The sequence below is a fragment of the Actinomadura sp. 7K507 genome, assembly GCF_004348425.1.
In the GTDB taxonomy this organism is placed as follows: domain Bacteria; phylum Actinomycetota; class Actinomycetes; order Streptosporangiales; family Streptosporangiaceae; genus Spirillospora.
This window is the reverse complement of record NZ_SMKK01000068.1, coordinates 1-40,542: the sequence shown is the minus strand read 5'-3', so window position 1 is coordinate 40,542 and position 40,542 is coordinate 1. Positions and strand designations below refer to the sequence as shown.

The 40,542-nt window shown below is 73.1% G+C and carries 37 protein-coding genes and 1 riboswitch; of the genes, 9 read left to right on the top strand and 28 right to left on the bottom strand.

From position 1 onward, the window contains the following. Positions 1–279, bottom strand: a 279-nt coding sequence (locus E1285_RS17500) for a carbon monoxide dehydrogenase subunit G (RefSeq protein WP_165966652.1), incomplete at its 3' end; no start/stop codon positions are given. Between the two features lie 196 nt (positions 280–475). Between E1285_RS17500 and E1285_RS17495 the strand changes: the two genes are divergently transcribed. Then, positions 476–1,321 carry a polysaccharide deacetylase family protein gene (locus E1285_RS17495; RefSeq protein ID WP_132153279.1) on the top strand — a complete coding sequence of 282 codons (846 nt, stop codon included), beginning with the start codon at positions 476–478 and terminating at the stop codon, positions 1,319–1,321. A 124-nt stretch (positions 1,322–1,445) separates the two neighbouring features. On the opposite strand, the gene cutA is transcribed toward E1285_RS17495, so the two are convergent. From cutA to E1285_RS17470, 5 genes are all read right to left on the bottom strand, one after another. Next, positions 1,446–3,860 (bottom strand): aerobic carbon-monoxide dehydrogenase large subunit, encoded by a 2,415-nt coding sequence (gene cutA, locus E1285_RS17490; RefSeq protein WP_132153277.1) that lies wholly within the window; start codon positions 3,858–3,860, stop codon positions 1,446–1,448. Continuing rightward, positions 3,861–4,349 carry a (2Fe-2S)-binding protein gene (locus E1285_RS17485; protein ID WP_132153275.1) on the bottom strand — a complete coding sequence of 163 codons (489 nt, stop codon included), beginning with the start codon at positions 4,347–4,349 and terminating at the stop codon, positions 3,861–3,863. Next, positions 4,349–5,212 carry an FAD binding domain-containing protein gene (locus tag E1285_RS17480; protein ID WP_132153274.1) on the bottom strand — a complete coding sequence of 288 codons (864 nt, stop codon included), beginning with the start codon at positions 5,210–5,212 and terminating at the stop codon, positions 4,349–4,351. Before E1285_RS17480 ends, E1285_RS17485 begins: the two co-directional genes overlap by 1 nt. A gap of 11 nt (positions 5,213–5,223) precedes the next feature. Then, complete coding sequence (locus E1285_RS17475) at positions 5,224–6,687, bottom strand: solute carrier family 23 protein (RefSeq protein WP_132153272.1); 1,464 nt, start codon at positions 6,685–6,687, stop codon at positions 5,224–5,226. 185 nt (positions 6,688–6,872) lie between these two features. Continuing rightward, positions 6,873–8,651 carry a PucR family transcriptional regulator gene (locus E1285_RS17470; RefSeq protein WP_132153270.1) on the bottom strand — a complete coding sequence of 593 codons (1,779 nt, stop codon included), beginning with the start codon at positions 8,649–8,651 and terminating at the stop codon, positions 6,873–6,875. 256 nt (positions 8,652–8,907) lie between these two features. On the opposite strand from E1285_RS17470, the gene E1285_RS17465 reads away from it, so the two are divergent. The 5 genes from E1285_RS17465 (at position 8,908) to E1285_RS17445 (ending at position 15,075) form a co-directional block, all read left to right on the top strand. After that, positions 8,908–9,855 carry a DUF2877 domain-containing protein gene (locus E1285_RS17465; protein ID WP_132153268.1) on the top strand — a complete coding sequence of 316 codons (948 nt, stop codon included), beginning with the start codon at positions 8,908–8,910 and terminating at the stop codon, positions 9,853–9,855. A gap of 49 nt (positions 9,856–9,904) precedes the next feature. After that, positions 9,905–11,365, top strand: a complete 1,461-nt coding sequence (locus E1285_RS17460) for an FdrA family protein (RefSeq protein ID WP_132153266.1) — start codon at positions 9,905–9,907, stop codon at positions 11,363–11,365. Further along, positions 11,362–12,774: a DUF1116 domain-containing protein gene (locus tag E1285_RS17455; protein ID WP_132153264.1), complete on the top strand. Its 1,413-nt coding sequence runs from the start codon at positions 11,362–11,364 to the stop codon at positions 12,772–12,774. Before E1285_RS17460 ends, E1285_RS17455 begins: the two co-directional genes overlap by 4 nt. A 29-nt stretch (positions 12,775–12,803) precedes the next feature. Beyond that, on the top strand, positions 12,804–13,760 hold the full coding sequence (locus tag E1285_RS17450) for an aldose 1-epimerase family protein (RefSeq protein WP_132153262.1): 957 nt from the start codon (positions 12,804–12,806) through the stop codon (positions 13,758–13,760). Positions 13,761–13,860: 100 nt separating this feature from the next. After that, on the top strand, positions 13,861–15,075 hold the full coding sequence (locus tag E1285_RS17445) for an aldolase (protein ID WP_132153260.1): 1,215 nt from the start codon (positions 13,861–13,863) through the stop codon (positions 15,073–15,075). Here the strand turns inward: E1285_RS17445 and E1285_RS17440 are convergent. From E1285_RS17440 to E1285_RS17425, 4 genes are read right to left on the bottom strand one after another with little or no spacing between them, the layout of a single operon-like run. Beyond that, positions 15,072–15,689, bottom strand: a complete 618-nt coding sequence (locus E1285_RS17440; protein WP_132153258.1) for a nucleotidyltransferase family protein — start codon at positions 15,687–15,689, stop codon at positions 15,072–15,074. The genes E1285_RS17445 and E1285_RS17440 overlap by 4 nt on opposite strands. A gap of 18 nt (positions 15,690–15,707) precedes the next feature. Continuing rightward, positions 15,708–16,832, bottom strand: coding sequence for an XdhC family protein (locus tag E1285_RS17435; RefSeq protein WP_132153256.1), 1,125 nt, complete (start codon positions 16,830–16,832; stop codon positions 15,708–15,710). Next, positions 16,825–17,976 carry a VWA domain-containing protein gene (locus E1285_RS17430; protein ID WP_347814083.1) on the bottom strand — a complete coding sequence of 384 codons (1,152 nt, stop codon included), beginning with the start codon at positions 17,974–17,976 and terminating at the stop codon, positions 16,825–16,827. Before E1285_RS17430 ends, E1285_RS17435 begins: the two co-directional genes overlap by 8 nt. Positions 17,977–17,982: 6 nt before the next feature. Next, complete coding sequence (locus E1285_RS17425) at positions 17,983–18,882, bottom strand: MoxR family ATPase (protein ID WP_243722856.1); 900 nt, start codon at positions 18,880–18,882, stop codon at positions 17,983–17,985. A gap of 350 nt (positions 18,883–19,232) precedes the next feature. On the opposite strand from E1285_RS17425, the gene E1285_RS17420 reads away from it, so the two are divergent. Continuing rightward, complete coding sequence (locus tag E1285_RS17420; RefSeq protein WP_132153254.1) at positions 19,233–19,871, top strand: hypothetical protein; 639 nt, start codon at positions 19,233–19,235, stop codon at positions 19,869–19,871. A gap of 32 nt (positions 19,872–19,903) precedes the next feature. On the opposite strand, the gene E1285_RS17415 is transcribed toward E1285_RS17420, so the two are convergent. The 5 genes from E1285_RS17415 to E1285_RS17395 all read right to left on the bottom strand — a co-directional run bounded on the left by E1285_RS17415 (position 19,904) and on the right by E1285_RS17395 (position 23,704). Then, entirely contained in the window at positions 19,904–20,350 is a 447-nt protein-coding gene (locus E1285_RS17415; protein ID WP_243722855.1) for a PH domain-containing protein, read from the bottom strand. Beyond that, complete coding sequence (hisG, locus tag E1285_RS17410) at positions 20,343–21,218, bottom strand: ATP phosphoribosyltransferase (RefSeq protein WP_132153252.1); 876 nt, start codon at positions 21,216–21,218, stop codon at positions 20,343–20,345. Before hisG ends, E1285_RS17415 begins: the two co-directional genes overlap by 8 nt. A 44-nt stretch (positions 21,219–21,262) precedes the next feature. Continuing rightward, positions 21,263–21,775: a 6,7-dimethyl-8-ribityllumazine synthase gene (gene ribH, locus E1285_RS17405; protein ID WP_132153250.1), complete on the bottom strand. Its 513-nt coding sequence runs from the start codon at positions 21,773–21,775 to the stop codon at positions 21,263–21,265. Further along, positions 21,772–23,010, bottom strand: coding sequence for a bifunctional 3,4-dihydroxy-2-butanone-4-phosphate synthase/GTP cyclohydrolase II (locus E1285_RS17400; RefSeq protein WP_132153248.1), 1,239 nt, complete (start codon positions 23,008–23,010; stop codon positions 21,772–21,774). The genes ribH and E1285_RS17400 overlap by 4 nt, the downstream gene beginning before the upstream one ends. A 100-nt stretch (positions 23,011–23,110) precedes the next feature. Continuing rightward, positions 23,111–23,704 carry a riboflavin synthase gene (locus E1285_RS17395; RefSeq protein ID WP_132153246.1) on the bottom strand — a complete coding sequence of 198 codons (594 nt, stop codon included), beginning with the start codon at positions 23,702–23,704 and terminating at the stop codon, positions 23,111–23,113. 79 nt (positions 23,705–23,783) lie between these two features. Next, positions 23,784–23,914: riboswitch (FMN riboswitch) on the bottom strand. A gap of 178 nt (positions 23,915–24,092) precedes the next feature. Between E1285_RS17395 and E1285_RS17390 the strand changes: the two genes are divergently transcribed. After that, positions 24,093–24,503: a DoxX family protein gene (locus E1285_RS17390; RefSeq protein WP_132153244.1), complete on the top strand. Its 411-nt coding sequence runs from the start codon at positions 24,093–24,095 to the stop codon at positions 24,501–24,503. On the opposite strand, the gene E1285_RS17385 is transcribed toward E1285_RS17390, so the two are convergent. The 8 genes from E1285_RS17385 to E1285_RS17350 form a co-directional block, all read right to left on the bottom strand. Then, positions 24,475–25,173 carry an HAD-IA family hydrolase gene (locus tag E1285_RS17385; protein ID WP_132153242.1) on the bottom strand — a complete coding sequence of 233 codons (699 nt, stop codon included), beginning with the start codon at positions 25,171–25,173 and terminating at the stop codon, positions 24,475–24,477. The two genes, E1285_RS17390 and E1285_RS17385, sit on opposite strands and share 29 nt — an antisense overlap. Next, positions 25,170–25,847 carry a ribulose-phosphate 3-epimerase gene (rpe, locus tag E1285_RS17380; RefSeq protein ID WP_132153240.1) on the bottom strand — a complete coding sequence of 226 codons (678 nt, stop codon included), beginning with the start codon at positions 25,845–25,847 and terminating at the stop codon, positions 25,170–25,172. The genes E1285_RS17385 and rpe overlap by 4 nt, the downstream gene beginning before the upstream one ends. 12 nt (positions 25,848–25,859) lie before the next feature. Next, on the bottom strand, positions 25,860–26,714 hold the full coding sequence (locus E1285_RS17375) for a phosphatase PAP2 family protein (protein ID WP_132153238.1): 855 nt from the start codon (positions 26,712–26,714) through the stop codon (positions 25,860–25,862). Between the two features lie 110 nt (positions 26,715–26,824). Further along, complete coding sequence (locus tag E1285_RS17370) at positions 26,825–28,231, bottom strand: transcription antitermination factor NusB (protein ID WP_132153236.1); 1,407 nt, start codon at positions 28,229–28,231, stop codon at positions 26,825–26,827. Continuing rightward, positions 28,231–29,211 (bottom strand): methionyl-tRNA formyltransferase, encoded by a 981-nt coding sequence (gene fmt, locus E1285_RS17365; RefSeq protein WP_132153235.1) that lies wholly within the window; start codon positions 29,209–29,211, stop codon positions 28,231–28,233. Before fmt ends, E1285_RS17370 begins: the two co-directional genes overlap by 1 nt. A gap of 59 nt (positions 29,212–29,270) precedes the next feature. After that, positions 29,271–29,816: a peptide deformylase gene (def, locus tag E1285_RS17360; RefSeq protein WP_132153233.1), complete on the bottom strand. Its 546-nt coding sequence runs from the start codon at positions 29,814–29,816 to the stop codon at positions 29,271–29,273. 108 nt (positions 29,817–29,924) lie between these two features. Continuing rightward, positions 29,925–31,733 carry a hypothetical protein gene (locus E1285_RS17355; protein WP_132153231.1) on the bottom strand — a complete coding sequence of 603 codons (1,809 nt, stop codon included), beginning with the start codon at positions 31,731–31,733 and terminating at the stop codon, positions 29,925–29,927. Positions 31,734–31,749: 16 nt separating this feature from the next. Next, a complete protein-coding gene (locus E1285_RS17350) occupies positions 31,750–33,969 on the bottom strand; it encodes a primosomal protein N' (protein ID WP_132153229.1) in 2,220 nt (739 codons plus the stop codon). A 273-nt stretch (positions 33,970–34,242) separates the two neighbouring features. On the opposite strand from E1285_RS17350, the gene E1285_RS17345 reads away from it, so the two are divergent. Beyond that, a complete protein-coding gene (locus E1285_RS17345; protein ID WP_243722854.1) occupies positions 34,243–35,793 on the top strand; it encodes an MFS transporter in 1,551 nt (516 codons plus the stop codon). A 132-nt stretch (positions 35,794–35,925) separates the two neighbouring features. Here E1285_RS17345 and metK read toward each other — a convergent pair whose 3' ends face one another. From metK to mihF, 5 genes are all read right to left on the bottom strand, one after another. Continuing rightward, positions 35,926–37,119, bottom strand: a complete 1,194-nt coding sequence (metK, locus tag E1285_RS17340; RefSeq protein WP_132153225.1) for a methionine adenosyltransferase — start codon at positions 37,117–37,119, stop codon at positions 35,926–35,928. Positions 37,120–37,363: 244 nt separating this feature from the next. Further along, a complete protein-coding gene (gene coaBC / locus E1285_RS17335; RefSeq protein ID WP_132153223.1) occupies positions 37,364–38,584 on the bottom strand; it encodes a bifunctional phosphopantothenoylcysteine decarboxylase/phosphopantothenate--cysteine ligase CoaBC in 1,221 nt (406 codons plus the stop codon). A 98-nt stretch (positions 38,585–38,682) separates the two neighbouring features. Continuing rightward, positions 38,683–38,937, bottom strand: coding sequence for a DNA-directed RNA polymerase subunit omega (gene rpoZ, locus E1285_RS17330; protein WP_021597645.1), 255 nt, complete (start codon positions 38,935–38,937; stop codon positions 38,683–38,685). An 88-nt stretch (positions 38,938–39,025) separates the two neighbouring features. Next, positions 39,026–39,619 (bottom strand): guanylate kinase, encoded by a 594-nt coding sequence (gmk, locus tag E1285_RS17325; protein WP_132153281.1) that lies wholly within the window; start codon positions 39,617–39,619, stop codon positions 39,026–39,028. A 159-nt stretch (positions 39,620–39,778) separates the two neighbouring features. Beyond that, on the bottom strand, positions 39,779–40,105 hold the full coding sequence (gene mihF, locus E1285_RS17320) for an integration host factor, actinobacterial type (protein WP_026405770.1): 327 nt from the start codon (positions 40,103–40,105) through the stop codon (positions 39,779–39,781). Between the last annotated feature and the right edge of the window lie 437 nt (positions 40,106–40,542).

The following is a 40,542-nucleotide window of genomic DNA, read 5'->3' as shown; positions in this document are numbered from 1 at the left end:
GACGCGGACCGTGGCGTCCACCGTGCCCGGCGCCCCCTGCCCGCGTGCGCGCAGGACGAACGAGCGCCGCGGATCGGGCTCGGCCAGCTCGACCTGGCCCACGTAGGTGCCCTGGACCGACGCGACGCCCGCCGTGACGGTCATGCGGTACGTGTCGGGGCCCGTCTCCTCCAGGGAGCTGCATCCGGGGATCGTCCTGGCCAGGACGGCCGGGTCCTGGAGCGCGTCCCACACGCGGGCGAGCGGCGCGGCGACGGTGGCACTGCCGTTGAGCTGCATGACCCGACTTTAGAGAATGACACCGCGGCACCGAACGGCAACATCTGCCGACCACACGCCGAGGTTTGGGCATTGCTACGCCAAACCCACCTGGAAATGGTCAGATATGTCCGGCAGGTTCCGTCGGCTGCGAACTCCCGTGGTCATCGGCGCGTCAACCGAGGAAACCAACTGAACCGAAGGGAGCACGCGGCAGATGCGAGGGAAGACGCCCGTCACCGCCATGGTGGCCGCCGGAGTGCTCGGCCTGGCCGCGGGCGGCTGGCCCGTCGCGACCGCCCTCGCGGGCGACTCCGGCCCGCCGATGCGCACGCAGCTCACGTCCGTGCTCGGCGACCAGGAATGGGCGACGCCCAAGCCCGGCTCCTGGACGATGCCGCCGCCCTCCAAGGACGGGCTCCCGCCGGTCATCAAGAGCATCCAGACGAAGGAACGCGTCGTCTTCCTCACCATCGACGACGGCTACACCTACGACGCCGAATTCGTGAACCTCGTCCGCAAGGAGAAGGTTCCCATCATGACGTTCCTGACCTCCACCTACATCAAGGGGCAGGGACAGTACTTCTGGGCCATGCGCAACGCGGGCTCGGTGATGGAGAACCACACCGTCAGCCACCCCAACATGGCGACGCTCGGTCCCGAGGAGCAGCGGAAGCAGATCTGCGAGTCCTCAGACGCGATCGAGAAGAGCTACGGCCGCCGCCCCGAGATCCTGCGGCCCCCGTTCGGCAGCTTCAACGAGACCACCCGCCAGGTCGCCAAGGAGTGCGGCATCAAGTCGATCCTGCTGTGGTCGGCGGAGTTCTACAACGGCACGTCCGGGCCAGGCGTCGGCTTCAACGGCTTCGCGCGCAGCGACGGCGGCAAGGGGTTCAAGCCCGGCGACATCATCCTCATGCACTACCGCAAGGGCCTCGCCGGGCAGCTCAGGACGATCCTCACCTGGATCGAGCAGGCCGGCTTCCGGCCCGCCGCGGTGGAGAACTACCTGCCGAGGTCTCTCGGCGGCAACGCGCCCGACAAACCCCCTGCGCACGGCTGAAAACCGATCTTCCCGGAGGAATCCCGGTTACGCCGAACGCCGGGGCGGGCCTTCACTATCGTCAACACGCTGGCGGGGTTGAGGTCCCCCGCTTCCCGAGCCGACCCCGCCAGCATCCAGCTCCTCAGCCCGCCCGCACGCCCTCCCGGACGCGCAGGGACGGGTCGCTCGCGGCGCGCAGCCGCAGCGTGTACAAGGCGTCCGGGGAGATCGGCATCGCGTCGACGCGGACGCCCTCCGCGTCCTCGACCGCCGAGGCGATCACCGCCGACACCGGGATGACGCCCGCCTCCCCCGCGCCCTTGATCCCGAGCGGGTTCAGCGGCGACGGCGTCTCCAGGTGGTCGGTCTCGATGTGCGGGATCTCCGTGGCGTACGGCATGAGGAAGTCCATGAACGACGCGTTCAGCAGCTGTCCCGACTCGTCGTAGACCATCCGCTCGTACAGCGCGCCGCCGATCCCCTGCGCGACGCCGCCGTGGATCTGCCCCTCGACCACCATGGGATTGATGAGCCGCCCGCAGTCGTGGACGACCGCGTACCGCAGGACGGCGATCTCCGCCGTGTCCGGATCGATCTCCACGATCGCGGCGTGCGCGCCGGCCGCGAACGTGGACCGCACGGGCGAGTAGTAGTCGCGTCCCTCCAGCCCCGGCTCGTCCCCGGAGGCGACGGGCGGCTCGGTGACCGGGCGCCCGACCGCGAACTGCGTCGCCGCCGCGGCCTCCTCGTCGAACGCGTACCGCAGCGGGTTCGACAGGACGGCGACCGTCCGCAGCGGGACCGCCGCCGAAGGGTCGCCGCGCACGTGCACGACGCCGTCGGTGATGTCCAGGTCGCGGGGGTCGGCTTCGAGGGCCTCGCCGGCGATGCGCAGCGCCTTGCCGCGCACCTTCCGGGCGGCGAGCGCGATCGCGTTGCCGCTCATGACCGCCGCGCGGGACGCGAACGTCCCGACCGCGTACCCGAACCGGCGGGTGTCGCCCGTCGTGACGCGCACGTCCTCGATGGGGACGCCGAGTTCGGCGGCGGCGATCTGCGCGAACACGGTCTCGTGCCCCTGGCCCTGCGAGGTCAGCCCGGTCGAGACGTGCACCCGGCCCGCCGTGTCGATCTCGACGTGACCGCCCTCGTACGGGCCGACGCCCGTCCCCTCGACGTAGATCCCGAGGCCGATGCCGAGGCGGCGGCCACGCGACGCGGCGGCGGCGCGTTCGGCGTCGAAGCCGTCCCAGCCGATCAGGTCCCGCACCTTGCGGAGCAGCTCCGGGTAGTCGCCCGAGTCGTAGATGAGGGGGCGGCCGTCCTGGAACGTCAGGCCCTGGTCGTAGGGGAACTCGTCGGGCAGGATGACGTTCGCCGCGCGCACGTCGGCGCGGTCGCGGCCGAGGTGGCGGGCGACGCGGTCCATCGTCCGCTCCATGCAGAACACGCCCTGCGGGCGGCCCGCGCCCCGGTACGGGGTGACGATCAGGGTGTTGGTGTAGAGGCTGACGACCTCCGCCCGGTACGCGCCGATCTTGTACGGGCCGAGGAGCTGGGTGGACGTGACGATCGGGATGATGATCCCGTACGGCGTGTAGGCGCCGTGGTCGTGGCGGATCCGCACGTCCAGGCCGAGGATGCGGCCCTCGTCGTCGAACCCGACCCGCACGTCCTGGAGCTGGCCGCGCTCGTGGGCGGCGGACACGAAGTGCTCGCGGCGGTCCTCGGCCCACTTGATCTCGCGGTCCAGCAGCCGCGCCGCCCACGGGACGAGGATCTCCTCCGGCCACGGGTGGACGATCTTGACGCCGAACCCGCCGCCGACGTCGGGCGCGACCACCTCGACCTTGCCGTTCGGCAGCCCGAGCCGCGCGGCGATCGCGGCGCGCACGCTGGTGGACGCCTGGGTGGACGAGTAGACGCGCAGCGACCCGTCGTCGGCGTCCCACCGCGCGTAGACGCCGCGTCCTTCCAGCGGCATGGAGGCGCTGCGCTCGATCGCGAGGCCGAACTCCAGCACGTGGGGCGCGGCGTCGATCGCGGCGGCGGCGTCGCCGTTCTCCTGAACCAGGACGGCCCCGACGTTGCCCGGCACATCGTCGTGGACGAGATCCTCCGCGCGTGACGCGGCCTCGATGCCGACGACGGCGGGCAGGCGCTCGTACTCCACGCGGATCCGTTCGGCGGCGTCCTCGGCCAGGTACCGGTCGCGGGCGACGACCATCACGACGGGCTCGCCCACGTGCCGGACGACGTCGCGGGCGAGCGGGTAGCCGGTGCGGCCGTGGGTGAGCGCCGGATGCGGGATCAGCAGCGGCAGGGGCTCCCCGACGCGTCCCGGCAGGTCCTCCCAGGTGTAGACGGCGACGAGGCCGTCGACGTCGACGGCCTCCGACACGTCGATGTCGGCGATCCGGGCGTGCGCGTGCGGGGACCGGACGAACGCCGCCGCGAGGGCTTCACGCCCCAGGTCGTCCAGGTAGCGGCCCTTGCCGGTCAGGAGCCTGGCGTCCTCGCGGCGCTCGACCGGCTCACCGAAGACCCGCGTCCCCATCTACGACTCCCCCTCGGCGAGCAGGTCCGCGGCGCGGTGCACCGCCTTGACGATGTTCTGGTAGCCGGTGCAGCGGCACAGGTTCCCGGAGATCCCCTCGAGGACCTGGTCGTCGGTCGGGCGCGGCGTCTCCCGCAGCAGCGCCGTGACCGTGCAGAGGAACCCGGGCGTGCAGAAGCCGCACTGCAGTCCGTGGCTTTCGCGGAACGCCCGCTGCACCGGCGACGGCGTCCCCTGCTCATCGGCCAGGCCCTCGACGGTCGTGATCTCGTGCCCGGCGGCGGTGACGGCGAACATCAGGCACGACCGCACCGGTTCCCCGTCCAGCAGGACGGTGCAGCAGCCGCAGACTCCGTGCTCGCAGCCGACGTGGGTGCCGGTGAGCCCGAGGTCGTGCCGGAGCAGGTCCGACAGCAGCCGCCTGGCCGGGACGCGGGCCGTGCGGTGCGTCCCGTTGACGGTCAGCGCGACCTCGAAGCCCTCCTCCATCAGTCCTCCGCCTTCCGCAGCGCCTCGGCCGCCGCAGCAGTCAGGGCACGCTCGGTGAGCACGCCGGTCAGGTGCCGCCGGTACTCGGCGCCCGCGTGGATGTCGGGTTCGGGATCGACGCGCTCCCGGACGTGCGCGGCGGCGGCCGCCCAGTCGCCCGCCGGCCCCGCGGCGGCGGTCAGGTCGAGGACGAGCGGGACCGCGCAGACGCCGAGGTACCCGGCCCGCGCCGCCGACACCCGCAGGTCCTCGTCCAGGGTGACGGTCGCGGCGACCCCGGCGAGCGCGTAGTCGCCGTGCCGCCGCGCCGTCTCGGTGAACGCGGTGCCGGTGCGCGGCGGCGCGGCGGGGAAGAACGCGGACACGGCCAGTTCGCCGGGTTCGAGCACGCACTCCAGCGGTCCGCGGAAGAACTCGGCGGCCGGGATCGTGCGGCGGCGCCGCGCCGACGCCGCCTCGACCGTCCCGCCGAGGACCGCCAGCACGGCGGGCATCTCCCCGGCGGGGTCGGCGTGCGCGAGGCTCCCGACGACCGTGCCCCGGTTGCGGATGACGGGATGCGCGACGTGCCGGAGCGCCTGCCGCAGCAGCGGCTGTATCGCCGCGGCCTCCGGCGAGCGCTCCACCCGCGCGTGCCGGGCGAGCGCGCCGACCCGCACGCCGCCGTCCCCCGCGTGGACGGTGTCGAGTTCGGCCACGCGGTTGATGTCGACGAGTTCGGACGGGGCGGCGAGCCTCATGTTGAGCAGCGGGATGAGGCTCTGGCCGCCGGCGAGGACCTTGCCCGCCGGGGCGGCGGCGAGCGCGTCCAGGGCCTCGGCGAGCGTGCCCGGGGCGTGGTATCCGAACGGGGGAGGTTTCACCGGCGGCCTCCTCAGCCCGGCTCGGCGCCGGGCTCGTCCTTCTTCGTGCGGCGGACCGGCCCGCCGATCTCCTCCTCGGACGGCGCGATGATGCCGCCGCCCGAACCGTCCGGGCGGCGCACCGCGTTCAGGACGTGGTAGCCGAGCAGCACCGCGATGGTGCCGAACGCGATGCCCTGGAGCGGGAAGTCGTCGGTGATATGGAGTGTCACGTCGCCGATCGCCAGGATCACCCCGGCCGCCACGGGGACGAGGTTGACCGGGTCGGCGAAGTCCACCCGGTTCTCGACCCAGATCTTCGCACCGAGCAGGCCGATCATCCCGTACAGCACGACGGTGATGCCACCCAGCACGCCGCCCGGGGTCGCGGCGATCAGCGCCCCGAACTTGGGGCACAGGCCGAACAGGATCGCCACGACCGCGGCGACGTAGTAAGCGGCCGTCGAGTAGATCCGCGTCGCGGCCATCACGCCGATGTTCTCCGCGTAGGTGGTGGTGGGCGCGCCGCCGACCGCGCTGGCGAGGGCGGTGCCGACGCCGTCGGCGCCGACGGCGCGGCCGAGGTAGGGGTCCAGGTCGTCGCGGGTCATCGCGGCGACCGCCTTGACGTGCCCGGTGTTCTCGGCGAGCAGCGCGATGACGGCGGGCAGCGCCAGCAGGATCGCGGACGTCTTGAAGTCGGGGCCGTGCATGCTCGGGAGCCCGAACCAGTCCGCCGCGCCCACGCCGCCGAGGTCGACCCGGTCGTGGGGGAAGGCGGTGGCGACGCAGTACGTGCCCTCCACCGTGCACGGCTGCCCGTTGGCGCCCAGCAGGTTCTGACCCGGCAGCACGGAGGTGACCTGCCCGGCGGTCTTGTCGAGGATCCACGACAGGGCGTAGCCGAACACCAGCGCGAGCAGGATCGTGATCCGCGCCCAGAACCCGCGCAGCAGCACCGCGCACAGCACGGCGAAGCCGAGCGTCGCCAGCGCGACCCACTGGTCCTGCGGCCAGTACACGTTGGCGACGACGGGAGCCAGGTTGAACCCGATCAGCATCACCACGGCGCCGGTGACGACTGGCGGGAAGACCCGGTGGATGACCTCGCCGCCCACGAAGTGGATCAGCACGCCGATCAGCGCCAGGACGAGGCCCGCGACGAGGATCGCGCCCGTGACGGTGGCGGTGTCGCCGCCCGCCGCGCGGATCGCCGCGACCGCCCCGACGAACGACGCGCTCGTGCCGAGGTAGCTCGGCACCCGGCCGCCGACGATCAGCAGGAACAGGATCGTCGCGACCCCGGACATCATGATGGCCAGGTTCGGGTCCAGGCCCATGACCAGGGGGAACACGAACGTCGCCCCGAACATCGCCACCACGTGCTGCGCGCCGATCCCCGCGGTGCGCGGCCACGACAGCCGCTCGTCCGGTCTGACGACCTCGCCGGGCGGCGGTGTCCGCCCGTCACCGTGCAGCTTCCAGCCCATCACCATGCGGGCCCCTCCCTGCTCAACCGTCCGCGTGCATGCGGGCAACGTAGATCCACCCCGGGGGGCGGGCATCGGCGACATCTGCCAAAGCCAGCGCCCCCGTTTGGGAGGAGCGCCCGGTGTGGCCGCCGCCCGGCGCGCCGGGCGGACGCGCCCGAGGCGGTGACACTACGTTCGGATCACTACCTTCAGATACCACGCATGCGCAGTACGTGAAGAGCGAGGGTGAGGTTGAGCCGCAGATGCGCGTCCTCGGTGAACGCGCCCAGCATCCGCTCCAGCTTCCCGATGCGGTAGCGCAGCGTGTTGTAGTGGAAGTGGAGCCGGCGCGCGGTCTCGGCGACGTTGAGGTTGGTCTCGAGCAGCACCTGGAGGGTGCGGCGCAGGTCCACCAGCTCGGGCTCGTCGTCGGCGGCCAGGTCGCCCAGCGTCTCCCGGACGAACGCGTGCAGCTCGCCGGGATCGGAGACCAGGCTCAGCAGCCGGTACACGCCGAGCTGGTCGAAGTGCGCCCGCGCGCCCGCGCCGTTGAGCTGGCGGCCGACCCGGACGGCCTTCACCGCCTGCTCGTAGGCCTCGGGCAGCGCGGCCGGGGACGTCACCGTGCGGCTGATGCCGGTGGAGAACGTCCGCCGCACCGGCAGGTGCTCGGCGAAGATCGACGACGCCTCCTTGACCATCGCCTGGGCCGGGCCGGCCGTCAGCTCGGCGGGGTCCGCGCCGTCCACGCCGACGACCGCGACGACCTCGTGCGCGAAGCTCGCGACGGCCGCGCCCCGGTCGTGCCGCCGGACGGCCGACGTCCACGCGGCGGCGAGCCGCTCCTGCGCGGACCGTTCCTCGGCGCCGCGGCCGCGGGTCCCGCCCTCGGGGCCGTCCCCTTTGCCGCGGCCCTTGCCGTCGGGCTCGTGGCCCGTGGCCGGAACCGGCCCGCCGTTGCCGCGCGGGCGCCCGTCGAGCTCGGCGACCAGGACCATCACCGGGCGGTCGAGGTCCCAGCCGAACCCGTCGCAGTGGGCGACGACCCGGTCGTCGTCGCCCGCGCGTCCCGCGAGGATGTCGCGCAGGAAGTCGGCGCGGTACTTGCTCTCGACGGCGGCGACGGCCTGCTGCTTGGTCACCACGAGCGCGGCGACGGTGGCGGCGCGCTCCAGGATGCCGAGGTCGGTGCCGCGCAGCGTGCCGCCCGGGCTGAACGCGACGATCCGGCCGTGGTCGAAGCCGCCCGCCATCACCGGCACGGCCAGGTGGTCGCCGGTGCCGTGCGCGCCGATGATGCCGCAGCCGCCCCGCCCGCAGGCGGCGTGGCGGCCCGCGTCGAACGCCCGCATCGCCTGGACGTGCTCGTCGGGCCCGGCGCCGGCGAGCACCCGCTGCTCGCCGTCCAGGACGACGACGGCCACGTCCAGCAGCGTCGCGACCTCGTCGACGACCTCCTGGAGGCCGCCGCCGCACAGCACGATCTGCACGAGCGCCCGGTGCACCTCCTCGGTGCGCGCGAGCACGGCCGCCTGCCGGTTCAGGATGTCGGTCAGGACCTGGTTGAGGATGTCGTCGAAGCCGACGTCGTTGGGGAGCAGGATCAGGGGGAAGCCGCGCCGGTCCGCCTGGGCGATCATCTCGGCCGGCAGCGAGTCCAGGTAGCGGCCCAGCTTGATGGCCAGGGCCGCGAGGCCGCGCTCGTCCAGGTCGGCGACCAGGTTGTCGAGCGACTGCGGGGTGTTGCGCAGGGGGTAGCCGGTGGTCAGGAGCAGCTCGTTCGGTTTGACCCACGACAGGATGTCGGGGACCTCCATCACGTTGAGCCGCTGGACGACGCGCTCGAGTCCGGACCGTCCGGCGATGAGGCGGGCGCCGTTCAGGGTGCTGACGCCGAGGACCTCGCCGACCGAAAGGCCATAGGTCAGTGTTCCGGTGCTCGCGAGCCTGAGGGCCGGTGGGCCCGGGTCCGCGCTGGTGTAACTCATGCCAGGGGTCACCTCGCCTTTTGGTGCGTACATCGCCCGTTACGGCGTGATCGCTACCGGTTCCTGATCAACACTGACAACAAAGACGAACGATGACAACCATCCTTGGCAGCTTTCCCCATACGTCCGCCGCGAGGGCCGTTCTAACGTCTCCGCAGAGGCCGGTCCGCCGGGGTGCCGGACACGGCGCACCGGGACACGGCGCGTCGGGGCACCACGCGCCGGACGGCCACCGACACCGGCCTCGGGAGGATCAGTGACCGCCCTCGTCCGCGACCCCGTCCCGCTCCTGGCACCGCCCGGCGGGCGGCCGCCCGCCGCCGGCGCGGCGAGCCTCGCGCTGCGGCCGCTGCTCGACCCGCCGCGCCGCGCCGCGCGGGTCATCGCCGTCTTCCCGGCGGCGCTGTACCTGGAGCTGCGGGGCGGCCCCGAGCCGCGCGTGCTCGCCGTCGTCACCGCCGACGCGCACCGGCTGCCGAACGCCGTGGTCGTCGTCGCGACGCGCCGCGAACACCCGTTCCGGTCCGTCCGGGAGGGCGGCGACGCCTTCGTCGGCGACGGCCGGATCGAGGCGGACGGGCTGCGGGTGCGCGTCCGCCGCTGGTGGGACCCGTCGCCCGCGCTCGGCGGGATGGCGCCCGCCGCCCTCGCCACCGGTGTGCGGTCGCTGGAGGCGGCCCTCACCGATGCCGGGATGACGGGCGGCGGCCTCGCCGGCCACCCCGACCCGGCGGAACTCGCCGGGTGCTGCGCCGCCGGCGACCTCGCCGGGGCCGTGGAGGCCGCCGAGCGGATCGTCGGCCTCGGCCCGGGGCTGACCCCGAGCGGCGACGACATCCTGTGCGGCCTGCTGGTGTCGCTGCGGCTGGTCGGCGACGCGGTCCGGCACGGCCGGACGGCGGTCTGGCTGGCCGACTGGCTCGGCGCCGCCGTCACCGCCGACGCCGGCACCCGCACGACGGCGCTCGCCGCGACGCTGCTGCACTGCGCGGCGGCGGGCGGCGCGGGCGCCGAGGTCGCCGCCGTGCTGCGCTGCGTCGCCGGCCACGAGCCGCCCGCCGCGGCCGTCCGGCGACTCCTGTCGGTCGGCCACACCTCCGGCACCGACCTCGCGCACGGCGTCCTCGCCGGCTGCCGCGCCACCCTCGCCCTCACCGCGCACGCCGCGCACGCCGCCCGCCGCACCCCGCGGGTGCCCGCATGAGCGCAGCGAACCGGGGTGTGTGGGGGGCCGTCCCCCACAGGAGGCGGGCATGAGCGACTGGGTCGAGGTCCGGCGGGGGGGCTACCACGACTCGGTCACGCTCATGCGGGTGAGCCGGACGCTGTCGGAGCGGCCCGGGGTGGCCGCGGCGATGGTGGCGATGGGCACCGAGCTCAACCGCGAGATGTTCGAGCGGATGGGCTTCGAGGTTCCGGCGGGCGCCGGGCCTGACGACCTCGTCGTGGCGATCCGGGTGGACGGCGGCGACCTCGGCCAGGCGCGGGAGGCACTGGACGGGCTGCTGCGCGGCGCGTCCCGGACGCCCCACGGCACGGGGGGGCTGGGGGCGGCCGCGCCGGCGCGGACGACGGGATCCGCGGCGGCGCGGACCGAGGCGACCGTCGCGCTGCTGTCGGTGCCGGGCCGGCACGTGTTCCCGGAGGCGATGGACGCCCTCGACGCCGGGCTCAACGTGATGATCTTCAGCGACAACGTGCCGCTCGCCCAGGAGATCGCGCTGAAGGAGGCGGCGGCGCGGCGCGGTCTGATCGTGATGGGGCCCGACTGCGGCACCGCGGTGATCGGCGGCGCCGGCCTCGGGTTCGCGAACGCGGTGCGCCCGGGGCCGGTCGGCATGGTGGCGGCCTCCGGGACGGGCGCGCAGCAGCTGATGTGCCTGCTGGACGCGGCCGGGGCCGGCGTCAGCCACGTGCTGGGCGTCGGCGGCCGGGACCTGTCGCCGGAGGTGAGCGGCCGGTCGGCGCTGGCGGCGCTGGCGGCGCTGGACGCCGACCCGGCCACCGAGCTGATCGTGCTGGTGTCCAAGCCGCCCGCGCCCCAGGTCGCGGACCTGATCCGGGAGGCGGCACGGCGGCTCGACACGCCGGTCCTCTTCGCGCTGACGATGGCCGGTGAGGACGACATCACGCGGACGGCGGAGAAGGCCCTGAAGGCGCTCGGCCGGGCCGTCCCGCAGTGGCCGCGGTGGCCGGCGTCCAGGCGCCCGGAGCCGGTGGCCGGGCGGGCGGTGCGCGGGCTGTTCGCCGGCGGGACGCTGCGCGACGAGGCCGAGCTGATCGCGCGGGAGGTGCTGGGCTGGGACGCGGAAGCGCGCGGCCACCGGTTCACCGACTTCGGCGACGACGCCTACACGCGGGGCCGCGCCCACCCCATGATCGACCCGGCGCTGCGGCTGGAGGCGCTGCGGGACGAGGCGTCGGGCGCCGAGTGCGGGGCGCTGCTGCTGGACGTGGTGCTCGGGTACGGCGCCGAGCCCGATCCGGCGGCGTCCCTCGCCCCTGCCATCGCCGCCGCGGTGAAGGACCGTCCCGACCTGTCCGTCGTCGTGTCGCTGTGCGGGACGACCGCGGACCCGCAGGACCGCGACCGGCAGGCCGCGGCGCTGCGCGACGCGGGCGCCGACGTGTTCGCCTCCAACGCCCAGGCGACCCGGCACGCCCTGTCGATGGTGGAAGGGACGGCGCCGACGGTGGAGAGGGCGGTCGAATGAACGACGAAAGGCACCGGCTGGGCGGGCTGCTCACCGGGGAGCCCAGGGTGGTCGCCGCCGGGGTGGAGGTCCTCGCCGGGGCGCTCACCGAGCAGGCCGTCCCGGTGGAGGCCGTCGACTGGCGTCCGCCGCCCGCCGGGACCGAGCAGGCGCTCGCGGCCGTGCTCGGCGACCCGCGCCGCGCGGACGCCAACGCCCGCGCGGTGCGGCGCATGGTGACGGCCCGTCCCCACCTCATGGACGTGCGCCCGGCCCGGGAGGTCCTCGGCCTGGAGGCGGGAACGTTCCTGCACGCCGGCCCGCCGCTGGAGTGGGAGCGCGCGTCCGGCCCGATGCGCGGCGCCCTCATCGGCGCGATGCTCCTGGAGGGGCTGGCGGAGACGCCGCCCGACGCGGAGCGCGAGCTGGAGCGCGGGACGGCGGCGTTCGAACCGTGCCACGGCCACGCGACGGTCGGGCCGATGGCGGGCGTCGTCAGCCCGTCCATGTGGATGTGGGTGGTGGAGGACGCCGAGCACGGCGGCAGGTCGTACTGCTCCCTCAACGAGGGGCTGGGGAAGGTCCTGCGGTACGGGGCGTACGGGCCGGAGGTCATCGAGCGGCTGACGTGGATGGGCGAGGCCCTCGGGCCCGCGCTCCAGGCGGCGGTGCGCCGGCACGGCCCGCTCGACCTGATGTCGGTCATCGCGCAGGCGCTGCAGATGGGCGACGAGCTGCACAACCGGAACCGGGCGGCGACGTCGCTGCTGCTGCGCGAGCTGGCGCCCGTCCTGGCCGCCGCCGAGGAGGTGCCGCGCGACCTGGCCGCCGGAACGCTGCGGTTCGCGGCGGGCAACGAGCACTTCTTCCTGAACGCGGGGATGGCGGCGGCGAAGGCGTGCGCGGACGCGGCACGCGACGTCCCCGGCTCCAGCCTCGTCGTGGCGATGGCCCGCAACGGCACCGACTTCGGCATCCAGGTGTCGGGGACGGGCGACCGCTGGTTCACCGCCCCCGCCGGCGTGCCGGACGGCCTCTACCTCGGCGACTACGGCCCCGGCGACGCCAACCCCGACATCGGCGACTCGGCGATCACCGAGACGGCCGGGATGGGCGGGTTCGCGCTCGCCGCCGCGCCCGCGATCGTCCGGTTCGTCGGCGGCGAGGTACCGGACGCCGTGGCCGCCACCCAGCGGATGTACGAGATCACCCTCTCCGAGCATCCGGTGCTGCAGATCCCGCTGCTGTCGTTCCGGGGCACCCCGGCCGGCGTCGACGTCACCCGCGTCGTCCGCACCGGGATCCTGCCCGTCATCGACACCGGCATCGCGGGACGGGAGGCCGGCACCGGCCAGGTCGGCGCGGGCCTGGTCGAGCCGCCGCCGGAGGTGTTCACCGCGGCCCTGCACGCCCTCGCGGAGATCGCGTAGTGATCGCGGCAGCGGGTAACGTCCCCGGCATGAGCGAGTCGATCACCGGGGAGCAGTTCGCCCTGAGCGCCGGGCCGTACCAGGCGATCATCACCGAGTCGGGCGCGAGCCTGCGCGAGCTGACCCACGACGGGCTTCCGCTGGTGCTGTCGCACGGCGCCGACGAGCCCGCGCCGGCGGCGTTCGGGCACCTGCTGATCCCGTGGCCGAACCGCGTCGACCACGGCCGCTACGACTACGGCGGCGCCTCGCACCAGCTCGACATCTCCGAGCCGGCCCGGGACTGCGCGATCCACGGGCTCGTCCGCTGGGCGCCGTGGCGGGCCGCCGAGCACGAGCCGGGCCCTTTCCCGGTGGGGGGACGACCCCCCGCACCCCACGGAACGGCCCGGGTGCGGCTCACGCACCGCCTCCTCGCGACGGCCGGCTACCCGTTCCGCCTCGACCTGGAGGCCGAGTACTCCCTGGACGCGGCGGACGGCCTGCGCGTCCGCATCACCGCCCGCAACTCCGGGGCCGTGACCGCGCCGTACGGGCACGGCTCCCACCCCTACCTCACGGTCGGGGAGCCCATCGACGCCTGCAGGGTCACCCTCGGCGCCGACCGCTACGTCCCGGTGGACGAGCGGATGGTGCCGTCCGGGCCGTCCCTCGACGTCACCGGCGGCAAGTACGACCTGCGCGCGGGCCCGCTCCTGAGCGACCGGGTCATCGACAACGCGTTCACCGACCTGAACCGCGAGGGCGACGGCCGCGTCTGGGTGACGCTGGCCGGCGGCGCCCGCACGGTCCGGCTCTGGGCGGACGAGGCGCACCCCTGGATGATGATCTACACCGCCGACAACGCCCCGTCCCCCCGCGAGGGACTCGGCGTCGAGCCCATGACCTGCCCGCCCAACGCCTTCGCGACCGGCGAGGGCCTGGTCCACCTGGAGCCGGGCGCCGAGTACACCGGCACCTACGGCATCCAGGCCGCCGCCCTGTGAGGGGACGGCCCCCGCACCACCCCCCGGGAACGGCCCGTTTCCTAGCCGCGGGTGGCCGGAACGGGTTTTCCAACGGTGCGGGTTGGGGGATCATGGCGGGGTGAATCTCAGCGTCTCCTCGTTCGACGACCTGTCCGCGCGCATCGCCGCCGTCCGCGACGAACACGGCGAGCGCTTCCCCGGCGGCGCCGACGGCCGGCAGCCGGTGCACACGGTGTACGTGCCGGCCGACCGGTTCTCCCGGTCGACTCCGGCCGACTTCGGCGCCGAGGCCCTGCGGCTGCTGAACACGCACACGCCGGGAGCCGGGTCGTTCGGCGCGGCGTTCGGGCTCGACCCCGAGATCGCCGGGGTCGTCCGCGAGCGGGTCGCGGCGAAGCTGGGCACCGAGCCGGTCGAGGACGTGCGGATCGACTTCGAGGACGGCTACGGCGTGCGCTCCGACGCCGAGGAGGACGCGCACGTCGAGCAGGTCGTCGAGGCCGTCGCCGCCGCTTACCAGGTCAAGGGCCTCCCCCACTACTGGGGCGTGCGGGTCAAGTCGTTCGCCGACGGCGGGCACGACCGCTCGATGCGCACGCTCGACGGGTTCCTCACCGCGCTGCGCGACCGCCTCGGGCGGCTGCCGGGAGGATTCACGATCACGTTCCCGAAGGTGGTCACGGCCGAGCACGTCACGCTGTTCGTCGAGTACCTGGACCGGCTGGAGACCGCGCTCGGCCTGCCGTCCGGCATCCTGCGGTTCGAGGTGCAGGTCGAGACCGCCGGGTCGATCCTGGACGGCGAGGGCCGCACCGGCCTGCGCGCCGTCGCCGGCGCCGCCGGGGGCCGCCTCACCGCCGCGCACTTCGGCGTGTTCGACTACACCGCCGCGCTCGGGCTGCCGCCGCACGAGCAGCGCCTCGACCATCCCGCCTGCGACTTCGCCCGGCACGTCATGCAGGTCTCCTTCGCCGGCACCGGCGTGCGGCTGTCGGACGGCTCCACCAACGTCATCCCCCGCAACGACGGGCCCGACGAGGTCAACGCGGCGTGGGCGACGCACGCCGCGCACGTCAGGCACTCGCTGCGGCACGGCTTCTACCAGGGCTGGGACCTGCACCCGGCGCACCTGCCGAGCCGGTACGCCGCCGTGTACGCCTTCCACCTGGAGGGCGTCGACGACGTCATCGGGCGGGTCCGGGCCTGGCACGAGCAGGCGGCGGGCAACGCGGGCGTCCTGGACGAGCCCGCCACCATCAAGGCGCTCACGTCCCGCCTCCGCCGCGCCGTCGACTGCGGCGCCCTGGACGAGAGCGTCCTGCCCGTCCCCTAGCCCTCCGGCCGCCTGGGGCGGCGGGCCATGGCGGCCAGGTCCTCGGGGGTGTCTATGTCGTCGGGGGCGGCGACGTCGTCGCAAGGGACGTGGGTGACCCGCTCCGGGTTCGCGCGCAGGTAGCCGCGCGCTCCCATGTCGCCCACCGCAGCCTCGGCGGCGCCGGCTAAGTGCGCGGCGCGCAGGAGGACCGGGTTGCGCGGCGCACCCCCGTAGGTCGCGACGGCGATCCCGGCGCCCTCCTCGTAGGCGGCGATCAGCCGTTCCACCGCCGCCGCTGTGACGAGGGGCTGGTCGACGAGCGCCACGACCACGGCGGGGCAGCCGGGCGGCAGCGCGGCCAGACCGGCGCGCAGCGACGAGCCCATGCCGTCCCGCCAGCCCGCGTTGGGGACGACGACGGCGCCGATGACCTCGACCGGCTCCGCCCCGGCCACCACCAGGACCGGGGAGCAGCCCGCGTCGCGCAGCGTCCGCACACCCCGGTCGACCAGGCGTTCACCGTCCAGTTCGAGCGTCGCCTTCGGGCGTCCCAGCCGGCTTCCCTCGCCCGCGGCGAGCAGCAGGCCCGCCGGGGCCCCCGCACCGTGCCCCCCCAACGACCGCACCGTCATCCCGTGAGGGTAGTGCCGTCAGGGCGCGTCGGCGTGGATTCTGCCGGTGGTGTCGGTGAGCGGGCGCCCGGAGCCTCCCCACCGGAGCTGGACGAGCTCGGCCGCGATCGACACCGCGGTCTCCTCCGGCGTGCGGGCGCCGAGGTCGAGGCCGATCGGCGAGCGCAGCCGCCCCAGCTCGGCCTCGGTCATCCCGGCCTCGCGGAGCCGGGCGAGGCGGTCGTCGTGGGTGCGGCGCGAGCCCATCGCGCCGACGTAGCCGGCGTCCGTGCGCAGCGCCACCTCCAGCAGCGGGACGTCGAACTTGGGGTCGTGGGTCAGGACGCAGATCGCCGTCCGCTCGTCGATGGCGGCGGCCGTCTCCTCCAGGAACTTGTGCGGCCACTTCACCACGACCTCGTCCGCCTCCGGGAACCGCTTGGGCGTCGCGAACACGGGCCGCGCGTCGCACACCGTCACGCGGTAGCCGAGGAACTTGCCGACCCGGGCGACGGCGGCGGCGAAGTCGATGGCGCCGAACACCAGCAGGCGGGGCGGCGGGGCGAAGGCGTGCACGAAGACGGCCAGGTCGTCCAGCCGCCGCTCGCCCTCGGCGCCGTAGTGCCGCTGGCCCGTGAGGCCCTGGGCGAGCATGCCGCGCGCGTCGTCGTCCACCGCCGCGTCGAGGCGCGCGGCGCGCGGGGCGTCCGGCGCGAGCGATCCGGCGGCGCGGTCCGCCCAGATGACGCGGCGGGCGCCGATCCGCCCCGGCCCCGCGACGACGGTGGCGACCGCGACGGGTTCGTGCCGGTCGATCGACGCGGCGACCTCGGCGAACTCCGGGAACGTGCCGGGCCCGACCGGCTCCACCAGGACGTCCAGGATCCCGCCGCAGGTCAGGCCGACGGCGAACGCGTCGTCGTCGCTCACCCCGTACCGCTGGACGACGGGCTCGCCGGTCTCCAGCACCGACTGGGCGAGGTCGTAGACGGCGCCCTCGACGCAGCCGCCGGACACGCTCCCGGCCACCTCCCCGCCCGGCGACACGGCCATCGCCGCCCCCGGCGGGCGCGGCGCGCTGCGGAAGGTGTTCACGACGGTCGCGAGCCCGAACGTCTCCCCGGACGCGTACCAGCCGGCGATGTCGCCGAGGACGTCACGCATGTGCGCTCCCCTTCCCGGTGTGACCGGATCCGCGCGGGCGCCGCCCGCCGCCCGCCACGAGGCGGGCCAGCTCCTCCAGCGCCGCGAGGCTGTGCCCCGAGGTGAAGTCGTCGACGTGCGGGAGCGCCGCGGCCATCCCGGCGGTCAGCGGCTCGTAGCCGGGCCGCGCCTTGTGCGGGTTCGCCCACACCACCCGGTGCGCGAGCCGGTGCAGCCGGGCCATCTGCTCGCCGAGCAGCTCCGCGTCGCCGCGCTCCCAGCCGTCCGACGCGATCACCACGATCGAGCCGCGGGCGAGGCCGCGCTGCCCGAACCGGTCGAGGAACTCCTTCAGCTCCTCGCCGAGGCGGGTGCCGCCGCTCCAGTCCGGGATGGCCGCCGACGCCGCCGCCATCGCGGAGTCCGCGTCGCGGTGCCGCAGTTCGCGGGTGAGGCGGGTCAGCCGGGTCCCGGCGCTGAACACCTCGACGTCCCGTCCGCCGGAGCGGGCGGCGGCGTGCGCGAACCGCAGCAGCGCGTCGGCGTACGGGCTCATGGAGCCGCTGACGTCCACGATCAGCACGACGCGGCGCGGCCGGGTGCGGTGCGCGCGGTGCCGCAGCAGGGACGTCTCGCCGCCGCGCCGGAGGGTCTCCCGGACGGTCCTGGCCGGGTCGAGCCGCCCCGCCGGGGCCGGTGCGAACCGCCGGGACCTGCGCCGCTCGGCTCCCGCGTCCAGCACCGCGATCAGCCGGGCGACCTCGGCGCGCTCGGCGGCGCTGAGCCGCGCCACGTCGCGGTCGCGCAGCACCTCGACGGCGCTGGCGGTGGCGGCCTTCAGCTCCCCGGCCCGCTCCTCGCCGGCCTCCGCGCCCGGGTCGGGCAGCGTCATCCGCCGCACGACCACGGGCGGCGGCGGGCGGCGCCCCGGGCGGGCGGTCGCGCCGGAGAAGTAGGCGGCGAAGCAGCGGTCGTAGCGGGACAGGTCGCCGGGGTCGGCGCAGAGCGTCAGGCGTCCCGCCCAGTACACGTCGGACGGGTCGAGGACGTCGAGGTGGTCGAGTGCCGCCAGCATCGCCTGCACCCGCTCCGGGTCGGCGTTGCCGCCCGCCGCGCGCACCGTCCTGGCGAAGCCGACCATCGTCTCGGTGACGTCCCGCTCCACACCGGCTCACCCCCCGTTGAGCAGGGCCTCTAGGCTGCCGCCGAGCACCCGCTGCTGGTCCTCGCGGTACTTCAGGACGGCGCCGAGCGTCACCGCGGCGGTCGCCGGGTCCAGTTCGCGGACGCCGAGCGCGACGAGCGCCTCGGTCCAGTCGAGGGTCTCGGCGACCCCGGGCGGCTTCAGCAGGTCGGTCTCGCGCATCCGCTGCGCGGCGCCGGCGACCTGCCCCGCGAGGCGCCTCGCCGCGCCGGGCAGCCGCCGCCTGATGATCGCGACCTCGCGGTCGAACGACGGATGCTCCAGCCAGTGGTACAGGCAGCGCCGCTTCAGCGCGTCGTGGACCTCGCGGGTCCGGTTGGAGGTGACCACCACGACCGGCGGATGCTCGGCCCGGATCGTGCCCAGCTCGGGGACGGTGATCGTGAAGTCGCTGAGGACTTCGAGCAGGAACGCCTCGAACTCGTCGTCGGCGCGGTCGAGCTCGTCCACCAGCAGCACGCTCGGGGAGGTTTCGAGGGCCTGGAGGAGCGGCCGGGCCAGCAGGAAGCGCCGGTCGTACAGCTCGCCCTCCAGCCGCGCCACGTCGCTGACGCCCGCGGCCTCGGCGGCGCGCAGGTGCAGGAGCTGGCGCGGGAAGTCCCAGTCGTACAGGGCCTGGGACGCGTCGAGCCCCTCGTAGCACTGCAGCCGGATCAGCGGCGCGCCGAGCCCCCGCGCGAGCGTTTTGGCCAGCTCGGTCTTGCCGACGCCGGCCTCGCCCTCCAGGAACAGCGGCCGTCCCATGCGCAGGGCGAGGAAGCACGCCGTCGCGAGCCCCTCGTCGCACAGGTAGGCGTGCCTGTCGAGCAGGCCCGCGAGCTCCGCGGGCGATCCGACCTGGTCCATCGTCACCTGGTCCGCGGTCATCGACGCCGTCTCCCCACGGCTCTCAGGCTACTCAGCCCGCGGCGCAACTCACATGCCCGGCCCTCTTGCGTTTTCGCGGCTCGGCGCCGAGCCCGCCGTTTCCCTGTTCCGCGTCACCCGACGGTGAGCAAGCCGTGCCGTTCGGTCACGGGCCGTGGACATGCCGCCGCTCAGGATGGACGCTGGCCATGGCTCGGCATCGGTCGCCCATCGCACGGAGGGACCACCATGGCCCTGTGGAAGCCAGACCCGGCCTTCTACGCCCGCACCCGCATGCCGGACCGCAGCCACCTGGTCGTCCCCAGGCTGAGGCCGGGCGGAAACGCCTCCTCTGGCTCTCGCCGCCACCCGTGAAAGAGGGGTCGCTCGCCGCGCTCGTGGTGCTCGGCGCGTTCCACGGCGTCAATCCCGCGATGGGCTGGCTGTTCGCCGTGGCCCGCGGCCTCCAGGAGCGCAGCAGGTCCCCGGTCCTGCAGTCGCTCCCGGCGATCGCCGCGGGGCACGCCGCCTCCATCGGCGTCGTCGCGATCGTCGTCGCGCTCACGCAGTCCGTCGTCGCGACGCGGGCGGTCGCGATCGGCGGCGGCGTCGTGCTCGTCGGCTTCGGGCTGTGGCGGCTGCTGTCCCAGCGCCACTTCCGCTGGGCGGGCATGCGGATCTCGCTGTGGCAGCTCGCCGGCTGGTCGTTCCTGATGTCGTCCATACACGGCGCGGGGCTCATGCTGCTGCCGATCCTGACCTCGTCCGGGACGGCCGTGGCGGGCCATGACCACGGGCTGGCGTCGGCCTCGGGCAGCGCCCTGTCCACGGGAGTGTTCGTGACCGCCGTCCACACGCTGTCGATGTTCGCCGTCGCGGGCGTCATCGCGGTCCTCGTCTACGAGACCGTCGGCCTGGCCGCCCTGCGCCGCACCTGGTTCAACCTCGACCACCTTTGGGCCGCCGCCCTGATCGGGGCGGGAACGTTCACCCTGTTCACGTCGCTCTAGCCGTCCCCGAAGCCGAGCCTCCTCGAAACTGATCAGGTGGGGTCGGGGGCTTCGCCTCGGGTGTGGAGGAGGGCCTTCAGCTCGGCCAGTTGGCGGGCGGCCAGGTCCTTCTCGGTGCCGTTGATGCCCATCGCGCCGACCGAGGTGCCGTCGGCCAGGTCGAGGGTGGGCCAGGGTTCGCCGACCGACATGGAGACGTCCACGACCTCGGGCCATTCGAGGCGCCGGGTGCGGAAGGCGTTGACGAGGGTGAGGCCCGCCTCGTCGGCGACGACGCGGCAGCGGGCGAGCATGTGCAGGATCCATGCGATGACGCCGCCGAACGCGACCATGAGGATCCGGTCGAACAGCTTGAACTGGGGCGCCACCACCACGGCGAGCACGATCAGGCCGAGCACGATCACGCCCGCCGTGATGTAGGCGACGAGCCGGGTGGTGCGGGGGCGCCACACGGCCGGCAGTGCCGGAACCTCAGTCAACGATCTTCGCGATGGGGATCTCGAGGATGTCGTGGGCGCCGGCGGCCTTCAGCGCCGGGATGAGCGTGTTGACGCCGCGCTTGGCGACCACGGACTCCACGGCGTTCGACTCGCCGCCCGCCAGGGAGGTGACCGTGGGCGAGGACATCGACGGCATGATGTCGAGGACGTTCTGCAGGTCGGCCTGGGCCACGTTCAGCTTCAGCAGGACGTTGCCGCGCGCGCGGATCGCGCCCTGGAGGAGCAGGGAGATGTCCTCCATCGCCGCACGCTTCTCCGCGTCCTCGTAGGCCTCGCGGTTGGCGACCAGTTCGGTGTAGCTGGTCAGCAGCGTGTCGAGGATGCGCAGGCCGTTCTTGCGCAGGGACGAGCCGGTCTCGGTGAGGTCGACGATCGCGTCCACGATGTCGGGGACCTTCGCCTCCGTCGCACCGTAGGACGGGACGACCGTGGCCTTGACGCCGTGCTTGTCGAGGAACCGCTTGGTCATCGCCGGGAACTCGGTGGAGATCCGGACGCCCTCCGGCAGGTCGGACACCTTCTGCCAGGGCGCGCCGTCCGGCACCGCCATGATCACGCGGACGGGGTTGGACGTCGCCTTGGAGTACTGCAGTTCGCCGAGGCTCTCGACGCCGGCGTCGGTCTCGGTGATCCAGTCGCGGCCGGTGATGCCGAGGTCGAACAGGCCCTGCTCGATGTAGGCCGGGATCTCCTGCGGGCGCAGGACGCGGACCCGGTCGATGCGGGGATCGTCGATGGAGGCGCGGTAGTCGCGTTCCGACGAGCGCAGGACCGTCAGGTCAGCGGCGTCGAACAGCTGCATGGTCGCCTTCTCCAGCGACCCCTTGGGCAGGACGAGTGACAGCACGGAGATGCCTTTCGAAGAGATGAGAGTGAAGGTACCGGGGTGGTTCAGGAGCCCGAATGCTCCAGGCCGTGCCCGGCGTGACCGTGATGCCGCAGACCTCGCAGGGTCAGTGCCGTGTCGAGTGCGGCCACAGTCGCCTCCCATCCCTTGTCCTCGGAGCTGTCGGGCAGCCCGCTGCGTTCCAGTGCCTGCTCAATGGTGTCACATGTGAGGACCCCGTTGCCCACCGGAGTCGCCTCGTCGAGCGCGACGCGGGTCACACCCGCGGTGACCGAGTCGCAGACGTAGTCGAAGTGGGCGGTCGCGCCGCGGATGACCGCGCCGAGGCAGACGACGGCGTCGAAGTCGCGGGCGAGCTGCTGGGCGATCACGGGCAGTTCCAGCGCGCCGGCGACGCGGGCGACGACGGGCTGGTCGATGCCGCACGCCTTGGCCGCCGCGAGCGCGCGCTCCAGGAGCCGGTCGGTGATGCGCCCGTGCCAGCGGGTGCAGACGATGCCGAGCGTGACGCCGGCAGCGTCGACGGTGACGTCCTCGGGGCGTCCTGCGCCGCTCATGAGAGTCCCTCGATCTGGTGTCCGAGACGGTCGCGCTTGACCGTCAGGTAGCGCCGGTTGTGCTCGGTGACGATGACCGGCATCGACTCGCGCCCCCGCACGTCCACGCCGAAGCCGTCCAGGCCCTTGAGCTTGTCCGGGTTGTTGGTGAGCACCCTCACCGAGCGTACGCCGAGGTCACGCAGCATATGCGCGGCGTTGGAGTACTCGCGCGCGTCGGCGGGGAGCCCGAGCTCCAGGTTGGCGTCGACGGTGTCGGACCCGTTGTCCTGGAGCGCGTACGCCTGCAGCTTGGCCAGGAGACCGATGCCGCGTCCCTCGTGCCCGCGCAGGTAGAGGACGATGCCGCGCCCCTCTTCCGCGATGCGCTCCATGGCGGAGTCCAGCTGGGTTCCGCAGTCGCAGCGCTCGGAGTGCAGGACGTCGCCGGTGAGGCACTCCGAATGGGCCCGGACGAGAACGTCCTCGCCGTCGCCGACGTCGCCGAGCACCATCGCGACGTGCTCGCCGCCGTCGATCGCGCTGGAGAACCCCACCGCGCGCCACGTCCCGTACCGGTTGGGAAGGCGGGTCTCGACGACGCGGGTGACCATCGCCTCGGTGCGCCTGCGGTATTCGGCGAGTTGTTCGATGGAGACGAGCTTGAGCCCATGCTCCTTGGCGAAGACCTGGAGTTCGGGGAGCCGCGCCATGGTGCCGTCCTCGTTCACCACTTCGGCGAGGACGCCCGCCGGGCTGAGACCGGCCATCCTGGCGAGGTCGACGGCGGCCTCGGTGTGGCCCCGCCTGCGCAGCACACCGCCCTCGCGGTAGCGCAGCGGGAAGATGTGGCCGGGACGGACGAGGTCGCGCGGCTCCGACGCCGAGTCGCACAGCGTCCGGATCGTCCTGGCCCGGTCGGCGGCGGAGATGCCGGTGCTGACGCCGAGCCGCGCGTCCACGCTGACCGTGTACGCGGTGCGCATGCGCTCGGTGTTCTGCGCGGTCATCAGGGGGATCTGCAGCCGGTCGAGGTCGGTGCCCTCCATCGGGACGCAGATGACGCCGCTGGTGTAGCGGATCGTGAACGTCAGCAGCTCGGGCGTCGCCTTCGCCGCCGCGAAGATGATGTCGCCCTCGTTCTCGCGGTCCTCGTCGTCGACGACCAGGACGGCGCGTCCCGCCGCGATGTCGGCGACCGCCGATTCGATGGAGTCGAAGATCCCCGTCTCGCTGACCCTGTCGTTGCCGCTCATTACGCGGTCACCGCCTTCCGCCTGGGGGTGTACGCGGCCTGGGCCTCCCAGGTCCGCCTGCTGAACCCGACCGTCGCCGTCACCGTCACGCCGGAGCTCTTCATGAGCGGTCACCGAGCATGCGTTCGACGTACTTGGCGACGACGTCCACTTCGAGGTTCACGGGATCGCCCGGCTTCTTGTGGCCGAGCGTGGTGAGGGAGAGGGTCGTGGGGATGAGGGCGATGCTGAACCGGTCGGCGCCTGCCTCCACGACCGTGAGGCTGATGCCGTCCACGGTGATCGAGCCCTTGTCCACCAGGTAGCGGCCCAGTTCGGGGGGCAGGGACACCGTGACGACGTCCCACCGCTCCCCCGGCTCGCGGGAGATGATCTCGCCGACGCCGTCCACGTGGCCCTGGACCAGGTGCCCGCCGAGCCGGTCGGACAGCCGGACGGGGCGTTCCAGGTTCACCTTGGAGCCGGGCTCCAGCGCACCGAGGCCGGACTTGTCCAGGGTCTCCTTGATGACGTCGGCGGTGAAGGCCTCGTCCTTGACGTCCACCACGGTGAGGCAGACGCCGTTGACCGCGATCGACGCGCCGTGCACGGCGTCCTGGGTGACGAGCGCCCCGCGGATCGTGAGCGTGACCGAGTCTCCCTGGGGCTCGATCCCCACGATCTCGCCGAGTTCTTCGACGATGCCGGTGAACATCCCGGGCCTCCTAGATCAGGGCTGATCAGGGCTCCGGGGACGTCCATACATCGGCGTACGCCCCTGGGTCAGGGGCGTACCGCGCGCTGCCTCCCATCCGGACTTTCACCGTCGGTCCCGGAGTTCCACCGGGTCAACCGGCCGATGGCTTCGGCCGGGTCGCGGACTGTCACCGCCGGTTCGGAATTTCACCGACCCCGGAGCACGCGTTTCATGCTTGGCAACCAGTGTGCCACGCGATGCATTCCCGGCCGATGTGACCATCACCACGAAGTGGCCCGTTCCAGAACACATCTCCCAGTTGTTTCAACGTTCAACGATCTTGAGGGAGGGTAGATCACGGGACGCAAGTGACGCATGACGACATTCCCACCCCCAGGAGGCAGTCATGGACGTCGTCGCTCTCATCGCCCGCATCGTCTTCACAGCGATCTTCATCGGCGCCGGTATCGGCCACCTCACCGCCACCGAGGCCATGGCCGGCTACGCGGGCGCCAAGAGGCTCCCGCAGCCGAAGCTCGCCGTCCAGGTCTCGGGCGTGTACATCATCCTGGCGTCGGCCCTGCTCGTCCTCGGCGTCTGGCCCGACCTCGCGGCCCTCGCCCTGGTCCCGTTCCTGCTGGTCACCGCGTTCGTCTTCCACGACTTCTGGAAGCAGGAGTCCCCGGAGGCCCGCCAGCAGGAGCAGCTCCAGTTCCTGAAGGACCTCTCCCTAGCCGGAGGCGCCCTGGCCCTCTTCGCCCTCTACGCCTCGGACCCGCACCCCGGCCTCAACCTCGTGGGCCCCCTCTTCGGGTGACACTCCGCGCCACCCGGGCCATCGCGACCGACCTCGCGGTGGTGAGGCGCAGGCCGGTCGGAGTGGCCGTGACGCGCGTCAGGTCTTCGACGGCGTGGTGGGCCGCGGACAGGGCACCGGGTGGATGGCTCGTACGGACCGCCAGGACGGTGGCGCCGGAGGCGCGGCCGGCGGCTATGCCCGCGGGGGCGTCCTCGATGACGATGCAGGCGGCCGGGTCCACGTCCAGGCGCCGGGCCGCCCGCAGGTAGCCGGACGGGTCCGGTTTTCCTTCCGGGACGTCTTCTGCGGTCACCACCGTGGGAGGGACCGGGATGGCGGCCACCTCGGTGCGCGTCCGCAGCTGTGCCCTGTCCATGGAGGTCACGAAGGCGCAGGGCAGGCCGTTCATGTTGGTGAGGAGGTCGACGGCGCCGGGCAGGGCGGTTATGCCGTCGCTGCGGGTGGCCTCCAGGGCGTCCAGGCGTTCGGTGGCTTCGGCTACCTGGCCGGGTGGGAGGAAGTCGGCCACGCGGTCGGCCGTCCGGCGGCCGTGGGCGTCGGACAGGAACTCGTCCGCGTCGACGCCGTATTCGGCGGCCCATTCGCGGGCCGCCCGTTCGACGAGGGGCGTCGAGTCGACCAGTGTGCCGTCCACGTCGAACAGAACCGCGGCGCAGGGCAGGATCACCAGTCCGCCTTCGCCGTCGCCTCCTCGGCCTGGCCGCGTAGCCTGCGGACGGCCTCGGCGGGGTCGTCGGCTCCGTAGACGGCGCTGCCCGCGACGAACACGTCGGCTCCCGCGTCGGCGCAGCGCTCGATGGTCTCCGCGCTGACCCCGCCGTCGACCTGGAGCCAGATGGGGAGGTCGCGGCCCTTGATGAGCTCGCGCGCGCGGCGGACCTTCGGCAGGACGACGTCCAGGAACTTCTGGCCGCCGAAGCCGGGCTCGACGGTCATGAGCAGGAGCATGTCGATCTCACCGAGAAGGTCTTCGAAACCGTCGACGGGCGTGGCCGGGTTGACGCCCAGCCCTGCGCGCGCGCCCGCGGCGCGGATGGTGCGCAGAGTGCGGATGGGGGCCTTGGCCGCCTCGGCGTGGATGGTGACGCTCTTCGCACCGGCCTCGGCGTATTCAGGGGCCCAGCGGTCCGGGTCCTCGATCATCAGGTGGCAGTCGAGGGGCAGCGCGCTGTGCTTGAGCAGTGCCTGAACCACCGGCAGTCCCAGGGTGAGGTTCGGGACGAAGTGGTTGTCCATGACGTCGACGTGGACCCAGTCGGCGGAGCCGGCGATGCGCGCGACGTCGTCGGCCAGGGTGGCGAAGTCCGCGGACAGGATGCTGGGTGCGATCTGAGGAGCCATGATGCCCAGAGTCTATTGGCGTAGCTCCGACGGCTCGTCACCCGGCCGGGTGAGCGCGGGGGTGGGCCGGGCCGCCAGGCGGAGGCGGACGAAGGCCTCCGGCGCGCCGGCCGTGACCCAGAGGCCGAGCACCGCTTGGACGATGTACGCCTGGACGAGGTCGGTTCCGTCGAAAAGGAGGGCGGGCAGGTAGACGACCGCCGCGCCGGCCAGCGCCACGGGGAGGCGTGCAAGGCGGCGCCAGAGTTCTCCGGCGGCGTCGAACCAGCCGCGGGCCGCCAGCAGGGAGAAGCCGGCCAGGACTCCGGAGAAGCCTCCTGCGAGCCTGGCCGACTCGACCAGGTCGACCGGTTCGGTGTCGCCTCCGGCCGCCCGGATGGCCCTGGCCCAGGCATTCGGCCACCGCCAGTCCTGGATGGGTTGGAACGCGACCCACGCGGCCCCCAGGAGCAGCAAGGGGACCGCCAGGGCGAGCGCCATCTGCACGGCCAGGTGGTGGCGGGTCCACCACGAGACGATGACGGGTTCCAGGAACAGGCCGGCCGCCAGGAGGGCCAGGCCGATTCCCCAGCCGGCCAGGACCTGGCCGATCGAGTGGACGCCCAGAAAGACGCGGGAGAGACCGATCAAGGCGATGATGACGGCCGTTGCCGCCCACAGGGGCCGCCGCCGGGAATGGGCGGCCCAGAAGCCCCAGGCCACCGGCGCGTTCTGGGCATGACCGGACGGCATCCCGAAAGACGAGTGCGGCTGCTCCCCTTCGACCGTGGGGTCCGTCCAGTATGGGCGGGGGTCGTGGAAGAGGAGCTTCAGGAAAGTGTTGACGAAAGCGCTGAACAGCAGGATGACCGTGGCACGTGCTGCCATGCGTGGCGCCACGCACCAGAACACGACCAGGAGCAAGGGAACGTAGAAGGCCGCGCTTCCCAGGAACGACACAACGTCCCAGAAGCCGGTCAGCACGGAACCCCCAGACGCTAGGTGCGGCGCAACAAGGCCAGGAACATCGCGTCCGTCCCGTGGCGATGCGGCCAGAACTGCGCGTAGGGGCCGTTCCCCAGGCCGGTTAGGTCATGCGCGAGGGACGTCAGAACCGAAGGTGCGTCGAGCCGTTCGACGTCGTCGCGCCCGCGCAGGACGTCGTCGACCACCACCCGGGTCTCGGCCATGTGGGGCGAGCAGGTGACGTAGGCGACCACGCCGCCGGGGCGGACGGACTCCAGGGCCGAGCCGAGCAGCCCGCGCTGGAGGGGACCGAGTTCGGCGACCGACTCGGGGCCGCGGCGCCAGCGGGCCTCCGGGCGGCGGCGGAGCGCACCGAGCCCGGTGCAGGGCGCGTCCACCATCACGCGGTCGAAGCATCCGGGGCGCCAGGCGGGCGCCATGCCGTCGGCGGCGACCACTCCGGCGCGGTCATCGACCGCGCGCTGGACGAGCCCGGCGCGATGCGGCGCGATGTCGGCCGCCAGGAGCCGCGCGCCTCGTTCGGTGGCGACGGCCGACAGGAGTCCCGCCTTGCCTCCGGGGCCCGCACACAGGTCGGCCCAATGAGTGTCAGGGCCGTCCAAGGGCGCTTCGGCCAGAGCCAGGGCGACGATCTGGCTGGCCTCGTCCTGGACGGCGGCGCGCCCATCACGGACGGCGGCGATGTTCGCCGGGTCCCCTTCGGGCAGCAGAGCGGCGTAGGGCGAGTACGGCGCGGGCTCTGCGCCCGCGTCGTAAAGCTCCTGGACGGTGGCTCGGCCCGGACGGGCGACCAGGGTGACCCGGGGGCGGGCGTTGTCCGCGGCGAGGAGTTCTTCGATCTCGCCCTTGCCGACGGCGTCCCGCATGGCGGACACGATCCACTTGGGGTGGCTGTGCGCGATCGAGAGTCGGGTGGTCGGGTCGGCGCCGGCGGGAGCCACGATCTCCAGCCAGCCGTCCATGTCGCGGGTGGTGACCTTGCGGAGCACGGCGTTGGCGAACTTGGCCTGCCCCGGGCCGGAGACCGAGCGCGCCAGTTCCACCGCGGTCCCCACCGCGGCGTGCGGCGGGATACGGGTCGCGAGGATCTGGTGGGCGCCGAGGCGGAGGACGTCCAGGAGCGGCGCGTCGATGCGGCGCAGCTCGCGGTCGCTGCACAGCGCGAGCACCGCGTCGTAGGTGCCGCGGCCGCGCAGGGTGCCATAGGTCAGTTCGGTGGCGAGGGCGGCGTCGCGTCCGGTGAGGCCGCGGTCGCGCAGGCGGGCGGGCAGCAGCAGGTTGGCGTAGGCGTCGCGGGTGTCGACCGCGCGGATCACGTCGAACGCGGTGCGCCGGACGAGGTCCTGGGGACGGCCCGTCTTGCGGGGGCCGCCCGGCCTGCGGTTCTGAGTGTGTCGGCGGTTACGGGCGGGCGGCATCAGTGCAGGGCGTCCTTGCTGGTGGAGTCGGCGCCACTGGTGGGTTCGGCGCCGCTGGTGAAGTAGGCGCCGCCGGTGAGGTCGACGCCGCGGATCCAGTCGGCGACGGCCATGCGGCGCTTGCCCTGCGGCTGGACCTCGCCCAGGGCGACGGGATGCGTCGCCGTTCCCGCCAGCACCTCGTTCTTGCCGGGACGCAGCTCCCCGGGTGCCAGTTTCTCCGCGCCGGGCACCGGACGGACCGGCCCCAGCTTGACCCGCATGTCACGGAAGTTCGTCCACGCTCCGGGGGCGGGCGTGCATGCGCGGACGAGACGGTCGATGTGCAGGGCCGGGGTGTTCCAGTCGACGCGACCGTCCTCGGGCGTCAGCTTGGCCGCGTGGGACACGCCCTCCGTGGGCTGGGGCCGCGGCTCCAGAACGCCCTCTTCGATGCCGTTCATCGTGTCCAGCAGGAGGCTTGCTCCGGCGACGGCCAGGCGGCCCAGGAGGTCACCGGTGGTGTCGGCCGCACGGATCGGCTCGGTGAGGACGCCGTAGACCGGGCCGGTGTCCAGGCCCTCCTCGATCTGGAACGTGGCCGCGCCGGTGACGTCGTCGCCGTGCAGGATCGCGCGCTGGACCGGGGCGGCGCCACGCCACGCCGGCAGCAACGAGAAGTGCAGGTTCACCCAGCCGTACGCCGGGATGTCCAAGGCCTCACGGGGCAGGAGCGCCCCGTAGGCCACGACCGGGCAGCAGTCCGGCGCGATCTCGCGGAGCCGGTCGAGGAACTCCGGATCCCGGGCCTTGGCGGGCTTGAGCACCTCGACGCCGGCCTCGGCGGCCAGCGAAGCCACCGGGCTGGCGCTCAGACGGCGCCCACGGCCCGAACGCCCGTCCGGGCGGGTCACTACCGCGGCGACCTCGTGCGAGGACCCCAGAAGCGATTTCAGGGACGGGAGCGCGGTCTCGGGCGTCCCGGCGAAGACGAGTCGCACGGTTACCGCCCCCTCTTGACGGCGTCCCGGCGCTGCGCTGCCGAATGGGCGAGCCGCACCTAGATCGCCTTCCCGAAGGTGCGGTGCGGCGACTCCTTGACGACGGGGGCCGGGTCGCCGAACCACTCGGCCTCCCTGATCGCCTTCATCGCGGCCTTGCGCTGCTCGGGGTCCATCCGGTCGATGAAGATGATCCCGTCCAGGTGGTCGGTCTCGTGCTGGACGCAGCGGGCCAGCATGTGGGTCCCCTCCAGCGTGATCGGCTCCCCGTGCATGTTGAAGCCCTTCGCCACGGCCCGGACGGCGCGTGCGGTGGGGAACGCCAGACCGGGAAGGGACAGGCAGCCCTCGTCGTCGGTCTCCTGCTCGTCCGACAGGTCCAGGGTCGGGTTGACGACGTGGCCCAGCCGATCGTCGACGTAGTAGGTGAACACGCGCAGGCCCACGCCGAGCTGAGGTGCGGCGAGGCCCGCGCCGGGAGCGTCGACCATCGTGTCGGTGAGGTCCTTGACGAGCTGGCGCAGTTCCTTGTCGAAGTCCTTCACCGGCTCCGCGGGAGTACGCAGCACGGGATCGCCGAAAAGGCGGATGGGCTTGACGGCCAACGGGACTCCGTTTCCTGCAAGGTTGCTACGAGTTCCTGCGGTTCGTGGTTCGTGCGCTTCGCGCACCGTGGGGTCTCCGTCCAGTCTATGGAGACGTCCCGTGAACATTCACACGCTGCGGCGTGTTCCCCCGGGCGCTGAGCGCGCCTTGTAGGCGGCCGTCCGAGCGGCCTTGGCGGTCGCCTTGTCGGGATGGTGCGCGCCCAGGGCCTCCAGGACGTCCGCCACACCGGGGTGGTCGGTCCGCCACATGTCGTCGACCATCGACTCCATCTCCGCCCCCGGAGGCGCGTCGATCAGGGCCGCATCGACCGCCTCCCCGGGGTCGGCGGTCTCCATCATCCCGGCGACGGTGTCGACGAACACCCACAGGTACTCCTCGCGGCCCAGCTCATGCCCGGCCGGGTCCCCCATGGCGTTGAGCCAGAGCGCGGCGTAGGGCGAGACCAGCGGATGCTCCTGCGCGGCGCGGACCACGGCGGTGGCCTCGGGGCCGATGCGGTGCAGGACGGCCGCGGCGAGGTTGCGGGCGCCGGGGCCGCCGGTTCGCATGACGTCCAGGAGGTCGGCGGCGGCGTCCTTGGGGTCGTGGCCCGCCAGCCAGCCGTCGATCTCCTCGTCGGCGGCCTCCGGCCGGTACCAGGTGAGGCCAGCGATGAGCTCAGACGCCCTGGCTCCTGCCAGGTCGCCGATGACGGGCGCGACGAACCCGTCCGCGAGCAGCAGCTCCCGGACGGCCCACACGCCCAGCGGAGTCAGCGCCCGCCCCTTGCCGGACGTCTCGATCACGCCCCACTCCTCAAGGGCCGTCAGTTCGAGGAAGAACGCGTCCGACACGAGCGAGGGCATGGTGTCGGCGTCGGTGAGGTCGTAGGCGTCCTCGATGTGGTCGAGCAATGCGCCGACCAGGGCCTCAGGCTCGGCCGGGTCCTCCTGCTCGTACAGGTGGATGAGGACGCCGGTCATCTCGTTCTGGACGAGTTCGACCGCGTCCAGGCCGTCCGCATAGTCGTGACCGGGCACGATCAGGGCGTCGAACAACGGCAGCCACGCACCGAGCAGTGCCGCGTCATCGCTGGATCGGAGTCCGTCCAGGGCGGGGCCGGGGGCGGACTTGCCGTCCTCGGCGGTGATGACCTCCGTCTCCAGGGCGGCCCACCAGAGCCGTTCCAGCTCGCCCGCGTCCTCCATCTGGCCGTGGCGCCGAGGAACCTCCAGCCCCAGCGCGAGGCTCGCGGCCTCCGCGTCGGCCTCGGTGAGGGTGTCGTGCTCGGTGAGGTCGCGTTCGCCCGTCCAGCCGGCCAGGGCGAGCACGTTCTCGGTCAGCGGGGAGCGGCGCACGGCCTTGGCCAGCTCCGCCTCGGGGGCGAGCCGCACGGGCGGGACGACCAGTTCCTCGACCTGCTGCAGGTACCCCTCGGTGCGGGCGTAGCGCTCCTCCTCTGGGAGCGCCTCGAAGTCGCGGATCCACGCCTCGACCGCATCCTGGTCGTCCAGGGAGACCCCGTCGGCCTGCATCAGCCCGCCGATGACCTCTGCGGCCGCGTGCCGCTCCTCGGTGTCGACCTCGGCGACCAGGTCCGTGAACTCGGGACCGGTCCGGTCGATCTCGGCCTTCAGGGCGGCGGCGCCGCTCCCGGTGACGACACCCGTGTCCTCCAGGTACGCGACGATCCGGCGGAGGACGTCCAGGACGGTGGGGACGTCCTCGCGCCCGGCGACCACGGACTCGGGGAACACGCGCAGCAGGAGCTCGCGAAGACCGTCCGGGGTCAGCTCGTCCGGGCCGGTCAGGCCCATCTCCTCCTGTGCCAGTTCGAGCAGGATGCGCGCTCCCGGCTCGTCCAGCGTCTCGCCGCGTTCGTCCGTCCACCGCCGCAGGTCGCCCACGGTGGTCTCTACCCAGTTGTCGGCCACCCGAGAACCCTATTGGTCAGATCAGCTCCAGGGGGTCGATCTGGACTCGTACGGTCTCCGCCGCCTTGCGCGCGCTGCGGACCCCCTGGGCTTCCTTCAGGGCGCGCGCCAGCGCATGCCCTCCGGCCCGGGGCACGCGGATCAGCGCGCGCTCCTTGTCCTGCGCGTCGGCGCCCCCCTGCGGACCGGGCGGCTGCGGGACGGGGACAGGCCCGAGCACCTCCGCGCCATCCGGCAAACGGGTATCGGCCAGAAGCTCCCGGATGGCCGCAGGGGTCGCGGTCAGGGAGGCCATGCGCGCGGCGGGCGGAAAACCCACCTCCCTGCGCTCGGCCAGTTCCCGCTCCGCGTAGGTGACCGGGTCCCACCGGACGAGGGCCTGGACGGCGGGCAGCGACCCTTCGGCGGCCACCACGACCGGCCCCTGCGGACGGACCAGCGCCGCAGCGTTCATCCAGCGCCGCAGCGTCTCCTCCCCGGCACGCAGATCCGGCCGTCCGAGCAGCACCCAGCCGTCCAGCAGGAGGGCGGCCCTGTACCCGCCTTCTGCGGGCGGCTCGGCACCCGGCGTCGACACCACCAGAGCCCGTTCAGGGCCGATCCGTTCGAGAATGGCGTCCCGCCCAGAGGTCCGCACCGGCACGCCGGGGAAGGCCCTGCCCAGTTCCTCCGCGGTGCGCTTGGCGCCGACCACCACGGCACGGAGCTGGACGAAGCCGCACTCGGGGCAATGCCAGTCGCCGGCGATGCGTCCGCACCAGCGGCAGTACGGGGCGGCATGGGACGACGGCAGCGACAGGGGCCCTTCGCACGCCGCGCACCGTGCCGGTGTACGGCAGCGGCCGCACGCGATGCCCGGGACGTATCCGCGCCTTGGGACCTGCACGAGAACGGGCCCGTCCTCCAGTGCCCGCCGGGCCGCGTCGAACGCGACGTTCGGCAGGCGCGCGGTGCGGGCGGCGGCGTCGCGGGCGAGTTGCGCGTCCTCCCCCACGTACCGGACGCGGGGCATCGCCGTACGGACGCGCCCCCGGTCCGCGGCGAGCGTGTGCGCCCAGCCGGACTCCACGAGCTGGGTGGCGTCGGTGGTCCTGGTGAATCCGCCCACCAGCGCCGCGGCGCCCGTCCTGTGGGCGCGCAGGGCCAGCACATCCCGGGGATGCGGATACGGGGCGTGCGGCTCCGCGTGGACGTCGTCACCGTCGTCCCACAGCGCGACGAGCCCGAGGTCGGCGACGGGCGCGAACATGGCGGCGCGCGTGCCGACCACCGCCCGCGCGGTTCCGCGCAGGACGGCCAGCCATCTCCGGTACCGCTCCGCCGGGCCCGGCTCCGCCGTCAGCGCGACATGCAGGCCCTCCCCCAGCTCAGCCTTCAGCGCGGCGTCCACGCGGGCCACGTCGCGGCCGTCCGCCACGACGACCAGTGCGCCGCGTCCGCCCCGCAGCGTCACGGCGACGGCGCGCGCTATGGCCGCCGTCCAGTCGGGCCCCGGGAGCGCCGTCCACACCGCCCGCGGCCCCTTGCCGCCTGCCAGCGCCCTCAGGAACGACGCCCCGGCCGGATAGTCGCTCCACACGCCGGCAGAGGGCGTCTCATCGTCCCCGGAGGGCTCGGCCCCACCGTCGTCAGGCACGGCCACAACATCGTCGGACACGGCCTCGCCGTCGTCGGACACGGCCTCGCCGGGCTCGGCGTCGTCACGGGCGGGCGCGCGTTCCGCCTCGACGCGGGCGTGCCGTGGCGGCACGGCCAGCCGGAGAACGTCCGCGAACGTTCCCGCGTACCGGTCCGCGACCTCCCGCACCAGCGCCGCGATCTCCGGAGTGAGGACGGGTTCGGGTGAGGTGACCCGCTCCAGGTAGAGCAGCTTCCCGTCGTGGTCGCTCTCCGCGACCCGCTCCAGCACGAATCCGTCGACGAGCTGCCCGGCGAAGCGCACCCGCACCCGGCATCCGGGGACGGCCTTGGCGTCCAGCTCGGCGGGGACCAGGTAGTCGAAGGGGCGATCGAGATGCGGAAGGGACATGTCGACCGCGATCCGCGCGACGGGCCGCTCCTCGGCGGGACGGCGCGCCCCCTTCTTCCCGGCCTTCACCGCCTTGCCGGTCTTCCCCGCGGCGGCCGGCTTCCCGGACTTGGGAGACTTCCCGGATTCGCTCGGCTTCTCCGTGGGCGTCTCCGGCAGATCGTCCAGGCCCGGGATCAGGTCCGTCCCCCCGCCGTCCTTCGTCACGCCCCCGTCCTACCAGATCAGCCCGACAGTCGATCGCGCACGCCAGGGATCGCGCACGCTAGGGTTGGTCCGTTCGAACGGGGTGCGCGTCCGCCGGCTCATCGCCCGATGCCTTCCGTGCCCTCACCGTCCGACGAGCCCGTGCAGGCGATGACCACAGCGCATACTCAAGAACGGGCGGACGACTCTGCCCGGCAGGGGCCATCAAGCCGCCGTCCGCGACCTCCGTCCCGGCCGCCCTGGAGAAAGTGGGCGAGCCCGCGCCACCCCGTGGTGGCGGCCACGTTCGCCGCGGCCGTCCTCCACCTGGTGTGGGCGCTGTACCTGGCGACCGAGGGCGGCGACCTGGCCGCGCAGGCCGCCTGGACGGACTTCGCCTGGGAGCACCCGGACGCCGCGTACAGCTTCTTCTGGTACGGCGGGATGCACCCCGCCTCCTACAGCGTCCTGTCGCCGCACCTGATGGCGCTGTTCGGCATACGCACGGTCGCCGTGGTCACCGGCACGGTCTCGGCCGCGCTGACGGCGCACCTTCTGCGGCGGTTCAAGGCGCCCGTGGCGCTGCCCGCCTCCCTCTGGGCCGCGTTCGCGCTGGTGTGCAACGCCGCGTCCGGCCGGACCACGTTCGGCCTGGGGCTCATGTTCGCGCTCATGGCGACGATCGTGGCGTTCACCCCGCGCGGCACACCCGCCCTGCGCGCGGCGGGGATGGCCGGCCTCAGCGTGCTCGCCTCACTCGCCAGCCCGGTCGCGGGGCTCTTCCTCCTGGTGCTGGCCGCGGCGCTGATCGTGACCGGGCGCCGCCGCGCCGGCGTCTGCGTCGCCATCGGCCTGCCCCTCGTGGTGGGCACGACGAGCCTGCTGTTCCCCTTCGACGGCATCCAGCCCATCTCGCTCACCGCCATCGTCCTGCCCGCCATCACCAGCGTGATCGCGATACTGACGTGCGCGCCGAAGAACTGGGCGTTCATCCGGATCGGCGCCGGCGTCTACCTGGCCGGGATCGCCCTGACCTGGCTGATCCCCTCCCCGGTCGGCAGCAACGTCGAACGGCTCTCCCTGCTGTTCGGCGGGATGTTCCTGCTGTCGGCCGTGGCGCGCGCGCAGGGGCGTCTCCGCATCGCCGTCCTGTCCCTGGCGTTCATCGTCACCGCGTCGTGGCAGGTCGTGAAACCCGTGGACGACCTCATCCACACCGAGCCCGCCGACGAGGCCGCCGTGCACGCCAGCGGGCTCATCTCCGAGCTGAAGGACCTCGACGCGGACAAGGGACGCATCGAGGTCGTGCCGCTGCGCTCCCACTGGGAGTCGTCCGGCATGAGCCGCCACTTCGTCCTCGCGCGCGGCTGGAACCGGCAGGTCGACGCCGAACGCCACGAGCTGTTCTACGAGGACGGCGCGCTGACGCCCGACTCCTACCGCGACTGGCTCCACAGGTGGGCGGTGCAGTACGTCGCCCTGCCCGAGCAGGAGGCCGACTGGTCGGCGCAGGAGGAGGCCGCGCTGGTCGAGAAGGGCCAGCCGTACCTGACGGAGGTCTGGCAGGACGAGCACTGGCGCCTGTTCCGCGTCCTGCGCGCGACGCCTCTGGTCGACCGCCCGGCGTCCGTGCACGCGCTCGACTCCGGCAAGCTGGTCGTGGACATGCCGTTTAGGGGGTCTGTCCTGATGCGCGTCCACTGGTCGCCCTGGCTGAGGGTGACGGGCGGGGACGCGTGCCTGACGCGCGCGGGCGACTTCGTCCGGATGACGGCGAAGACGCCCGGCCGCTTCACGATCGACGGCCCCTACGGCCTGCAGCGCGGGAACCAGTGCGAATCCTGACCGGCGCACGCAGGGCACCAACCGACCACGGCACCAACTGACCACGGGGCCTCACCAACGACGAATGAGCCCCGGGGAAGTCCCCGGGGCTCATTCCTCGTTCAGTGCGGCCCGTCGTGACGGGCGGCCGGGTTACAGGCCCGCGGCGGAGGCGAGGTCCTTGGCGCGGTCCGTCGACTCCCAGGAGAAGCCGGGCTCCGTGCGGCCGAAGTGGCCGTACGCGGCGGTCTGCTGGTAGATCGGGCGGAGCAGGTCCAGGTCGCGGACGATCGCGCCCGGACGCAGGTCGAAGACCTCGGAGATGGCCTTCTCGATCTTCTCGGGGGCGACCTTCTCGGTGCCGAACGTCTCCACGAACACGCCGACCGGGTGGGCCTTGCCGATCGCGTAGGCGACCTGGACCTCGGCGCGGTCGGCGAGCTGCGCGGCGACGATGTTCTTGGCGACCCAGCGCATCGCGTACGCGGCGGACCGGTCGACCTTGGACGGGTCCTTGCCGGAGAACGCGCCGCCGCCGTGCCGGGCCATGCCGCCGTAGGTGTCGACGATGATCTTGCGGCCGGTGAGCCCGGCGTCGCCCATCGGGCCGCCGATCTCGAAGCGGCCGGTCGGGTTGACCAGCAGCCGGTAGCCGTCGGTGTCGAGGTCGAACCCGGCGAGCACCGGGTCGACGACGTGCTCCTTGATGTCGGGGGTCAGCAGTTCCTTCAGGTCGATGTCCGGCGCGTGCTGGCTGGACACGACGACGGTGTCGAGGCGGACGCCGCGGTCGCCGTCGTACTCGATGGTGACCTGGGTCTTGCCGTCGGGACGCAGGTAGGGGACGTCCCCGTTCTTGCGGACCGCCGACAGCCGGTGCGCGAGCCGGTGCGCGAGCGTGATCGGCAGCGGCATCAGGTCGGGCGACTCGTTGGTGGCGTAGCCGAACATCAGGCCCTGGTCGCCGGCGCCCTGCCGGTCCAGGTCGTCCGTGCCCTCGCCCTCGCGGTTCTCGTAGGCGTCGTCGACGCCCTGGGCGATGTCGGGCGACTGGGCGCCGATGGACACCGACACGCCGCAGGAGTGGCCGTCGAAGCCCTTCTTGGACGAGTCGTAGCCGATCTCCAGGATCTTCTCCCGGATCACCCCTGGGATGTCCACATAGGTCTGGGTGGTGACCTCACCGGCCACATGCACCTGACCGGTTGTGATCATCGTCTCGACCGCGACCCGGCTGCCCGGGTCGTCCTTGATCATCGAGTCGAGGATCGCGTCGCTGATCTGGTCCGCAATCTTGTCCGGGTGGCCTTCGGTGACGGATTCGGAGGTGAACAGGCGGCGAGGCACGTACGTGAACTCCTTGCAGCGGCTGCTGACTGTCGTCGCAGAACGGATTCTTGTCGACTTCGGCTGGGGAACTGCTCCCCGCCGGGCTTCCCACGGGTCTCAGGGGCGAAGTCTAGCGGGATCGTCGCAGAGCACCACTAGTGCGGGCCTGCGCGGGCACCTCCGGTGGGTCGGGTGGCGATGTCGATCGAGGGCTGGGTCGAGGCTAGGCCAAGGGCTCGGATGGGATTCGGCCGGGGCACGGTCAGTCGGGTGGAAAGGGGGCGAAACGGGCGGCGACGAGGTCCCAGACGATCTCGGCGAGCGCCTCCTTGGCACCGCGCGGCACCTCGGTCTGCGAGCCGTCCGCGCCGAGGATCACGGCGGCGTTGTCGGGGCGCCCGAAGGTCAGGTCCTCGCCGACCTGGTTGACGACGAGGAGGTCGCTGCGCTTGCGGGCGAGCTTGGCGCGGCCGTTGTCAAGGACGTTCTCGGTCTCGGCGGCGAAGCCGACGATCACCTGCCCGGGGTGACGGGTCTCACCCAGTTCGGCCAGGATGTCGGGGTTCTTGACCAGCCGGATCGGCTCCGGTTCGCCGCCCTCGGTCTTCTTGATCTTCGAGCCCTGGTAGCCGGACGGGCGGAAGTCGGCGACGGCGGCGGCCATGACGACCGCGTCGGCGGTGCCCGCGGCCTCCAGGACGGCCCTGCGCATCTCCTCGGCCGACCCGGTGGGCACCGTCCGGGCCCCGGCCGGCTCGGGCAGCGCGACGTTGGCGGAGACCAGGGTGACCCGGGCGCCGCGGGCCACGGCCGTGCGGGCGAGGGCGTAGCCCTGCAGGCCGGACGAGCGGTTCCCGATGAAGCGGACGGGGTCGATGGCCTCCCGGGTGCCCCCGGCGGAGACGACGACGTGCCGTCCGGCGAGGTCGCGGCCCCCGGTACCGCGGGCCAGGACGTGCCGGGCGACCTCGAACAGCTCGGCCGGGTCCGGCAGCCGGCCGGTGCCGGTGTCCTTGCCGGTGAGCCGCCCGGAGGCCGGTTCGACCACCACGACGCCGCGGGCCCGCAGCGTCGCGACGTTCGCCCGCGTCGCCGGGTGCTCCCACATCTCGGTGTGCATCGCGGGCGCGAACACCACCGGGCACCGCGCGGTGAGGAGGGTGTTGGTGAGCAGGTCGTCCGCCAGGCCGTTCGCGGCGCGGGCCAGCAGGTCGGCGGTGGCGGGGGCGACGAACACCAGGTCGGCGGCCTGCCCGAGCCGGACGTGCGGGACCTCGGCGACGCCGTCCCACACCCGGGACGAGACCGGATTGCCGGACAGGGCCGCCCAGGTGGGCTCCCCGACGAAGCGGAGCGCGTCGGCGGTCGGGACGACGGTGACGTCGTGCCCCGACTCGGTGAGCCGCCGGAGCAGCTCGCACGCCTTGTACGCGGCGATTCCGGCGCTCACTCCGAGCACGACGCGCGGCTTGGGGGAGGTCATGTCCGCCACTTTCCCATCCGGTGCCGGACACCCGCGCGCCGGGGTCCGGGGCCGCCCCGGAAGGCGCCTCGGGCGGCCTCGGCCGCCACGGGGCTCTCTCAGCCCTCGATGGGCTCGGCGTTCAGGAGGCCCTCGCGCGTCTCGCGCAGGGCGATCGACAGCGGCTTCTCCTGGACCTGCGTCTCGACGAGCGGGCCGACGTACTCCAGCAGGCCCTCGCCCAGCTGGGCGTAGTAGGCGTTGATCTGCCGTGCGCGCTTGGCCGCGATGCTCACGAGGCCGTACTTGGTGTCGACGACCTCGAGGAGCTCGTCGATCGAAGGATTGGTGATGCCCTCATTGCTGGCTGCCACTCGGTGGCCTTCCCCTAGGACTTGTTAACCACGTGCGGGTCTTGTGACCACGTGCGATCATCGCCCGCCGGCCACGGCGGACGTCACGCTAGTGGACAGCCATCAAGGCTAGCAGCTCAACGCACACGTCCTGGACGGACGTGTTGACGAGCGTGACGTCGAACTCCTTCTCGGCGGCGAGTTCGACGCGGGCGGCGTCGAGGCGGCGCCCGATGACCTCGGGGGGCTCGGTGCCGCGGCCGGTCAGACGGCGGACGAGCTCCTCCCAGCTCGGCGGCGCGAGGAACACCAGCCGTGCCTCGGCCATGGAGCGGCGCACCTGCCGGGCGCCCTGCAGGTCGATCTCCAGGAGCACCGGCTCGCCGCGGGCGAGGCGCTCCTCGACGGGCCGCCGCGGGGTTCCGTAGCGGTTGCCCGCGAACTCGGCCCATTCGAGGAGCTCTCCTTCGCCGACGAGCCGGTCGAAACCGGCGTCGTCGACGAAGTAGTACTGCACACCGTGGGTCTCACCCGGCCGGGGGGGCCGGGTGGTCACCGAGACCGACAGCCACACCTGGGGGTGTGATCGCCGGATCTCGGCGACGACCGTGCTCTTGCCGACGCCCGACGGCCCGGACAGGACCGTCAGGCGCCGCGTGAGCGGGTCATGCGGTTCGGAGCCTTCCGGCACTGGGTCGACCATTCTCATCCGGCCTGTCCGCGGAGGCGTGGCCTGCACGGGCCTGCCGGGAATGAGAAGTGCTCGGCCGTCGCGCCGGAGCCGGACGGGATGGTGCCGGATTCGGGTCGCCCCGAGCCGGCCGCGGCGGCCTGGCCGCCGCGCCCGCCCGTGAGTCGCGCGTCAGCGGTTCGCACTTCCGCCGAACTCACGCTCCAGGGATGCGCGCTGGTTGGCGCCGAGGCCCCGCACACGGCGGGACTCGGCGATGCCCAGACGCTCCATGATCTGCTTCGCACGGACCTTGCCCACACCGGGCAGCGATTCCAGAAGGGCCGACACCTTCATCTTTCCGATGACGTCGTCGGACTGACCCTCTTTGAGAACCTCGGCGAGCGAGGTTCCCCCGTGCTTGAGCCGGTTCTTAACCTCGGCCCGCTCCTTGCGCGCCTTGGCAGCCTTCTCCAGGGCTGCGGCGCGCTGTTCGGGGGTTAGGGGCGGAAGAGCCACGCCGGGTCACCTCAGGTTTCCACTCGACGGAGTCGGACGGGTTGGGAAACTAGCGAGTTCACCGCCCATTAGGCAACGTGAAGTGCCGTTTAGCCCGCCACAAATTCACGAAAATCACTCCTTGGAGTGTCCTGAATACAGAGTGTACACAACTGCGGGCCCTCGACCGTGCATCCCGCCGCCTTGCTGGGACTTTCGCATGATCGTGAAAATCCCCCCGTTCCGGCCCCATTTGCGGCACCGGGCACCGCTTTGCGGCTACTGTTCGAACCCTCGCCGGGGCACCGAGCGAGGCGTCCGGCACCCGCCGGCGGGACCGCGCGGCGGGCCTCATGTGAGGTCCCCCACAAACGATCCCGACCGAGTGACGCTCGTCACGCCACGCCGTTCCGCACGTCGCGGCGGGACCGTTACTGCCATCCTCGACAGCACGCCGC

Bases quoted from the DNA above. Each gene is read 5' to 3' on its own strand.
- gmk (WP_132153281.1), bottom strand. From the start codon at position 39,619: ATGGTCGACCCAGTGCCGGAAGGCTCCGAACCGCATGACCCGCTCACG.
- coaBC (WP_132153223.1), bottom strand. From the start codon at position 38,584: ATGACCTCCCCCAAGCCGCGCGTCGTGCTCGGAGTGAGCGCCGGAATC.
- cutA (WP_132153277.1), bottom strand. From the start codon at position 3,860: ATGGGGACGCGGGTCTTCGGTGAGCCGGTCGAGCGCCGCGAGGACGCC.
- E1285_RS17460 (WP_132153266.1), top strand. From the start codon at position 9,905: ATGAGCGACTGGGTCGAGGTCCGGCGGGGGGGCTACCACGACTCGGTC.
- E1285_RS17370 (WP_132153236.1), bottom strand. From the start codon at position 28,231: ATGCCGCCCGCCCGTAACCGCCGACACACTCAGAACCGCAGGCCGGGC.
- E1285_RS17440 (WP_132153258.1), bottom strand. From the start codon at position 15,689: ATGACGGTGCGGTCGTTGGGGGGGCACGGTGCGGGGGCCCCGGCGGGC.
- E1285_RS17485 (WP_132153275.1), bottom strand. From the start codon at position 4,349: ATGGAGGAGGGCTTCGAGGTCGCGCTGACCGTCAACGGGACGCACCGC.
- rpe (WP_132153240.1), bottom strand. From the start codon at position 25,847: ATGGCTCCTCAGATCGCACCCAGCATCCTGTCCGCGGACTTCGCCACC.
- E1285_RS17375 (WP_132153238.1), bottom strand. From the start codon at position 26,714: ATGGCAGCACGTGCCACGGTCATCCTGCTGTTCAGCGCTTTCGTCAAC.
- ribH (WP_132153250.1), bottom strand. From the start codon at position 21,775: ATGAGCGGCGCAGGACGCCCCGAGGACGTCACCGTCGACGCTGCCGGC.
- E1285_RS17395 (WP_132153246.1), bottom strand. From the start codon at position 23,704: ATGTTCACCGGCATCGTCGAAGAACTCGGCGAGATCGTGGGGATCGAG.
- E1285_RS17455 (WP_132153264.1), top strand. From the start codon at position 11,362: ATGAACGACGAAAGGCACCGGCTGGGCGGGCTGCTCACCGGGGAGCCC.
- E1285_RS17425 (WP_243722856.1), bottom strand. From the start codon at position 18,882: ATGACCGCGGACCAGGTGACGATGGACCAGGTCGGATCGCCCGCGGAG.
- E1285_RS17435 (WP_132153256.1), bottom strand. From the start codon at position 16,832: ATGCGTGACGTCCTCGGCGACATCGCCGGCTGGTACGCGTCCGGGGAG.
- E1285_RS17450 (WP_132153262.1), top strand. From the start codon at position 12,804: ATGAGCGAGTCGATCACCGGGGAGCAGTTCGCCCTGAGCGCCGGGCCG.
- E1285_RS17400 (WP_132153248.1), bottom strand. From the start codon at position 23,010: ATGAGCGGCAACGACAGGGTCAGCGAGACGGGGATCTTCGACTCCATC.
- E1285_RS17470 (WP_132153270.1), bottom strand. From the start codon at position 8,651: ATGAGTTACACCAGCGCGGACCCGGGCCCACCGGCCCTCAGGCTCGCG.
- E1285_RS17390 (WP_132153244.1), top strand. From the start codon at position 24,093: ATGGACGTCGTCGCTCTCATCGCCCGCATCGTCTTCACAGCGATCTTC.
- E1285_RS17495 (WP_132153279.1), top strand. From the start codon at position 476: ATGCGAGGGAAGACGCCCGTCACCGCCATGGTGGCCGCCGGAGTGCTC.
- E1285_RS17475 (WP_132153272.1), bottom strand. From the start codon at position 6,687: ATGGTGATGGGCTGGAAGCTGCACGGTGACGGGCGGACACCGCCGCCC.